Here is a 57,671-nt window from a genome sequence, read left to right as displayed (position 1 = left end):
GCAATGTTCTTGCCTCCGCTCATGAACTCGTCATAGCCCGCATCGAGCAGGGCGAGGAAGCCGTTGACTTCCCACTGGCGGTTCGGCCGCCACGAGAATTCGAACTCAGCGCCTTTCACGGTGCCCTTGCCCGCATTCGTGAAGTCGCCATAGAAGCCCGGCACGCCGCCCGGCTGCACATAGCTGGTGAAGACGGACAATTGAATATCCTTGTAGCGGTTGTAGAACAGGGCCACGTTGGCGTCGAAGGTGTCGTCGGGCGCCGCATACTTCATGCCCACTTCCAGCGCGTCGAGTTTTTCATCCTTGTAGGGCCGCGCGGAATCGGGCACCACGAGGTTGTTGGCGCGCACGTTGTAGCCGCCCGACTTGAAGCCGCGCGACAGGTTGCTGTAGAAATTCGTCGTCTTCGACGCTTCATAGCGCACGGAAATTTTCGGCGAGGTATTGCTGACGGACAAGGACTTGTCGAAGTCGGCCGCCGTCTGGATGGGCCGCGTGAAGCCCACATCGGCAAAAGCGCGGTTGAGCACGATGGCGCGCTTTTCCTCGCGCGTGTGGCGCAAGCCCGCATTGATGCTCCACACCTTGCCGAACGGCCAGGTCCAATCCGTGTACAGCGCCGTGCTGTCCGTCTCCACCGTGCTGACGGCGGTCGTAAACTGGCGCCCCAGGAAGTTGTTGTAGATGCCGCCGCCGGCCGTGCCTTCGAAGCGGTACAGGCCGATCACGCCGGCGCCGTAGTCGCCGCTGTACGAGGCCTGCAATTCCAGGCTTTTCTGTTCGTCGCGCGAATCGCCGAACACGTCGGCAATCGGTTGCGGCAAGCCGTCGAAGTCGATGGTTTGCTCGGACGTGCTGCGCCGCTTGGCGCCGATCACTTTCACGGACCAGTCGTTCGACAAGGTGTAGTTGGCCACCAGCGAACCGCCCCGGTTGTGCGTGAAGTTGTTGCCCGGCATGCCACTCTGGATGTCATACGCATCCGTGCTGGCGGGCCGCTTGAGCGGATCGAAAGCGCTCACGCCCATGCGCTGGAAGCCGCGCACACCGGACTTGTCGTCCGTGGCGTCCAGGCTCAGCACGACGGTGAGGGGGATGTCCTGCGGAAAGTAGCCGACGGACAGGCGCGCGGCCGTGCTGTCCTGGTCGCTGACCTGTTCGCCGTTAAACGTGTTGCGGCCGAATCCGTCGCGGTCCAGTTTGGCAGCGGCCAGGCGCGCGCGCCAGGTGCCGCTCTCGTTGGCCACATTGAAGGCGGCCTTGAAGTTGCGCTGATTGTAATTGCCAATGCCCACTTCCGCCGAGGCACCGTTTTCCTTTGCCAGGGGGCGCGAAATGTACTTGATGGCGCCGCCGATGGTGTTCTTGCCGTACAAGGTGCCTTGCGGGCCGCGCAGCACTTCGATGCGCTGCACGTCGAACACGTCGAGCAGCGCGCCTTGCGGACGGGCCATGTAGACGTCGTCAAAATAAATACCCACGCCCGGGTCCACGCCCCAGACGGGGTCGGCCTGGCCCACGCCGCGGATAAACGCGGTCAGGGTGGTATTCGTGCCGCGCGAAGCGTACACGGTCAGGTTCGGCACGCGCTCCTGCAAGTCGGCCAGGTTCTGGATATTCGCCCGTTCCAGGGCCTTGGCGGAAAACGCCGTGACGGCCAGCGGCACGTCCTGCAGCCGTTCTTCGCGGCGGCGGGCAGAGACCGTTACGGTTTCCATGCGTTCTTTTGCGTCGCTGGCTTCCTGAGCGCTGACAGCAGTGGCAGGGCTAGTTTCCTGCGCCTGGGCCTGGGTGGCGAACGCGCCGGCAACGGCGAGGGCGGCGGGCATTAATTTCAAAGCAAGTTTCATAACGTCTCCAATGTCAGGCTTGCTTACCACCAGGGAAGACGGCCGGTTTGCAGAATCGCAAGACGTCACGGTACCCGCGCGCGTGAAGCGAGCACCTGCCCTGCGATGACTGTTTCCCGGCCCCTGCCCGTGCGGCGAGTGGCCTGTTTATTTTGAATGTGTGGCGAGAAAGGACTGCAACAAGGTATTCACACGCTGCGCCTGGTCCAGGGGCGTGGCATGGCGCGAGTTCGCGATGATCTCGATCTCGCACTGCTGAAACTGTGCGGCAAAGGCCCGCTTGCTGGCGACGGGCGTGTAATCCTGGTCGGCCGCCATGATGAAGACGGGCATGGCCAGGGCCTGGAAATGGATGTCGATATCCCAGTGGAAAATGGCATCGAGCGCGGCCAGGTAGGCACGCTTGTCCATGCCCGCCATCTGCGTGGCGAAGCGCTCGACCAGGGGCTGCTGTGGCGGATCTGGAAACAGTTTCTTGCCGATGATCTTGCCCATGGCTTTCAGGCCGAAAGTGGCGATCACCGTGCGCCGCAGCCAGTAGGCAAACAGCAGCGCTGCCGGCTTGCTGCCCTGAAATGGTTGAGAATTGATCAGGCACAAGCTGGCCACCCGGCCCGGGGCGCGGTTGGCCATTTCCAGGCCCACCATGCCGCCCAGGGAAAAGCCGACGATATGTGCGCGCGGCACCTCGAGCTGGTCCATCAGATTGAAGAGGTCGTTGGCGAAGTCGCCGATCTGCCAATCGCCGTTTGGCGCGGGACTGGCACCATGGCCGCGCAGGTCGGGCACGATCAGCCGATAACTGCTGCCGAGGGCATCGATCTGCGGACGCCAGTCTGCGGCGCAGGAACCGAGGCCGTGCAACAGAAAAATAGGCTCTGACTGCGCGGGATCGCCCTGCTCCCTGCCCAGGTCGAGGTAATGCAATGGAACATCGGATGTCGTGTGACGCCGCATTCTGTCTCCTTGCTGTTGAACATGCTTTGTGTTCAGGTGCAGGAATATGTTTTCCTGCTGTTGGAAAACATAATACGGAATCCGAATTCCGATTTCAAGTTAAATCGCTAAATATCTCAAGTCAGGTAATTTAAAGCAACACGCACCAGCTCATCCTCGAGTGCCGCACCCGACAAAAAGGACAGCGAACCCGTCAAGGTATGCTGGTTCAGGATGCCCAGCAGCACGGGCGGCACGACCATCATCGCCTGCGTGGGGTTCGGGTGGCGGATGCTGGACGACTTGCTGGCCAGCACGGCGACCGTGCGTTGCGAGATCAGATGATTGATCTGGTGCACCCTGTCGCGGAATTGCGCATCCTGCGACGCACGCGTGATCAAGGCCCGCAAGACGCCGCTGCGCCCGCCATTCACGGCCACGAACATGGCCACCATGGCGCGGATGAACTCTTCCAGGCTGCGCCCTTCCCACTGGCGCAGTTCCGTCAGGGTTTCGACCTTTTCCACCATGTCGGAAAAAAAGCGCTGCAGCAGCAAGCGGCTCAGGGTGTCCTTTTCGCCCAATAAACGGTAAAACGTGCCGACGGATGTTTCCGCCAGCCTGGCCAGGTCGGCCACGCCGATTTCATCGAAACGGTTTTCCGCCAACAACTGTTCACCCACCTGCAGCAGGCGTTCGAACGCCTGCTTGCTGCGCGCCTGGGTGGGCTCCGGGGGTACGATCATCTGCGGGAAGGGCATCGGGAAGGAAGGCATGCGGCGTCGGCGTCTCTCGATAGTGGAACCGTGGTTCCGTTATGGGAGCACGTATTGTAACGCGGGAGACGGCCGATGGGGAGCGCCGCGTGGCGCCCTGGCGTGTGCTACCTGCCTTGCCACTCCATGTAGACGTCGGCGCGCTGGTAATGCGCGTCGCCGGCGGGCCGCGCCACATGGGTAAAACCGCTGCTTTCGTACAGGCGGATGGCGGGCGCCAGCTTGCTGTTCGACTCGAGGAACAGCAGCTTGGCGCCGCTGGCCTCGAAGGCGTCGAAGGCCCGTTCGATCAGCCGGCGCGCAATGCCCAGGCCCTGGCATTCCGGCGTGACGGCCATCTTCGACAGCTCGATGCTGTCTCCGCCGGCACGGATCAGGGCGCAGGTGCCGACGATCTTGCCGTCCAAACGCGCGAGGAAAATCTGCCCGCCATCGTCGAGGATCGAGCGTTGCGGATCGGACAGCACCTTGTCGTCGAGCGCCTCGACATAAAAGTAGCGTTCCAGCCAGGCGATATTCAGGCGCTTGAAGTCGGCCGCGTAATCGGCGTCGTAGTCGATGATTTCCACGGCCGCCCGCTCGCGCTGGCGCCGGCACGCGGCGATCGTCTCGCCGAAACCCTGCGCCTGCAAGCACGCTTCGGCCCGGTCCAGGCTGGCCATCAGCTGCGGCGTGCCTTGCTCGAATACCGTATCGACGGCGGCGCGCACGTCGTCCCACAGGGGCGCCATGTCGCGCAGCAAGGCTTGCCCCGCGTCGGACAGCGCCAGCAGGCGGCGCCGCTCGTCCTTGGCATCCGGCAGCTCCGCCACCACGCCGGCATCGAGCAGCTTGCGTCCCAGCTGCACCACCACCGGATGTGTCTGCCCGATCTGCGCGGCCAGGGCCGTGATCGCCGTGGGGCCATTGTCGCGCAGCAGCAATAACAAGGGAAAACAACGCGACGTCAGCTCGACGCCGGCCGCCAGATAGCTGGTATCAACGCCCGCATACAATTGATCGGAAAGACGGCGCAGGCGGCTGGCCAGCATCAGCGAGCCATAGGTTTGCAGGTTGGAGGACATGTTAGCAGAATATAGGTAAGTAGTTACGTATACCCTAACGTAAACGGGCTTTCGGCGTCAAGCGTCGGCGTTTGTTGATCGCTTGTTCATCGCTTATTCATCATCATCGTCATCGGCCAGCGCCGCCTGCAGCCTGGACTGGAACACGTTCTCGACCACCGCCCCCAGTCCCGGCCACACCTGCGTCAGCCAGCGCTTGCCCTCCTCGCTCACCTCCACGTACGGCGCGTCGCGCGTCGCGCAGGCCCGGCCAATCGCGATGACTTGCCCCGCATCGTCCAGGCCGCCCGCGATCATGGCATCGATGGGGAATACGATCAGCCCGGCGCTCAGATGCGGACGCAGCAGGCAGGCTGGCGCGATGATGGCAAACGATGCTTCCACGTAACTCCAGCAATTGGTGGGCCAGTGGGCAGCCTTGACGGCCTCGAGGAAGGCCGCGTCGCTGATCGTTTCAGGATGGGCCTGCGCCTGCGCATACAAGGCGGCAAGGGCGACGAGTTGGGGCGGGGAAGTCCAGGTGGGCATCAATCATGATCCAGGCAAAGCCGCACCAGGCTGGCGGCAAAGGCGGACTGTAGCATGTTCAATCAGCACGCTGAAACACCAATGGTCGGGGCATAATCATGGCCGACGCCACTCTCGCCAGCCACAGCCATGCCAACTGCCTTTGAACTCTGGAAAGCCGAATTACTAATTGTGGGCAACATTATCCAGGATGACGATACCTCCACACCGTCCGATGAAGCGCAGCGGCGCTTCCAGCGCTACTGCGCCATGCTCGATGCGCTGACGGGCAAGGAAGGCGCGCACTACGCGCTGGCGATTGTGCAATCCGTGCAGGCCGAGCACGATTACGGCGCCTACCAGACGGCCAACCGCGCCGCTTGGCGTTTCGGCGAGACGGCGTATTGCACCGCCCTGCTGCACGAACTGCCGCGCCTGATCGCCACCCTGCCCGACTGGGCCGGTGACTTTCTCGTCGGTATCGCCAACGGCGCCGGCACGCCCAACGCCTCGGCCATCACCTGCTTCAACACCCTGCTGGCCGCCGCGCCGCCCGCGCAGCAAGCGCTGATCGCGGCATTTATTGCCACGGAAGAAGACGATGGCTGGTTTGAGCATTGCCCGGGCGTGCTGGGCGCCGCTGCAGGCGAGCACTACGCGGGCGTGATGCCTGGCCAGGACGGTGCCGCCGGCTACCAGTTGTTCCTGCTGCCCGGCGAGGCCGATGCCCTGCCCTGGCAAGCCGCGCTGGACTGGGCCGCGGCGCGCGGCGCCTGCCTGCCGACGCGCAGCGAACTGGCCTTGCTGCACGCCAACCTGGGCCACGCCTTCCCGGATGCCTGGTACTGGTCGTCGGAAGCGGACGCCATCCTGCCCCGCATGGCGTGGAGCCACGATTTCGACAACGGCACCCAGTACAACTATCGCAAGACTTATTCAGGCCGCGCCTGCGCCGTGCGCCGGGTCACATTGGCGCCATCGGCCGACGCGCCCATCGCCCTGCAGCCGGGCGAACGCTATGCCGGCCTGATCCTCGGCTGGGATGGCGCGCCCGATTACCACCTGGTGCTGCTGCCGGACGAGTACGAGCAGGAGAACCATTCCTGGCAAGCCGCATCCAACTGGGCTGCCAGCCTGGGCCACAGCCTGCCGGATCGGCGCGAGCAGACCTTGCTGTATGCGACATTGAAAGAGGTGTTCCGGCCGAACTGGCACTGGTCAAGCGAGCCTGGCGACATCGAGGACGAAGCCTGGTGCAAGGATTTCGACACGGGCGTCGCCTACCAGAACGCGCGCGCGTTTGACGGCTACGCGCGCTGCGTGCGCCGGGTGCTTGCTTAGTGCTTGTATAGTGCGCGTTTGCTCAGGCGAGCGTTCCCCAATCATCAAGGAAACCCATGCTGTTATCACTCGACGATCCCATCTGGCCCACCCTGGAAGGCGGCTACCGCATGCCCTACGACGTGGCCGGGGCGCTCAAGGCCATGCAGGCAGGCGAGGACGTCTGGCATGAGCTGTGGGAAGAGCTGCACCACCAGGGCGACGTGGGCGTCGCCTCGTATGCGGCCGTGCCCCAGCTCGTCCACCTGCTGGGCAACGCACCGTCCCGCGCGGAAGATTTCTATGCGCTCATCACCCTGATCGAGCTGGAACGCCACCGCAAGCACAATCCGCCGCTGCCGGACTGGCTGGCCGCCAGCTATCAGGCGGCCTGGGCGCAGTTGCCCGCCATCGCCGCGCGCGACCTGCAGGGCCAGCTGGACCCCGTCATGCTGGAATCCGTGTTCGCCGTGCTGGCCCTGGCCAAGGGCAACTTGCGGCTGGGCGCCCTGCTGCTGCACATGGACTCGTCCGAAGCGGACGAGTGGCTGGAAGAGCGTCTCGGCTGGTCCGAAGTCTACGGCGACGATGCATAGCGGCTAAAAACGCTCGTCGCGCAGCGCCGGCAGCACCAGTTCGCGCACGAACGAGGCACTCGACAGGTTCAGCAGCATGCGCACGACGGCGACGACGTCATGCACGGGGATCAGCTCGCCTTCGCCCCGCGCGGCGGCGTCCGCCAGCGGCACGGACAAGCCATCGTAGGTATTCAGATAGCCGAGCTGCAGCGCCGTCACGGCCAGTCCCTGTGCACGGAAACCTTCGCGCAAGGCATCGGCGATGCCGTTCAGGGCGAATTTCGAGGCGCTGAACGTCACTTCCGGGCGGCCGCTCTGGCGCAAGCCTGACGTCGATCCCGTGAGGATCAGCTGCGGCTTGCTGCTGGGCAGCAAGCGCGGCACCAGCCGCTTGAGCAGCAATATCGTTGACGTGATGTTGGTATTGACCATGTCGACGATAGTATCGTCCGCATCGCCGAGGAAAGCGTAGTCATCGCTGAAGGCTTTTTCTTCCCACACGCCCAGGTTATAGATCACCGCGTCCAACACAGCGGGCACTTCGCGGGCGATGCGTTCGACGGCCTCCGCGGGTGCGGCCAGGTCCGCCGCGATCCATTGCAGCCGCGTGCCCTGGCCGGCAGGCAAGTCGGCGGGTTGCTGGCGCGATACGCCAATGACGGCGTGGCCGTCAGCAAGCAAACCGTCCACCAGTGCGCGTCCCAGGCCCCGGCTGGCGCCCACGATCATGATATGCATACTGTGTCCTTTCCAATGAAGTCAACGCCGATGATAGCGGCGTTGTATTAAGCACAGCTGAGGCTGGTCCCCGTACGCCCCGCGTTTACTCACGCGGCGGAAATGCGTATGCTAGATCTGGCAATCTCCGATAACACACAAGAACGAGACACATGCCTACTTCCAACACCGCCGCCATCCACGCCGCAAGCCGTCCCCTCACCCAGCAAGACTACAAAACCCTGTCGCTGGCCGCCCTCGGCGGCGCGCTGGAATTTTACGATTTCATCATCTTCGTCTTCTTTGCCAACGCCATCGGCCAGTTGTTCTTCCCGCCGGAAATGCCGGAATGGCTGCGCTTGCTGCAAACCTTCGGCATCTTCGCCGCCGGCTACGTCGTGCGTCCGCTGGGCGGCATCGTCATGGCCCACTTCGGCGACTTGCTCGGCCGCAAGCGCATGTTCACCTTGTCCATCCTGATGATGGCCGTGCCGACCCTGCTGATCGGCCTGCTGCCGACCTACGCCAGCATCGGCCTGGCCGCGCCGCTGCTGCTGCTGCTGATGCGCATCTTCCAGGGCGCGGCCGTGGGCGGCGAAGTGCCGGGTGCCTGGGTGTTTGTCTCGGAACACGTGCCGAGCCGCTACACGGGCTTTGCCTGCGGCGTGCTGACGGCCGGCCTGACGGTGGGCATCCTGCTCGGTTCGCTCGTCGCGACGGGCCTCAACACCGTCTACACGCCGGCAGAAATCAGCGAGGGCGCCTGGCGCTATCCCTTCCTGCTGGGCGGCATCTTCGGCTTCGGCGCCATGTATTTGCGCCGCTGGCTGCATGAAACCCCTGTTTTTGCGGAAATGCAGCAGCGCAAGGCGCTGGCGACGGAAATGCCTTTGAAATCCGTGCTGCGCAGCCACCGCGGCGCCGTCGCCGTGTCGATGCTGCTGACCTGGATGCTGTCGGCCGGCATCGTCGTCGTCATCTTGATGACGCCTGCCCTGCTGCAAAAGATCCACCACATCGCGCCGCGCACCACCCTGGTCGCCAATACCGTGGCGACCCTGTGCCTGGCCTTCGGCTGCATCATCGCCGGCATGCTGGCCGACCGCCTGGGCGGCAAGCGCGTGATCTTCACCGGTTCCGTGCTGCTGGCCATCAGTACCTATATCTTCTACACCACCGTCGGCAGCCGCCCCGACCTGCTGCTGCCCCTGTACGCGATGACGGGCCTGTTCGTCGGCGTCGTCGGCGCCGTGCCCTACGTGCTGGTGCAGGCATTCCCGGCCCAGGTGCGCTTCTCGGGACTGTCGTTTTCCTACAACTTGTCGTATGCGATTTTCGGCGGCCTGACGCCCGTGGTCGTGACCCTGATGCTGAAGAACAATGTACTGGGTCCCGCCTATTACGTGATCGGCGTGTGCGTGATCGGCATGTTGACGGCGCTGTTCATCAAGGATCAGCGGCAGACCGTGGGACGCTAAATCAGCCGCCAGCGGCCAAGGCCACCTTCGGGTGGCTTTTTTTTCGCCCAGATTTTGTCGCGCTGCACCAAATTCTGAAAAGACGTTTCACATCGCGGAATTCCGAACAGCAGACTCAGCAATATATCCTCTCACTTTTTGAAAATTCATTTCATATCCTGAAAAATAATAATTAATCCGTTGAAAAACAAAGACTTAATTTAAGTTATATGTCTTATATAAGACTTGAAGATCGGCGCGAATCGGCCTACTATTTAGTCATGCAGTTTGCTTCGACAAGACGTTGTGGCGCACTCGGCGATTTTCTCAAACATAGCTTTTCTTTTTAGGAGATTCACATGTCCCAATATCAAGACGACATCAAAGCTGTTGCTGGTTTGAAAGACCAACAAGGCAGCGCATGGAACGCCATCAATCCCGAGTCCGCCGCCCGCATGCGCGCCCAGAACAAGTTCAAGACCGGCCTGGACATCGCCAAGTACACGGCGAAGATCATGCGCAACGACATGGCTGCCTACGATGCGGACCCATCCAAGTACACCCAGTCGCTCGGCTGCTGGCATGGTTTCATCGGTCAACAGAAGATGATCTCGATCAAGAAGCACTTCAACAGCACCGACCGCCGCTACCTCTACCTGTCCGGCTGGATGGTTGCCGCCCTGCGCTCCGAGTTCGGCCCGCTGCCGGACCAGTCGATGCATGAGAAAACCGCCGTCTCGGCACTGATCAAGGAACTGTACACTTTCCTGCGCCAGGCCGATGCCCGCGAATTGGGCGGCCTGTTCCGCCAGCTGGACGCGGCCCAAGGCGCTGAAAAGCAAGCGATCCAGGCCAAGATCGACGGCCACGTGACCCACGTCGTGCCCATCATCGCCGACATCGACGCCGGTTTCGGCAATGCCGAAGCCACCTATTTGCTGGCGAAACAATTCATCGAAGCGGGCGCCTGCTGCATCCAGATCGAAAACCAGGTGTCCGACGAGAAACAATGCGGCCACCAGGACGGTAAAGTCACGGTACCGCACGAAGACTTCCTGGCCAAGATCCGCGCCATCCGCTACGCCTTCCTGGAACTGGGCGTGGACGACGGCATCATCGTCGCCCGCACCGACTCGCTGGGCGCCGGCCTGACCAAGCAGATCGCCGTGACGACTGAACCAGGCGACCTGGGCGACCAATACAACTCCTTCCTCGACTGCGAAGAAGTGTCGGCCGACGCGCTGGGCAATGGCGACGTCATCATCAAGCGCGAAGGCAAGCTGCTGCGTCCAAAACGCCTGCCGAGCAACCTGTTCCAGTTCCGCGCCGGTTCCGGCGAAGAGCGTTGCGTGCTCGATTGCATCACCTCGCTGCAAAACGGCGCCGACCTGCTGTGGATCGAAACGGAAAAACCGCATATCGCACAAATCGGCGGCATGGTCAGCGAAATCCGCAAGGTCATCCCGAACGCCAAGCTGGTGTACAACAACAGCCCGTCGTTCAACTGGACCCTGAACTTCCGCCAGCAAATCTTCGATGGCATGAAAGCCGCAGGCAAGGACGTGTCCGCCTACGACCGTGCCCAGCTGATGAGCGTGGAATACGACCAGACGGAACTGGCAGTCCAGGCCGACGAGAAGATCCGCACCTTCCAGGCCGACTCGGCTCGCGAAGCCGGCATCTTCCACCACCTGATCACCCTGCCGACCTACCACACGGCCGCCTTGTCGACCGACAACCTGGCCAAGGAATACTTCGGCGACCAGGGCATGCTGGGCTACGTAGCCGGCGTGCAGCGCAAGGAAATCCGCCAGGGCATCGCCTGCGTGAAACATCAAAACATGTCCGGCTCGGACATCGGCGACGATCACAAGGATTACTTCAGCGGCGAAGCGGCGCTCAAGGCTGCCGGCAAAGACAACACCATGAACCAGTTCTGAGCTTTTGGCTTGACTGTAGAGTGACAAGGCCCGCTTCGGCGGGCTTTTTTGCGTCTGGCCCGCCGGCGGGCGGCAGTTGCGTAGGTCGGCTTAGCGGAACGCGTAAGCCGACATGCACAGCTGCAGGCACTGATTGCAGCGGCCTGCGATTCACCCGGCAATACCGCTGATACCAACTCACTTACCGGCAATCGATATCGATCTCGTTCTGCCCGGCCTTGCGGCCTTTCCTGTAGGTGAACTCGCACAGGCTGACACTGTCGTCCATCCTCCGCGACAGCGTTACCTCACCATGCTCGCCGTAGCTGCACTGCAGCCACTTGCCGTCTGGGTAGGGGCCTTCCAGCCGGTAGCTGAGCGTCGTTCTCCCTTGCTTCTTACGCTCCCCGCTGGGCACGAGCTGCCCCCTGCGCGCCGGCGCGCCGTCGATCGGCGCCGCGGCACTCAGGTAGAGTGGGCTGCCGATATACGGCGTCCAGCCAGCCGGCACGGCGTTCAGCCTGATCATTGTCGCAGGCACGCTGTCCGGGCAAGCATTCACGGCGGGCATCGCAGCCTGCGCGAACACAGGGAATAGGCAGCAGGCGGCGCCGGTCAACAAACGTCGATGTGGCATCGATGCTCCCTTATTCGATGACGGAAAAAGAGTCGGCATTGTTGCTGGGGTCGATATGCAAGCCATTCTTGTACTGGCCTTTGGCACGCAAGGTGCGCGAAGTCACAATGCCCGGGCGCTTGCCCGCCCACTGGTCCATGACGAGGATACCGTCCAGCGCCTGTCCCATATACAGGGCCGCGTGATTGCCTTGCTGATGATTCGCATACTTGCCGTTGACGAATATGGCAATGGCCGTGCCATTGCGCAGCAAACGGTTCCCCAGCACTGCCTCGCCCTGCTTCCAGGCCAATGTGGCAGGCGCACCCGCGTAGTGGCGGACCAGCGCGACGCATTGGTGGTTGCCAACCATGGTGCTTTTTTCCAGATCGTCGACTTTGGTGCAGGCATAGGGCACGGGACTCTCCGGGGGTGATGGGAGAGGCTTACGATACATGCGGGAAACAATAGGGGAGTTGAGATGGGATAAGGTTTGCGGGGGAATAACGGCGGTGGCGGCGTCCGTGAATTACGCATCCCGCGTCGCTGTGCAGTACATGGGTTGTACAGGACTTCGGTAAGCCGCATATCGTCTACAAAACAGATTATGTATTTGAGCGTGCCTTGCTCCCGAAGATATGGCTGTAGTGTCACGCTCGAGCAGACTCAGCACGACATGCTTATGGCCGGGACTTTAACATAACAAAATAGTCAGGTGACTCTTCAGGATCACATTGTGCCAACCGCCTCTTTTCCGCCGGCTTGCGAGCTGGTTCACAACTTGGATCATAAAGCTGACCCGGCCCCAGCACCTGCGCCCATAATTCCTTCTTTCTTTCAGAAATCTGCGTACCAAAAAGCTGTGCGGCTTGTTGATAATTAAGGTGAATATCAACGTCTCGAATCTGATCATCTATCACTGGGCGTGCAATCACCCTGATTTCCTCATTTGTGGCTGGATTGATAATCCTCAGCCTTTTCCATGCATAGTCTGCACCTATTGGTACATTGACATAAAAACGACGTGGCTGATCTGGACCTATTTTGGGAACGCCTGCCCATAGCTTGAGGCCCAGGCGTTCAAAGGGAGCCTCCGTTCGCTCCGCCCGTCTCCGTAGTTCGGCGACAGATGGAGCTGCGTCAATTTTTTCCTGCATTTTCTGCGTTCTCTCAAGTATCCCCAACTTCAACTCATTCTTGTCGAGTTTTACTAGCTCGCTCAGAGCACGAGGCAAATCAGTATCAGAAATAGGATATATCTGATGTCTCTTCAGTGCAGCCACTGCCTCTAGCTTTTGCTGCCCCTCCAGCAGATCCTTGATAGATTGTTCCGCTGGTAATTGATAAATGGCGAAAGCTGACAAAGCAAGCATTCCAAACGCCACCACCATGAACGCAGCAAATGCCAGTTTGAGTTTAAGTGCCCTTCCGTGCAGAAGCTGTGTAGCAATCTCAAATCGCCGCGCCAGAGGTAATTTGTCCACATTGACACGAAGCACCTCCAGCACGCCTTCGAGCAATATGCGCCTGTCAGATTCTTTGGCGCTATTGATTAGTACCTCAGTACGTTTAAGCTGGGTGACATAAACCCATGCCACAACGGCAGCAAGGAATGCTACGAGCGTCAGAGGCGAACTCACATAGGTTATCGCTTTCCATACATCCATGGCTGCACCCGTTCCTTGTTGTTATGTGTTCGAACCTCGGCATCATCAACGATGACATCAAGAAGGCCCTCCCACATCACAAACAGGGATAGATCACCGACGTCTACCCCACATAACTAAAATAGAATTCTTCTTGCAAATAAGGGGAATGGCAATGAGTACTGCTACGTGGGCGCAGCACAATTCATACACTGAAAGGTATGCTCAACACCCACGGCAAGGTATGTGATAGGTCAATAGAAACGGACTTACCTAATTCAACAACCCATGCTTCATGCGGCCTGGACCGATGTTGCAGAGAGCAGCGCCTCTCCTCCGAGCTGCCGAGTTCGACCAATATTGCATGAGAAAACAGGCATGAATATCCCCCCCTGTCATTTTTAAAGATGCTGCCAGCGTGTACCCATCGTCCAAGCGCGTGCCTGCCCGATCTCAATGATGGGAGGCAGCCGATTGATGTCAGTGCTTCAACTGCCGCCAACAGAACGCGCCGCAAAGTATCGTGCCGGGGAGTCGCCGAAGGAACGGCGAAACATGGCGATGAAGTTGCTCGGTGAGGCATAGCCCAGCGTGTCGGCAACATGCGTGACCGAGTCTCCACGCGCCAGCATTTCCAGGGCATGCGTGAGTTGTGCCTGCTGGCGCCATTGGGCAAAGCTCAGGCCTGTTTCAGCCAGCATCTGACGGCGCAGCGTTCGAGCCGACATCGCGCCCCAATCTGCCCAAGCTTCCAATGTTCGAATCGAACCTGGATCGTCCAGGATCGCCCGAGCGATGCGCTCCAGCCGAGCATTTGTCGGCATTGGCAAGTGCAGCGACTCATGCGGCGCGCGACGGATTTCGTCAAGGATGACGGTAACGACGTGCTCTTGGTCCAGTGCCAGCTGAGCGGACTTGTCCCATTCGGCGGCCCGGCGCACCAATGCGCGCAACACCTCGGTGATGCCGATCACGCAAGGCTGGCTCGGCAAGCACGCACTGGATTTCGGCGTGATGAACACGCTCCAGCCGGCAAGAGCACCGCTGACACGTACTTGATGCGGTACCCCTGGCGGCATCCAGCCGGCCCGGTTCGGCGGGAGCAACCACGACCCGTGAGCTGTCCGCACATGGATGAGCCCGGCTTCTACGCAGAACACCTGCCCTCGATGGTGGTGATGCAAACCGTACTCGCGTGTTCCGAGGCGGTACTCGCTGGCCTGATCGTCATTCCCCAACAAGGCGATCAGACGAGGGCCATCCGACCACTCGCTGAAGTTGTCTTCCGGTTGCTCATGCTCAGGATTCAGTTTGGCCATTTATCACCATTTTAAGTCCATTTACCGTTATATGACTTTTCATGCTGTTCAGCATACTTGGCTCCTACCAAACTTTTAGGCGGCAGTCGCCGCCGTCATCGTGCTGAAAGGTCAACAAATGTCTATATCTTCCGTACCGGCGATGCCGCCACCGCTGCTGCGCAGTGGCGTATCGACCTGGATTGCTACCTTCGTCGCCTGCGTGTGTGCCTTCATGGTCGTGGTGGACGGTGCCATCGTGAACGTCGCGCTACCGGCGATGCGCGATGACCTGGGTCTGTCACCTGTCCAATTGCAGTGGGTAGTCGACATCTACCTGCTGTTGCTGGGTGGCTTCATGTTGCTCGCTGCACGCGCCAGCGACATCTATGGGCGCCGGCGCCTTCTGTTGTGGGGTTTGACGCTGTTCACTGGAGCCAGCCTGGCAGGTGGCTTTGCGACTTCCGGGAGCATGCTGCTGGCATCGCGCGCAGTGCAGGGTTTGGGCGCGTCGGTACTGGCGACCTCACCGCTGGCAGTCATCGTCGCCGCCCATCCCAAGGGGGCGAGTCAGGAACGAGCGATCGGCCTGTGGGCGGCCTGCGCCGCGATGGGCTCCGCCTTTGGCGTGGTCATTGGCGGCTTGCTGACGAGCCTAGCCAGCTGGCGCTGGGTGATGTTCGTCAACATACCTGTCGGTATCGTCCTGGCTGCGGTTGTTGCCGGCTGTCTGCGACCACAGCTAACGGACGACGCCCGGGCGAAGCTCGATGTTCTGGGAGCGTCCACTGTCACGCTGGCGTTGGCCTCGTGTCTCTATGCGATCTCAGAATCGGTACATGCAGGCTGGACATCCAGTACCGTGCTCAGTGCCTTGGCTACCGCGCTGATCATGTTCGTCGCCTTCATCGCAGCTGAACGCCGTTCGGCCCAGCCCCTGATCAATTTCGAAATATTTCGCCTGCGAAACGTAACGATCGGAATGGCTATGGTGTTGAGCCTCGGCGCGGTTCTCACGGTGTCGATGTTCTTTCTGTCGCAGGCGCTGCAGCGGATCGACGGGCGCAGTCCGCTCGACACCGGACTGGCCTTACTGCCAATGGCTTCCGCACTGGCTGTCGCATCGATCGCATCACGCTATTTGCGGGACGCTGGCTTTACACAGTTGCCCTTTATTGGCAGCCTCGTGTCGGCAGCAGGCCTGATCTGGCTCAATTGGCTACCTGTTCATCCATTGCAGGTCAGCGAATTTCTGCTGCCTACATTGCTGGTCGGCGCTGGCAACGGCTTGGTGATGATGAGTGCCACGCAAGCAGTTCTTGCAGGCGTTCCGCGGAAAGACTCGGGTCTTGCAGCAGGACTACAGAACACTGCACGCCAGTTGGGTGGCGCAGTGGGCATAGCAGTACTCGGTGCAGTCGCCCATTCAGTAATGGCGACGCAATTGGCCACCGGGCAACTCCCCCAGGCGGCCGAACTTGCGGGTTACCGGTTCGCATTCTTGATAGCAGGCATCGTCAGCGTTGTCTCGGCAGTTGCGTCGCTCATGCTGAAGCAGGTGCCCGCATCGAAGGACGCAGGGTCAGGTCTGCCATTTGGACACGAACTGATACGCTAGGCGCCGTAAAAGCATGCTCATTCACAAAATTGATTAGAACCACTAATGCGCTGGGCTTCAGCGCAGCGACAGCAGTTGGTCGATTCGAAGCGCACTGCCCTGCGCCTGAGGAACGAAGTGCTTCTCTCCGCGTATAGACGAAAAAAGAAAAAGCTACCCGAAGGTAGCTTTTTCGAGAGGGGGATTCCTATCATCCGGGAAAGGCCCCACCAATACCGCACCTCAATCGTCCAGAACTTCGGAATGCCCCCAACCATGCCCCTTCGGCCAAAACCAGAGTAAAGACAATGGATGGCACTCCTCACTACTAGTTGTCCTGCCTGTACAGCAAATCGTGCTCGCCGGAATCGAATGCTCTATGACGATCTCTCGCGGGACACAAAATGTTCCTCGGTGGTCCCTCAAGCGGGCTCTTGCTCGCCAGTTCGGTGCGTATTCTCATCAGAACGGCCACCGATTCTTGCTCCAGTACGGCCACTAGCTCCTATATCAATGCGGCTAGCACCGAGTCCTGCGTGAGCCACCAATTTCTACTCAAGCCTCGACTCTAGTCCTAATCCCTGCTTCATACCGCAAGCCGCCGACTCCTGCTCATGCCACTGATCCGTGTCACAAGCGGCCACAAATACCCACGTAGACGATGATTCTTGCTAGGATAGCTTAACTGTCCCTATTGGCATCGTTGATTTCGCGCTGGTATGAATGTGGCGATTTCTGAACCGATGCCTTTTCCACAATCGGTATGCATCTCTCACTTGAAGCGGAGGTGTCTATGGATGTACTGTACTTTCTGCAAGAACATACGAAGTTCATTCGCAACTTTCACAACGTCGCAATCGCGCCATTTGAGAGCAGGGAAAAATACGGGCTCAAGAAGATCCTTTTATTCCGCCTTATAGTGAGGATGGGGAACCAGCATTTTTGGCAAAATGGTCTGAAGCAGAGACAGCGATACAGGTCGTCGGCCGGACCTGCATTTCGTTACTGTCCAATACCTTTAAACTGTACCTCAACACGTGGAGTGCGCAGTTAGGCATCCAAGACAAAGGCAAAAAGGGAGAGAGCCCCTTGGATCGATTTCGTCGTGTCCTTTCGATACACGGGGTCCATCTCAACTGGGTTGAATGTCCCGCCGACGCTGGAATCATTGAGCAGATGATATTTGCCCGCAATCGCGAGCAACATCGAGAAATGATAGGGACACTTTCGATTCAGCACGACCAAAATACGTTGGACAAATATCCGAGGCCCTTGTTCATCAATCCGGAAGAGCTAAGATGGTTGCTTCCGTCCAACGATGATTGGAATGGAGGCTATTTGATAAACCCATCACTGCACATAACCCGGCAGTCGCTGGAAGAAGCCATATGTGCAGTCGAAATATTGGCCGCCTGGCTAGAACCGAAACTTGTTCACGCTAAGTACGCAAACTGAAGCTTTAAGGATGCCAATGTCGGGCAGCATAACGGACCAAGGCACCTTCTTGTCGATATTGAGTGGCCTTCTGGTCCCAAATGGTTTCGCGACACCTCGACATTGGCGGTCACCAGTCTGGAACTTCAAGCGCGTTTCCCCGTATCCCAAATGGCATCTGCGAGTACGGCATTAATCTCATTCAGGCGACTATCGGACAAATCCAAGTGTTCACTCCACCCGGATGTTGACCTGACGGCGCTGCTCCGTTTCCCGGCAACTAGGTGAGAAATATCCCAAGCTAAATATGCCCATGTAGCCAATAGACAACTTTCTCGACGGCTTGCTTGCAATATTTTGAATACTGTTCAAAATAACAGCACTTATTCGTTAAAGTGAGAGATGCCATGTCCAGCTACATTTTCATTTCGCCAGGTTCTGATCCGGGCATGGGGCGGCCGCTGGCGGACCCGATTTTGCGCGCCGGCGCCAGGCCCACCATGGGGACTTGCCGACCTGACCTGCGCCGATTGGTGAAACTGGGCGACCATATCTTTGTCATCAGCGGCAGCATGGGAAAGCGTGTCAATCAGTATGTCATTGGCGGTCTTGAAATTGACAGCAAGCTCGAAGACCAGATCGCGGCCTTTGATGCGTTTCCTGAGAACCGCCTGACCTTCGATGAGTCCGGCCAGAGGCATGGCAACATCATCGTTACCGCCGAAGGGTTGCATGACCCGCGCGATAGCCACGGGAATTTTGACAAGCGGATCAGAAATTACTTGGTCGGGAAAAATCCGGTGGCATTGGAGACTCCGCGAGAGATTGAACTTGGCCGCGAGCGATCGGTCTCAATACTGTCGAATGTCTTTGACAAGCCCGAGGCCACCACAATCCGACAAATCATCGGGCGATTCAGAAAGCTTTCAGATGACCAAGCCTACCGCATCAGGTCCGCCCTCGACGATCTCAAACGGGAGGCGCGATCGTGATTAGCATCGCAGAGCATCTATCGAGCCGTCGCATGACTTGGGATGCTGCTGCAAAAAAATCCGGCCTGTCGTCCGAGCGGCTGCGGCAGGTCGACTCTGGCGCCCAGGCCACGCTCGGAGAAATGAGGCTGATCGCAAAGGTGCTCCGCGTTCCCCTGTCGGCGTTCACTGAGCAAGCTCCCCCAGAGCCCATCAAAATGCTTTTTCGGCAGACCCTCGCGCAACAGGACGTCGCCAAGCAGACGTCCGTTGAGCTGCTTTCGGCTCAAATCAGGGACGTGCTGGCTTTCGCATCGGACCTGCCCACTGATTTGCGCTGGTTGGACGCGTTTCGGGGAATGGACCCCAGAACCTCATCAGCGGAAAGCTTCGCCACCGTTTTTAGGAAGCTCTTCTCGCGGGCCGACGCTCTCGAACCGCTGCAGAACCTCTCGCAGATCGCAGCTGAACTTGGCATTTTCATTCTTTTTTGTCGCGACTCCACCATCGAGGGCGTCTCCGCCATCGTTGACAACCGAGCGTTCATTTTCGTTGGCGCAAGAACTTTTGCTCCCCGAATGCTGTTCACGCTTGGTCACGAGCTCGGCCATCTCGTCGCTCATCATTCGCGGGCCGGCGAGAATTTCGCTCTTTTCGACTCCGAGGTCGATGGCAACACCATCGAGGGTGTGTCGGGCAGGGAGGAGGAGAAATTCGCTGACGCTTTCGCCTCCTCGCTGCTTCTTCCCAAGGAGGGAGTCATACGCTTCCTAAGCGCAGTCAGGTCCGAACTACAAAGCACCGGCCCGCTAGGAGACATCGAAATTCTTTGGTTGGCCAGGTTCTACAATCTCGGCTTCGAAGTCACCGCTAGGCGATGCGAGCAACTCGGCTTGCTCCCACGAAACGGAGCCAGAGCGCTCTATCAGAAACTCACTGCTGAATTTGGAAACCCCGAAAAGCGGGCAGATGCTTTGGAGCTGCCGCCGAGGGATCAACTTCGAATCGATCCGTCTCCCGTTTTGCTTCGGCATGCCGTGAAAAAAATTAGATCCGGTTCGATGTCGATGGGCAAAGCCGCAGAGTTGCTCAACATGCCCGCCACTGTCCTATTCGCCGCCCACGAAAGCTTTTCCTCCCCGAGCAGAGGCTACTTGGCGTGATCATAATCATCGACGCCTCAACGCTGATCAACCTCGTCAACGGCGAAGTGCTGTTGCGCGTCTTCCATTTGCCTGGGACGCGTTTTTTGATCAGCGGCATGGTCGTCGACGAATCGAAGACGATCGCATCGGTTGTAAAGGGCGCCATCAAGGCCGGCTTCTTAGATCTCTTGGATGGCGAAATAATCTCCATGTCGGATTTCACCAAAGCAAAGGCGGAATTGAACTTGGGCGATGGAGAGACAGAGTGCATCTTGGCGGCAGAGGCCATTCCTTGCCACTTCGCATGCGACGATAGGGCCGCGCGGAACTGCGCCAAGAAGCGGCTCGACTCCGCCAAGGTGATGGGCTCTATTGGGCTGTTGCAGATGACGGTTAAGGCGGCCGTTCTGAGGTCGGACGAGGCAATGGCCGCTTACACAAAGATGATCGCCCATGGCGGATACCTTCCGCCATTGCCGTCCGATCATTTTAACGAGTTTGCCGGCCTAGATTGTCTCAGGTCGCAAACCTAGCGAGTCATTGCGCAGGGGGTTCGGCGAGTTTGAAGCCAATTGGGCTCTCAGCGCGACAAACGGGTTGCAGATGGTTTTTTTCAGCTGTCCCTTTGTTTTGAACATGGCGCCGCATCCGTGGCAAACATGTTCGACGTGGGGAGTATAGGCGTCTGCCCCAGAATCGAAATGTTCCATCGAACATGCCGGACAGCAGATTGATATAATCCTCCCGTCCAGGTGCGGCATCGCGCTCTGCGCCATATATGTCCGAACATGCTCGGCGTTGAGTTCCCTGCCATCGATCGTCACTTTGGAATAAGTATTGTCGATCTGCGGGACGGCGGCGTCGAGCGACTTGAAGCAATGGAGATGAACGCCGGTCTCCTCCGGCTTGTCGGAGGTCCAAAGGATGGCGGCATTCGAGCCCCATATTTGAATGCCTCCGGGGAAATCGCGCTGATCTATCTGAATTTCTCGCGGCGCCGGAATCTGAACGGAAGGCCCCTTCTCGATCATCATCTTCAAATAGGCCACCGGGTTTCCAACCCCGGGAACCTTGTCCGAAAACTGCTTTCCGCAACCGTGGCATTGATGGCGCTGATGATAGTGCACCGCGAACCAATCGCGATCCAAGTGCGCAAATCCACAATGCCCACACTCCACGGGAATCGTCTTGAATCCGAATACCCCCGACACCATAAAATTAATCGCATCGATCTCGTCGACCTCCGTCCAGCTTCCCGATATCAAATCCCTCGCCAACGGTATCCTCAGCTTTCGATAAGTCCAGTCAATCATTTTCTCGCCATCGAGATCATATCGAGCATGCACGTGGATGCCACGGTCGACTGGCTTCACGGTCGTGTCGAACACCGACGGCACTGAGCCCCACAAGGCCACGCCCCCGGGAAACTCGCTCAGATTCAAATCAAGCGTGTCCTCTTTGCTGATCGGTTCATCGTCCGCCGCGACACATTTCTCCGCTGGCTTGCCGTATTTTGCGGTGGCGTTGGCATGATGTTCGACACACCAGTATCGTGTTCCGCCATCGCGCCGCTTGCCAACACTTACGATCTCACACTGTTGGCCGGTGTAGGCGCGCTTATAGGCCTCGGGATGAAGATTGCCAGCCTCGTCGTCATCGTTCATATGGTCATTCCTTCCCATCGCGATTCTCCAAATGCCAACTCCACAATTCCGTCGACCTGGAGCGCACCGATGGACTCTAAAAATTCCAGGCATTTTCAACAGTCCTTGCCGATTGTCATCAATATAAACTACTATTGTTTATAAAGAAACATCGGCGAAATCCATTGAAAGCAGCCATGCAGATCAGGCATCTCAAAATCAATAATTTTCGCGGCGTATCCCGCATGCTCTGGACTCCGCGCGATCCCTTTTGCTGCCTCATTGGCGCAGGCGACTCTGGCAAATCCACGATCTTGGACGCGGCCGAGGCAGCACTGAACTCCAGATGGTTCTCATTTTCGGAATCTGACTTTTTCGCGTGCGATACAAGCAACACTATCGAAATAGAAGTGACGGTCGGCGAACTGTCGAAGGCACTCAAATCCGATGAGCGCTTCGGTCTATATATTCGCGGCTGGACAGAAGAAGGAGCGCTGCGCGACGAACCGGAAGACGGTGACGAGGCCGTGCTCACCGTCCGGCTCACTGTCGACGCCACGCTTGAGCCTGTATGGGAGATGGTTTGCGACCGTATGGAGACGCCCCGGACGATTTCCAATCGCGACCGCGCTCTTTTCGGTTTGGTGCGGCTCGCAGGCGACGACGCCCGCCATTTGGCATGGGGACAAGGGTCCGTGCTTTCGCGTCTCACCGGCGACAACAGCGAAGCGGCGGCGCGACTGTCCGAGGCATATCGGGCGGCTCGCGACAGCGCGCAACTCGACCAGATCAAATCGCTGGCCGACACAGCCGCCGCCGCCGAGCGCCACGCCAAAGCGTTGGGCGCCTATGTCGATGGAGCATACCAGCCCGGTTTGGAGCTGGGACGCTCGGGCCTCTCATCGGGATCGATCGCGTTGCACGATGACGGTGTTCCGTTGCGCTTGGCAGGGTTGGGCACGCGCCGCTTGGCGACCTTGGGCATCCAACGGTCAGCCATTACCGAAGGCGCGATCATCCTCATCGACGAGATCGAGCACGGCCTCGAGCCCCACCGGATCATCGGCGCCATATCTCAACTCAAGTCAGATCAGGATAGCGCCATGGTGTTCGGAGATCCAATTGGCCAAGTCCTGATGACAACCCACTCCGACATCGCGTTGGGCGAAACCGGCGGCTCTGGACTTTATGTAGTCAACATGTCCCGCCCTGGTCGCCAAACCATTCTACTTTCACCTGGAACGCCCGATCCGATCAATGCCCTGCTCCGCCACACGCCGCGCGCGATGTTCGCACGGCGCATTCTCGTTACCGAGGGCATGACCGAGGTGGGCATGATGACGGGCATCCGTGAGAAATGGCCGCCGCGCCATAAGAACAAGCCGATCGAGCAGCTCGGCGCCGCAATCACCGATGGCAATGGAAATCAAGCCTGCGCGCTCGCGTTGGCGTTGGCGAACCTTGGCTATCCCACCGCGCTCTTCCGCGACTCCGACGTCGCTCTAAATGCCGACAACATCGCGGACTTGGAGAATGCCGATGTGCCAGTATTTGAATATGGGGACATGCTCAACACGGAGCAAGCCATATTCAGCGTGGCCAACGATGACGCAGTGCAGGCTTTGCTAGGCTACGCCAGGCTGCAGCGAGGAGACGATACAGTCAACGACAACTTGGCTGCGAAGATCCCGGGCCTTGACCGCACCAACGCCGGCATCGATTTTGGCGAGTGGGAAGATACATTCGGAAAGTCAGGCCAGGAGCTGCGCGAGATCATCGCCGAGGTCACGTCGCGCAAGAAATGGTTCAAGGATCAACGCATTGGCCGGGGACTGGCTCCGCATGCTTGGGGCATCGCCGTCGCCAATCCCGAGTCTCCTCTCGCAAAGACGTTGGCGGCCGTCGAGGCTTGGCTGTATGCCTGAGCCGGTCGAACTGGCAGCCATGAAGATCGGCGCTGTCGTGGCGCCGGCCGGGCATGGAAAAACAGAAATCATCGCCAAGGTCGCGGCGTTGGGCCGGCGCGCCTTGATCCTGACGCACACCCATGCGGGCGTGCATGCCATACGCAGCCGCCTAAAGCGGCTGGGCATCTCCCATCATGCGATGGCGGTCGACACCATCGCTGGCTGGTGCATGCGGTATGCCAACGCCTTTCCTGGAGTGGCAAAGCCACCGGAAGGCATGCCAAAGAATGGAGGCGAATGGGATCAGCTTTATCGCGGGACCATTTTGGCGCTCATGGTGCAAGCGGTGCGGGACGTCGTTGCCTCCTCATACGACAAGATCCTGATCGACGAGTATCAAGACTGCAATTTGTTGCAGCATGAGCTCGCCGTCGCCTTATCGGACATCGTCCCTACGCTCATCTTTGGCGATCCGATGCAGGGGATTTTCGAGTTTGCCGGCGCCACGCTGAGCTGGGAAGGCCAAATCCATGGGAGCTTTCCCTTTGCCGGAAGTTTGGAAACTCCGCACCGCTGGAACGAAAAGAATCCTGAGTTGGGCATTTGGATCGCGGAGACTCGTGAAAAGCTCATGGCGGGCGAGCCCATCGATCTGGCCGATGGCCCCATCACATTCCGGCAAACGGACGATGTCTTTGACATGGGCCTGTTCTTCGATGGCATCGACGCCAGGGACGGCACGCAGGCCGCCATCCATTGCAGGAAAGGGACCTGCTACCAATTGGCTAGAGCGACCAGTGGTGGCTTCCAAGCCATCGAAGAAATGGCGGCCGGTAGGCTGCAAAGCTTCGCCGAGGCTTGGGATTCGTCGCCAGACAACGCCGGACGACTGGCCGCAGTCAAAAGTTTGATCAACGAATGCGTCCACAAAAAACAAGCCAAGGAAGGAGATGCGCCCGATCTCGAAGACGAAGCCGTCGCCGCAGAAATGAACGCCATCGCCAAAACGCTCGGCGATGGAACTGGAGCGGTGTCGCTGAGGAAGTTGTTCGGATTGGCGCGCAAGCGTTCACTCTGGAGAATCTTCCGCGGTGAAATCTGGCGAGATACAGAGCGAGCGATCGCCGAACTGGAATCTAGTCGCTGCGAAACCATGGCCGAGGCCGCCGCCAATATTCGACAACGAATGACCAATTCAGGCAGGCGCTTGCCAACTCGAACAGTCTCCACGCCACTCCTGCTGAAAGGGCTGGAATTTGATCATGTTGTAATCCCGAACGCAGCACATTTCGCGAACGAGGACACCGCCCAAGCAAAGCTTTTCTACGTGGCGATCTCACGAGCAACAAGAACACTAACGATCGCGTCCTCCAATCGGCTCTTGAAATTTCCTAAGCCAAAAGTTTGATTAAGGCGACTTTAAAATGAGAGTTGGTAAAAAAATAGTCTCTACGCAAAGGCCGCCGTTCGCATAGGCCCGGACGTCCCAGACAAGAGGCTCGATTATTGCGCAGGCCCTGCTAGATAGCCTTCTCTGAGGGCCTTTTTGCTTTCTCTTCCTTGATTCTTTTGTGGAGCGAAACCAATGTATTGTAGATAGCACGCTGCGCGCCATCTTCATCAATATATCGAGCTTCCTCAAAGTAGGTCCCTTGCTTCACCATTTTCTTGAATAGTTCATCGCGTTGCGACTCCGGGATGCCAGCCTGCTCACATAATTCATCGAACGGGCTTGACGCTCCAGTGAGCGCAACGATTTCCGAGCCTCGCAATGGCGCTTCAAGCATCACCTCCCCTTGCCCATCTGTAAAGTTGAAAAGGGCGTAGGCATGCTCACCAGACCGATCGCGGTAGGACTCGGCGGCAATCCGAAAAGCCTCACACTCCCAAAGGGCAGACACGTTCAATACAACCTCGGATGGTTCCGGACGATGTCGAAAAATCGCGCCCGAGACAGCCCCCGGCATGAACTTTCCGTTGAAGCGCTCAGCAAACTGACGTTTTGTCGTCCAGCTTACCAAACCTTCACCCTTGCTATCCGCCAAGATAATCTCGGCCAGCTCGCCCTTGTGGAGGAATCGCTTCCGATAGCAGACCTCAGCAACCGACCTGAACTCCATGGGCAGTTGCGCCGCGCATGACTGAAGGTTCGCTGCGAGCGTTGAGCGCAGGACCCTGTCATCGCGCCAGCCTTTTTGCCAGGCGCCCAATGCATCGAAGAGTTTGTCGGTGAAGGTCATCGAATTCCTTAATAAAAAGCGTTGTATGAAGCGGACGGCCCAACGACGTAGGCCGGCCAATGAAGCAATCCAGCATTCGGCAAATTTAAAATATGCGTTCACGAAATATCGCCGGGTGGCCCCTGAACAAAATCTAGCTGGATTGAGGTCAGCGATTGCTTTCGGCTTGCCACGGCGATGCTGGCAAAGGTCTTGCAAGAACTACGCAGCCAGCAAGAGACTATCACTAGAGCAGATCACGGCAGGCAGAGCGGGCAGAGTCAATCGTCATGGCTGCTCATGGTGTTCAACAAAATTTGTGAAGGACGCTCATCACATCGGAGGCGTGTCCAAAGTCGCCGCGATGGTGAAACAGCCCTCGAAACTACGTTTCCGTGTCGGCTGCAGGCACGTTGACGGCAGGCGACCTAAAGGCAACCGTTCCATCCTGATTACGAGGCTTTTCAAATTTTGGATTGTTGAGAACTATCACCCGATATCCCATCCTCTCCGGCGATTCATCAACAATTTGATATTTGCTGCCAACCACACGTTGCATATAGGGGATAGTGTCGAACTCACTCAAACTGATATTGAGCTCGCCGGGAATGAGCAAGCAAGCTGTTGAGGTGATATATTCAATTTGGTTTTTTTGGCTTCGCAAAACGCAGTGGACGTTCGCCAATCCGTTGTGCGAGCGAAAGGACTCGATAACGAAAAACTCCTTGGCCTGGACAGGAGCAGCCAACTGGTTCATAGCGTCCGGAGGATAAAACGTTCCATCTGGCTGATGGATGCCAATGATGAAATCCACGCCATAACAATCCCGGTAGCGTTGATTGTCATTGTAAGTATGGGCAAGGGCACGAATAGCAATCAACGAGACGCCATTTTCCAATGTCCTTCGAAGCTCGGCTAGAATTTTTTCGGAGTGGTCGACACGAACTGCGACCAATGGGCCGACCACAATCGGGACTCCCGTTTGGCCTTTGCTGACGATGCCGCCAACCATTGATGCCGCCGCCGGGAAAGCCCCCCAGCAAACATCCAAATAAATCACAAGATTTTCCGGAAGTGTTTTGAAATGGTCTCTGAATAAGTCTAGGCTGATCCTTTCGCCATTTCCAGCGATTAACTCGGTTCCTGTCCTCTCCTCTCCGTGCGCGCGTATGACCAACAAGTTGACCACGTTCTCCGCCGAATCATGCGCCTCTTTCCCGAATAAGTGGCGAACGGCCTGCGTGAGCGCCGGACCAAATTGAGCGCTTCCTTCAAAGGAAAAGCGCGCGTTCATTTCGTCGCTTGTTTTCCTCGGACGACCTTTTGGTTCAAAGTCCTTCTGTTCGACAATTGCGCACCGTATCATTTTGACCCTTTCTGGATTGAACATCACTACGACTGACTCAACGCATGGCTGAGCAGCTCGTGCAGAAACTTGCAGCAATCCGCGCCCTCCGGCGCTCCAACGAAGACCATGCATCGGTCATCGTCGTCCATTCGTGCTTTGGCCCCGTCCAAGGCAGCTTGCTTCTTGGTAGCCAATGTGCGGCGCTCAATAATTGTTGCGCAAAAGCACGACTATAAACTACTATTGTTTAAAAATAAATTTAAACTTCATGCCTCGCGTGACACGCTCGCGATGCTATCGCAGGCAATGAACACACTAAGGAGCAGCATGGCGTCTTCGAAGCGAGATTTCGAGCAGTTCGTGGCATGGCTCCATCGGCCAGAAACACAAGCCCCGCAAGACGTTCGCCGCTTGGCCAACCTTGCGCTCAGCCAGTTTGATGGCCTGGCGCAGACATAGCGCCAACGCAGTCAGCGCTCCCTCTATTTGGTCGACTACGCGCGCAAATCGTGGGCGCAGACACCCGACGGGCCACCGGACATCCAACAAGCGGTAGCCGATGGCGCATGGCCGTGGCGCCGATTGCGGAGCTTGACGCTCGGCCCGTTCCGAGGCTTCCGAACGCCCGAACCGTTCGACCTTCAAAAGAGAGTGATCCTATTCTATGGGCCCAACGGGAGTGGCAAAACCAGCTTCTGCGAAGGCTTGGAATATGCCCTGTTGGGCTCAGTGGAGGAAGCAGACACCAAACGCATCGAAGCTCGCGTCTACTTGACCAATACGCACGCGCGCCGATTCGATCCGCCAGCTCTTCGAGCGACCAGCCACGATAATCGAGAGGTGCCCGTCGCAGCCAACATTGACACCTTCCGATTCTGCTTCATAGAGAAAAATCGCATCGACGCGTTCTCCCGAATAGCGGCCAAGCCACCGGGCCAACGGACGGAGTTGATCGCCACGCTATTCGGCATGGAGAAATTCAACGAGTTCGTGGGCCATTTCAACGAGTCCATCGACCAGCAACTCACGCTGACCGGCGCCAAGCAACTTGCGTTGACGGGAAAACGAACCGCTCTGGCCTCCGACCAAGCCACGGTCAATGGCGAGGCGCAAACCTTGCTGGACCTGGCGAACGATGAGGAAGCGCTCGCTCTTACACATTCCGAGGGAACGACTTACGCCGGACTCAAAGCGCTCATTGGACCGGCCGATGCGCCAGGCCGTCTGCAGGAGCTGGAAGGCATCCTCAACGCCGTGTCGCCCGCTGTCGTTGGTTTGACGCGCCTGGGGCTTTTAAATGGCTTTGAAGCGGCCCGCACGGAGCAAGCCGCGCTCGATGGCGTCGCCGCCAAGCTCCAAGCCCGCAGCAGCCACCGCCAGGGTCAGGTCCGCCATTCGGACACAGACTGATGCATTGGACGCCGTAAAAGCATACTCAGTAGATACCTAATTAGAACCACGAACGCGCGGTGCTGCCGCGCAGCGGTAGCAGTTGGACGATTCGGGGAGGGCCGGTAGGCCCACCCCGTGACGTTTTACGAGGTGGGGCGCTTCTAATCCAGCCACTATTAACTCCCACTCAAGCAACTCCCCGCCTAGCGTCAATACAGCGCTGTTGCCATTGAGCGATCTCCTCTGCGTCCCAGGCGATGGACTTGGGGCCGATGGGAATTGGTGCTGGCAAGATGCCTGCCTTCACCTTGCGCCAGATTGTGGCGCGGGACCAGCCTGTGGCCTCGATGACCGCAGGCAAGCGGAGGAATTTTTTGGTCGTGGTCATAAGATTCTCCTTCGATTGATGAACAGCAAACAATGGAGAGTCATGCCGACTCTCCGCGATCATTCCGGCAGCGCCAGGGCTGCACCCCGTACATATCTTCAGCTCCATGCGCTGCGACCCTGATACAAGCGGGCGGTCATCTGCCCAGATAGATGGAAGTGACCTGTTCACGGCCATGCCCCATCTCCACCGAAATCTTCATCCGCGCAGATTGATCTGCGAGTTTTTGCGAAGCATCCAGCTGCCTCGACGCCGGGCCGCCACTGGCTGGACTAGGTCGGCCAGTCAGCTCGGCATAGCGCCGCTGCGCGTACTCATGGCGCAGCCCATGCACACCATGGATGCCAGCCTTGTCGCACTGCGCACGAAAACGGTTCAACTGGTCCCGATACCGCAACTGCGCTGGAATCAAGCTGCCTTTGCCCGCCAGCGCCTTGGCCGCTTCCAGCACGGCGCGCTGCTGCATGGTGACAATCGGCACCTCACGATACTTTCCGCCTTTGGTCCAGCTATCCTTCAGCCGCAGAATGCTCCCGCCATCGGCCCATCCCGGCTTGATCTTGATACTTTCCTCGCGCCGCAAACCAAACGCTGCCTGCAACTGCAGGGACATGCGCGTATACGGATCATTCACGCGGGCCAGGGTATCGGCGTCGAGCACCTTCGCCTTCGAGACATTGGTGACAAACACCCGCTCCGCGATGCCGTATTCGCCGTTGGTGCGCGCAATGATGTTCTCCTTGCCGATCTTCTCGGCCCACCAGCGCAGGGCGCTCATGCGATTCTTGATCGTTCCGGTACTGACGCCATCCTGCTTCCACTTGTCGAGCAGCGCCGCCACATGCTTCGGTTTCAGACTGTCCACGCTCATATGCTGGAAGCCCCGTTCCGCTAGGTCGTTGGCGCACAGGTTTAATAAGCGCTCGCGGTCAGCCTGCGTCGCGAAACTGCCGTCCCGGTTGCGGTGACACAGTTGCTTGAGCTGATAGTTCAGGTCGCGCATGGCAAAGTCATCCCTTCGATCTTTGGTTTCCACATCGATGCTGCGTGGTGTAATCCTGTCTGGTAAGTGTTTCTGGCCACCCTCACTGCCTCGGCAGAAAAGGTTGAATCAAGGGCCTCGGGACACCACTCCCGTGTATGCGGTTGCTGTTACTGCCTGCCCGCGCCGCATGCGCGTGTGGCACCGCTGCGCGCTCCCGGAGGGAGCCGCCGCAGCGGGGACCAATCACCCAGGGTCCATGGAGTGCACATCGTGCACGGATCAACTTCTACTAATCAGCCCGTAGCGGGCAAAGGACATCGCAGGGCTTGCCTGCGATGCGGGGCGCCTGGCCCCGTCACTGAACAACATCACGCGGTGGAATTCCGCTTGCCGCCTGGGCCTATGCCGTCGGCGGCGCGTCGTCACTGGCAGCGCGCCGCCAGTAACGACGCGCGCACGTAGCCATGGCATGTGACGGCATACATGCCAGCATCGCACTCGCGGTGACGATACTGGCGACTCTGAAGCGCACGCGCTGGCGGCAACCGCGATGGCATCGCATCGCTGGCATTTCTGCTGACGGTGCGGCTTGCGGTAGAGCCATGCTGTGCTTCATACGGTGCGCTACCTCGCGGGCATGCGAACCAATCGGGGCAGGAGTCTTGCTCCTGTTTGAGGAAGCGCCCATCGGGCGCAATCGTCCAGGCAATCCGTCTTACGGATTGTGGGATATGAAGACGCTGAAGGCAGCGCTTTATCGTGCCGAGATGTGCATGCTTCTGCATGGCCCGGCGATCTGTCCAGCAAAAACTGCTAAGTATCATGGTGGCGGGTGACGACCGCAACGCCTATGCCGCTAAGCATAGGGACATGCTCGATGCATGCCCTCGTGGGAGCGATTCCCACATAAGAGAGCTTCATTCTATGCCTGATATCGACGTTTGCAAGTGGTTCGTTTCGTCAAGTGCGCTTTTCGTAGTACGCAGAATTGGGACCCGGTCAAAGACTCCTATAGCTACTGCATGTTGTCGCCCTGGCGACGTACCCGCCTCCTTGACTCCTTCATCGCACTAACCAATTGGTCCATGCTCATACCGTTACGTAAATAACTGGCAGCGAGCGCCGTCGCGACACCCTCCAGCTGACGGGAGACGACCTGCAAACCAGCCTGTTCAATTTGCCGAATGGCTGCTTGCTGGATACTGTGCTGTGCTTCACTGATGGAAATGCGCTGCAATGCCGGAAATAAGGCGGTTTCGAGGTGACGGATAGCGAGCAGGGTCGCCCGCAGAACACTGGTCTGCACATGGCCCCACTCCGGCTCATCGAATATTTCGTCGATTGGAATAGGCTTTGGCAGTGGATGCAATTTTTCTCGATTGAATTCTGTGCTCGGGTCCTGCTTCCGCTCCAGCATCTGATGCGCTGCAAGCCTGTGTTCGCGGGCTTTGGCGATGGAGACTTCGGGATACCGGCCAAAAGTCAGAACGCTTTCACCACCGCCTTGCTGGCGATACTTCATGCGCCAGATCTTGCTGCCGCTGGGCTGCACTTCGATGTACAGACCAGCCCCATCGGATAGTTTATATAATTTGTCCTTCGGAGCAGCTTGCTTGATAAGCGCATCCGTGAGGCGCAATACATACTTAGACATGGTGCCCTCCTGTTCCGCCATCCCGGCTGAATTCGCCGCTGACCAGCGTTAATCTGGGCGTCTGCGGCGGCGCTCCCTTGCCGCTGACTGCATCGATGTAGTCGGCCCAATCCTGCATCATCTTGCGCCGTTCCGCCAGGAACTGCGCCCGGTCATAGGCGCTGGCCACCTTATCCTTCGGTGCATGTGCCAGTTGCCGGTCCACGACTTCATGCCGGTAGCCCAGGCGCTCCTTGATGGTGCTCATGGCCAGCGCCCGGAAGCCATGGCCGGTCATCTTGCCCTTGTATCCCATGCGTCCAAGCGCCACCAGTATCGTGTTATTGCTGATCGGCTTTTCGTGGTCGCGCTGATTCGGGAACAGGTACTTGCTGCGGCCCGTGATCGCGTGCAGTTCGCGCAGCAGCTCCAGCGCCTGGCGCGACAGGCAGACGTGATGGTTGGTCATGTCAGGATTGACGGTCAGCTTGCCGCGCTTCATGCGTTGCCATGGAATGATCCACTCGCCGCGCTCCAGGTCGATTTCACTCCAGGGCGTCTCGATCAACTCGCTGGTGCGCACAAAGCACAGCAGCATCAGCCGCAGCGCAATGCGCGTCGGTGCGAACATGCGTGCTTCGTTGCGGTCCAGAATGGCCAGGAACTGCGGTAGCTCGTCGGCGTTGATGGCGGCGAAGTGTCCGGCGCGGACAGTCTTCAACACATCCTTCATATCGGTGACCAGATTGCGCTCTGTGAATCCGCATTGAATTGCGTAGCTGAAAATTGACGCACATACGGCTCTCAGACGATGGGCGACTTCGCTTGCGCCGCGCTCCTCGATCTTGCGCAGCGCGGCAATCAGATCGCGGTGCTTTATCTCATCGATCGGCATGCGGCCGATGGCTGGAAAGATGTCCGCTTGCAGGCGCTGGATGGTGTTCTTGGCTGTGCGTTCGCTCCAGGTCGGCACTTTGTTGCCGTGCCACTCGCGCGCGATTTTTTCGAACGTGTTGGACGCCTTATCCTTTGCCAAGCGTTTGGCGTCGTCACGATGCTTGGCGGGGTCGATTCCTTGCAGCAGCAGGCGGCGTGTCGCCAGGCGCTTTTCTCGTGCGTCCTGCAAGGTGATTTCCGGGTAAGGACCGAATGTCAGCGTATTCTCTTTGCCGTTGGCCTGCCGGAACTTGAACCGCCAGATGCGGGAGCCGGTTGGCGCGACGACGAGGTACATGCCGTCACCATCGAACATTTTGTATGGCCGCTCGCGTGGCTTGGCGTTGCGGATGAGTAAATCTGTCAGCGGAGCAATGATCTTTGGCATGGCAAACCTCCTGCGCGGCATGCTGTAAAGATCAATATAGTCGTTTTTTTGAATTTTTGGGGCAAGCGGCAATGGCTGAGTACGAGAAGCCCCCAAACTTGCGCCTACTTGAGGTGGATATCCTGGGACGCTGCGCAACGTCCAGAAACGAAAAAACCGCTTAGAATCAAGGCTCTAAGCGGTTTTTGAGGAACGTCCTGAGACGTCCTGATCTTACTTAATTACTATCCGTGGCGGAGAGAGGGGGATTCGAACCCCCGATAGGCTATGAACCTATACACGCTTTCCAGGCGTGCGACTTCAACCACTCATCCACCTCTCCTGCAGGCAATGCGTCTACTTGCTCGCATTGCGTACTATTTCTCGCTTGTCGCGAAGCCGCAGATTATAGCAAAGATTCTACGGACTGCCAAAGTTATTTACCGTGGGGTAAAACATTCAGGCATCGAAAGTAAACCCGGAAGGACTAGAGTCGGACCCTGAGGGGCCGACCCTAGATGTTGATTTGGGTTTCGACTACCCAAGCATCATCGGCATAATTGGAACGCCCGACCCCAGTTGTTGCTTGGGGCCGTTACGACGCTTCCTTCAACTGATCCAGAATCGCCGGGTTTTCCAGCGTCGACACGTCTTGCGTGATCGTCTCGCCCTTGGCCAGCACGCGCAGCAGGCGGCGCATGATTTTGCCGGAGCGGGTTTTTGGCAGGTTGTCGCCGAAACGGATTTCCTTCGGCTTCGCAATCGGGCCGATTTCCTTGCCGACCCAGTTGCGCAGCTCCAGGGCCAGCTTCTTCGCTTCTTCGCCCGTCGGACGCGCTTGCTTGAGCACCACGAAGGCGCAGATCGATTCGCCGGTCGTGTCGTCCGGACGGCCCACCACGGCCGCTTCGGCCACCAGCGGGTTGGCCACCAGGGCCGATTCGATTTCCATCGTGCCCATGCGGTGGCCCGACACGTTCAAGACGTCATCGATGCGGCCCGTGATCGTGAAGTAGCCGGTGTCCTTGTTGCGGATGGCGCCGTCGCCTGCCAGGTACATCTTGCCGCCCAGTTCTTCCGGGAAATAGCTGGACTTGAAACGCTCGGGGTTGTTCCAGATCGTGCGGATCATCGATGGCCATGGGCGTTTTACCACCAAAATACCGCCCTGGCCGTTCGGTACGTCCTGGCCCGCTTCGTCGACGATGGCGGCCATGATGCCTGGCAATGGCAGGGTGCAGGAACCGGGGACCATCGGCGTGGCGCCCGGCAATGGCGTGATCATGTGGCCACCCGTTTCCGTTTGCCAGAAGGTATCGACGATCGGGCATTTCTCGCCGCCGATATGCTTGTAGTACCACATCCACGCTTCCGGATTGATCGGCTCGCCAACCGTGCCCAGCAGGCGCAGGCTCGTCAGGTCGTAGTTGCTTGGGTGGACTTTCGGGTCCACGTCGGCCGCCTTGATCAGCGAACGGATGGCCGTGGGGGCGGTGTAGAAAATGCTGACGTTGTGTTTCTTGATGGTTTCCCAGAAACGGCCCGCGTTCGGGTAGGTCGGGATGCCTTCGAACACCACTTGCGTGGCGCCCACGGCCATCGGGCCGTACGCGATGTAGCTGTGGCCCGTCACCCAGCCGATGTCGGCCGTGCACCAGAACACGTCGTCGGGCTTGATGTCGAAACTCCACTTCATCGTCAGCGCGGCCCACAGCAGGTAGCCGCCGCTCGAATGCTGCACGCCCTTCGGCGTGCCCGTCGAACCGGAGGTGTACAAGATAAACAGTGGATGCTCGGCATCGACCCATTCCGGTTCGCATTGTGCCGACTGGCCTTCGACCAGGTCGTGCAGCCACGTGTCGCGGCCAGCCACCATCGGCAGGTCGCTGCCCGTGCGTTGATACACGATGACGTTTTTCACGGAGTCGCAGCCGCCCAGCGCCAGCGCTTCGTCGACGATGGATTTCAGTGGCAGCTTTTTGCCGCCGCGCAATTGCTCGTCGCCCGTGATGACGGCCACGGCACCCGCGTCGATGATGCGTTCCTGCAAGGACTTGGCCGAGAAGCCGCCGAACACGACGGAATGGGTGGCGCCGATGCGCGCGCAGGCTTGCATGGCGGCCACGCCTTCGACGGACATCGACATATAGATGATGACGCGGTCGCCCTTGGCGATGCCTTTGGATTTCAGGCCGTTGGCGAACTTGCAGACTTTTTCGTGCAGTTCTTTATAGGTTGCCTTGGTAACGGTGCCGTCGTCCGCTTCAAAGATGATGGCCGTCTTGTCGCCCAGGCCATTTTCGATGTTGCGGTCCAGGCAGTTGTAGGACACGTTCAGCTGGCCGTCTTCGAACCATTTGTAGAACGGGGCGTTGTCTTCGTTCAGGGTGCGGGTGAACGGCTTTTTCCAGCTCAGGTTCTCGCGCGCCAGCTTGGCCCAGAAGCCTTCGTAGTCGCGTTCGGCATCGGCCACCATGGCGCGGTAGGCGTCCATGCCGGAAATCGTTGCCTGTGCGGCAAACGCTGCCGACGGTTCAAATACGCGCGACTCTTCCGGTCCCTGCTGCTCGGTGCCCTGCCCTTGGTTCTCTATAGCGGCCATGCTAGTCTCCAGTGTAGTAATTGTTTATTAACACAATATTCCTGCTGTCTTACGGACGCCTTACATGCAGCGTTTTCCCCGATCCATTCTAACCATAATCGCCACCGGCGACGGGCGTCAAGCGCGCGCCGCCCAGCATTCTGGATGGAAAAACTGATAACAAGTCAATTAGTTGGCGTCGCTTTGTGTTTCATCAAGCCCAAGAATCCAAATCGAGGGCATGCGCAGTGATCAGCAGCAAGTGTAAAATGTCGGGCATACCAAAAATTGGTATTTACCCCCAGGAAACTCCAGATGATCGACCACTTACAAAAGCCCAAACATAGCAAACTGCATCCCCTGTCCGCCTTCATCTTCATGTCGCGCTGGCTGCAGCTGCCGCTGTACCTGGGTTTGATCCTTGCCCAATGCGTCTACGTATTTCATTTCTGGGTGGAACTGTCGGACCTGATCGGCGCCGTGTTCGGCAATGATGCGGCCCTGCAGCACGTCTTGACGGCCGTGGCCGTACCGGGCGGCGCCCTGCCGACCAAGCTCAATGAAGCGACCATCATGCTGGTGGTCTTGGGCCTGATCGACGTGGTCATGATCTCGAATCTGTTGATCATGGTCATCATCGGCGGCTACGAAACGTTCGTGTCGCGCATGCACCTGGACGACCATCCGGACCAGCCGGAATGGCTGTCGCATGTGAATGCGTCCGTGCTGAAGACGAAGCTGGCGATGGCCATCATCGGCATCTCGTCCATCCACCTGCTGAAGACGTTTATCAACGCCAACTCGTACAAGATCGAAGTGATCATCGCGCAAACGGTGATCCACATGGTCTTCATCCTGTCGGCGATGGCGATTGCGTACACGGACCGCATCATGACCGTCACGCAAAATCAAGCCAGAGCGCCCCACTAAGTTCTGGCGCTCCCATACTGATTAGCAAACAGCAAACAGCATCAAAGTCTTACCCTTCTTATCCACCGCGAGAACACCATGACTGTCATAAAGCAAGAAGACCTGATCGAATCCGTCGCCGCAGCGTTGCAGTACATTAGCTACTACCACCCTGCTGATTACATCGAGCACCTGGCGCGCGCCTATGCGGCCGAGCAAAGCCCGGCGGCAAAAGATGCGATCGCGCAAATCCTGACCAACTCGCGCATGTGCGCGGAAGGCAAGCGTCCTATCTGCCAGGACACGGGTATCGTCAACGTCTTCCTGAAAATCGGCATGGGCGTGCGCTTCGAAGGTTTCAGCGGCACCGTCACCGACGCCGTCAACGAAGGCGTGCGCCGCGCGTACAACTTCGACGACAACAAGCTGCGCGGCTCCATCGTGGCCGACCCGCATTTCGACCGCAAGAACACCAAGGACAACACGCCAGCCGTGGTGCACATGGAACTGGTCGAAGGCAATACCGTCGACGTGAAAGTCGCTGCCAAGGGCGGCGGCTCGGAAAACAAATCGAAGATGATCATGATGAACCCGTCCGATTCGCTGGTGGACTGGGTCATGAAGACGGTGCCGACCATGGGCGCCGGCTGGTGCCCGCCCGGCATGCTGGGCATCGGCATCGGCGGCACGGCCGAAAAAGCCATGCTGATGGCAAAAGAAGTGTTGATGGAAGACATCGACATGTTTGAGCTGAAGCAACGCGGCCCGCAGAACAAGCTGGAAGAACTGCGCATCGAGCTGTGCGACAAGATCAACTCGCTGGGCATCGGCGCGCAAGGCCTGGGCGGCCTGACGACCGTGCTCGACGTCAAAATCATGATGCACCCGACGCACGCCGCGTCGAAGCCTGTCGCCATGATCCCGAACTGCGCCGCCACGCGCCACGGCCACTTCGTGCTGGACGGCTCCGGCCCTGCCTACATGACGCCGCCATCGCTGTCGTCGTGGCCGGAAGTGCACTGGACGCCGGACACGGAAAAATCCAAGCGCGTCGACCTGAACACCCTGACGAAAGAAGAAGTCGCTTCGTGGACGCCGGGCCAGACCTTGCTGTTGAACGGCAAGATGCTGACGGGCCGCGACGCCGCGCACAAACGCATCCAGGACATGCTGGCCCGTGGCGAAGAATTGCCGGTCGATTTTAAAAACCGCGTGATCTACTACGTGGGGCCAGTCGACCCAGTGCGCGACGAAGCCGTCGGCCCGGCCGGTCCGACGACCGCCACGCGCATGGACAAGTTCACCGACATGATGCTGGAAAAGACGGGCCTGATCGCCATGATCGGCAAGGCCGAACGCGGCCCGGTCGCCATCGAATCGATCCAGAAACACCAGTCGGCCTATTTGATGGCCGTGGGCGGCGCCGCCTACCTGGTGTCGAAAGCCATCAAGCACGCCAAGGTGCTGGGCTTTGCCGACATGGGCATGGAAGCGATCTACGAATTCGACGTGGTCGACATGCCGGTGACGGTGGCCGTCGATGCGAAAGGCACGTCGGTGCACAACACGGGCCCGAAAGAATGGCAGGCGAAGATCGAGCAACTCAATAGCGTCAGCAAGATTCCCGTGACGGTTGCTTAAACAAGCTCTACCATAGACGCCGCGCGGCAACACCAGCGCGGCGTTTTTTTATCTTCTTCGGCTTTATATGACTTCTATTGCAAGCACTGCCCGCCCAGACGCGCCCATCGGCATCTTTGACTCCGGCGTGGGCGGCCTGTCGGTGCTGCGCCATATCCGCGCGCAGCTGCCGCAGGAAGATTTGATTTACTTTGCCGATTCCGCCTACGCGCCGTATGGCGACAAGACGGAACAGCAAGTGATCGACCGTTCGCTGGCGATCACCGCCTTCTTGTTGCAGCAAGGCGCGAAAGCACTGGTGGTGGCGTGCAACACGGCCACCATCGCCGCCATCAAGGCGCTACGCGCGCGCTACCCCGACCTGCCCATCGTCGGCGTCGAACCGGGCTTGAAACCGGCGGCCGCCATCAGCCGCAACGGCAAGATCGCCGTGCTGGCCACGGAACGCGCCTTGCGCGGCGACAAGCTGCTGGCCCTGCGCGAGCAGGTGAGCGCAGCCACAAGCGCCACGTTCATCTTGCAGCCCTGCATCGGCCTGGCCGACCGCATCGAGCAGTGCGAGCTGGGCAACGACCCGCTCGACGCCACCAGCGCCATGCTGGAACGCTACATCGCGCCCATGCTGGAACAAGGCGTCGACACCCTCGTGCTCGGCTGTACGCACTACCCCTTCGTGCAGGACGCCATCGCACGCACGGTGCGCGCGCATACGCAGGAAACGATCACCCTGGTCGACACGGGCGAAGCCGTGGCGCGTCAGCTGGCCCGCTTGCTCGACGCTGCCAGCCTGCGCCGCACCGGCAACGATGCGCCCCAGCTGCAGGGCTACACGACGGCCAAGGTCGAATCCCTGGCGCAAGCCTTCGCCGGCTTGCTGGACTTGCACCCGCCTGTCGAACACCTGTCCGTATGAGGGAAAACAGGCGTTTTCATGCAATCTTTCGATTCTTTAAAAAAGACTGCATTTAGATTTGCCACTTTGCCGAGTTCTTTGTATAATTCGGCACCTGTTCAGCAAAACAGCTAAACAGGCAAGTAAGACAGTGGTGGCTGTAGCTCAGTTGGTAGAGTCCAGGATTGTGATTCCTGTTGTCGTGGGTTCGAGCCCCATCAGCCACCCCACAGAATAAAGAAGAGCCCGGTTTTCGAACCGGGCTTTTTCTATTTCAGAGCAGGTTTTTATGGCGTAAATCAAACACCATGACTATCTGCACAGGATGGCGATGTTGCGCTCACCGACATGCTCACCTTGCCGATAAGTAAAAGTACAGCTGTCGATACTGTCGTCGAGCCGCATCGCCAAAGTCAGCTGACCCGTGCCGCCGTAACGACAGGCCAGCCATTTCCCGTCCGGAAACTTGCCATCGAGCCGATAAGTATCTACCCAACCTTTTTTCAAGCGCTTTTGCCGGAAGTCCGACAGCTCACCCAACTGCTCCGGTGGCCCGTTCATCGGCGCCGCCGCATGCAGGTAAAGTGGCGAACCGACATAGCTGGTCCAGCCTTGCGGTACATCGGCAAGCTGCAGCGAGCCCTGGGAAATCGACACTGGGCAGGCAACGGGCGCGGCGCTGGCTGTCGATTGCAGGCACGATATGGCCAGCAGTGCCATTGCAGGCCAGCAGGTCCGTGCTGCCATTGTCGTTTTTGAGTATGCCATGACCAACCTCATTCAATCACGGAAAATGCATCGGCGTTATCGCTGGCGTGGATGTAATTACCGCGCTTGTCCTTGCCTTGCGAGCGTATCAGCCGCACCGAAATTTCGGTCTTGCCGTCGGCTTTCCATTGGTCTGCAATATAGATCCCGCCTATCGCCTGGCCGATGAACAAGGCGGCATGATTGCCATGTGGTCGGTTCGGGTAACGCCCCCTGACAAATGTGGCGATCGCGGTTCCCGGTTTGATGATGGCGTTCCCCAACACCGCTTCGCCCTCGCGCCAGTTTGCCGTGACTGGCGCGCGAGCATAGTACTGCACCAAAGCGACGCAGTGGCGACTACCGACAACGGGCCTGCCTTTCAACTCGGCGACATTGGAATAAATATAGGGCATGAATCATCTCCTTGAGATAGATGTCATGCCACTCTATGCCGGATCAGGGACGGCGCTTTTAAGCAAGCACAACTGTTTTTCCAATCCCAGGCGCATTCTTGCAAAAAAGCCGGCATGCAGCCGGCCCTCTTCGTCTTTTACTGCAGGATACCTATCCCGCCAGCACCGACTGCACCGTCGTCGCCAGGTCGTCCAGACGCACGGGCTTGACGAGGAAGTGGCGGAAGCCCACGGCCAGCGCGTCGTCCATGTACATGGGCAGGCTGTGGCCGGTGACGGCGATCAGCACGGCGTTGGCCGTCTCGGGATTGTGGTGCAGGCGGCGGCCGATTTCGATGCCGCTGATGCCGGGCATTTCGATGTCGAGGTAGACGGCATCGGGCACGCACAGCTTGACTTGCTCGACGGCCATCTGCCAGTTGCGCACCACCACCGCATGGTGGCCCAGCGCTTCGAGCAGCATGGCCAGCGATTCGCCCACTTCCTGGTTGTCGTCGACCACCAGCAGATTCAATTTGCGCGCAGCACTTGCCGGCTGGTCGCCCTGGCGGCGTTCCACGGAGGAATCGCCTGGTGTCGTTTCAGTTGTCTGGCTCATTGTACGTTCACGTCTGACGGCTGCAAAAGCGGCAGTATACAAGAAGCACGCAAAATGCCGCCGCACCCCAGCAATGGTGCCAAGCGGCAATCCAAACTCCTTCCTGTACCGCGCCAGCAACACTTCCCGCCTTTCTCCAGGCAAAGCCCATGCTACGCAGTTTGCGCAATTGACGGATAAAATGAGAATCATTATCATTCTTATCCCCTTGCGCCGGATGTCCACGCCACGATGTTGTCGCGCCGCCCGATTGCCCGCGCAAACATTGTCATTACGGAGATCCATGCATGGCTGCCACACCTGTCACACTGCCCTTTTCGCTGCGCCCGTGCGCGCTGGCCATCGCCCTCGCCTGCCTGGGCGCCCCGCTTGCCGCGCAGGCGCAGGACGCCAATAGCGCCGACAATGCCGGTCCCATCCTGGAATCGATTCAGGTCAGCAGCAACTTGCTGGGCACCAGCATGGCCGCCAGCACGAAGAATTTCGCGGGCGCCCGCACCGTGGTGCAAAAGGACGACATCGAGAACTCGGGCGCATCCAGCCTCAGCGACGTGATGCGCCGCATTCCCGGCGTGCAGATCAGCGACAATTCGGGCAGCGCGGGCAGTGCCATTTCGCTCAACATCGGCGTGCGCGGACTGGCCGGGCGCTATTCGCCGCGCAGCACGGTGTTACTTGACGGCATTCCGATGTCGGTCGCGCCGTATGGCCAGCCGCAACTGTCGTTCGCGCCCGTCAGCCTGGCCAATGTCGAGACGGTCGACGTGGTGCGCGGCGGCGGCGCCGTGCGCTTCGGCCCGCAAAACGTGGGCGGCATCATCAACTTCAAGACGCGCCGCGTGCCCACCGCGCCAGGCATCACGGGCGACGCCACCGTGCGCTACAACTCTTACAGCGAAGTGGGCCACAACACGCAGGCCAGCGTCTTTGCCGGTACCCAGCTCGACAGCGGCCTGGGCCTGGCGGTGCTGTATTCCGGCATCCGCGGCAGCGACTGGCGCGTGGGCAGCGATGAAAAAGTCAACGACTTCGCCCTGAAATTCCGCTACGACCTGAGCCCCACGGCCGAGGTGTACGGCAAGCTGTCCTACTACGACGTGACGTCGCGCACGCCGGGCGGCCTGACTGCTGCGCAATACAAGCAGGACCCGTTCCAGAACACGCGCCCCACCGACTTCTGGAGCGGCGAGCGCAAGGCCTTCGACATCGGCTACCTGAATGCTATTTCGAACACGCAGGAATTCGAAGTGCGCGCCTACTACAACAAGAGCTCGCGCGAAAGCACCCTGATCAGCGGAAAAAACCTGGGCCACCAGCCGCGCAACTATGAAACGACGGCCATCGAGCCGCGCTACACGCAGCGCTTTATCACCGGCAAGGTCACACAGGACGTCACCGTCGGATACCGCTACCTGGCCGAGCGCGCCGACGAAGCCATCTACAACGTGGTCATCGCCAGCGGCGTGCAACAAAAGCCGACGCGCTTTGCCGACAATGCCACCGATGCGCAGGCCGTGTATATCGATGACAAGATCGCCATCGACGCGTGGCGCATCACGCCGGGCGTACGCTACGAGCACATCAAGACGGAACGCTTCAACCATTTGCCGGTCGACCAGAAGATCGAACTGCTCAACAACAAGGCCCTGCCCTCGCTGAACGTCGCCTACTTGCTCAATAACAACGTGACCCTGTTCGGCAACTACAACAGCTCGTTTGGCGCCGTGCAAAATACGCAGCTCAATGCGCAGTCGAGCAAGAACCCGCTGCAACCGGAACTGGCGAAAACAGCCGAGCTGGGCGCGCGCTGGAAGAGCGCCCAGCTGTCGGCCGAAGCGACCTTGTTCAACATCAAGTTCGACAACCAGATCCAGTCCGTGGGCAGCGGCGAGAACGTCGTCTTCTACAACGTGGGCGCCACGCACCACCGCGGCCTGGAAACGGCCGTCGACTACCGCTTCGACAAGTCCGGCCCGCTGGCCGGCTTGAACGCCTATGCCACCTACACCTACACCAAGGCGACCTTGCAGGATGGTGCGAACGCGGGCAACGAGGTGCCCTTCTATTCGCGCACCACGGATACCGTCGGCGCCCACTATCAGCTGGGCGCTTGGGGCTTCGACCTGTCGAGCAGCCACCAGAGCCGCCAGTTCGCCGACGAGGCGAATACCGTGGCGGAAAACACGGCCGGCAGCCTGGGCGTGATTCCCGGCTTCCGTACCTGGAACACGCAAGTGAAATGGACAGTGCCGGGCCAGAAGGGCCTGGAACTGGTCGCCGGCGTCAACAACCTCGCCGACAAGCGCTACTTCACGCGCACCTCGGATGGCAACCTGGGCAAGCTGGTGGGCGCGCCGCGCATGGTCTACCTGCAGGGCCGCCTGGCGTTCTGATGCCTGCGCACGCAGGTGCCTATCAAATCGATATGCCGCTGCGCACGGCAGTTACCTGAAAAAACCTGCATCGTTGTTGTTACGATGCAGGTTTTTTTACGTCCCGATGTCACAAAAATACCGTGACGCAAGTAACTCCAAGCTTGCGTTCGCCTTGGAGCTTCACAGCAATTCATTCACCATAGAAATTAATTTCCATGTAGACACAAATGATTTCACAATTGCAAATAATTTTAGCGAGCGCGTGTTCTTTTTGTGAGTTTTGGTGATATTCTTTAAATGTCATTTAAGAAATCAAATTATCTTTTAACCAATCAAACGAGAACCCATGAAAACGCCAGCCACCCTCCTGAAGATCGCCGCACTGGCCACCCTGGTCACCGCTGGCGCCGCCAACGCCGCGACCGAACTGGTGGTCAATGGCAGTTTCGAAAACAATGTCATCGCCTCAGCCTGGGCTCCGCTCAGCAGCGTGACAGGCTGGACTTCATCGGCCAGCGGCAATTCGGCCTTTGAAATCCAGAAAGGCGCCACGCAAGGCGGCCAGAGCGGATTCAACCCCGTCGCCGCCAGCGGCACGCAATACCTGGAACTCAATACGGACCGCCTGACGTCGGTATCGCAAGCGATCGCCACCACGGCCGGCAGCACCTATGCGCTGTCGTTTGCCTACTCGGGCCGTCCCGATACGGCGGGCGGCGCGAACAGCCTGATGAATGTCTACTGGGGTTCGACCCTGCTGACGCCAACGGCATTGATCGGCAACACGAGCGGCGTGTGGCAAACCTACAGCCAGAACGTGACCGCACTCGGCTCTTCGAGCCTGCTGCGTTTCGAATCGATCGGCCCCGTCTCCGCACCGACCTATGGTTCCTACCTGGACAACGTCTCGGTGACGGCCGCCGTGCCGGAACCTGAAACCTACGCCATGATGCTGCTGGGCCTGGGCTTGCTGGGTTTCATGGCACGCCGCAAGACAGCCGCCTGAGTCCGAACAGACGCCACGCAACAGCCGTCCCGCCGTTTGGCCGGGCGGCTTTTTCTCGTCCGAAGAAGCGTGCACTGCAGCATTAAATGTTGCCCAAAAGAATTAAATTGGCGCTACAATAGCGGGGTATCAAGCAATGCCAAGCATCGCTCCGCCAGGGCCCCTACCCCGCCCTGATCATCAGCACGCATTTTTTGAACAGGATGACTGGCGCTGCCGGACCCGATTGCGCTCCCGGCACGGCCACCACACACGCACCATGTCCGCAGAAAAAACCATTACCGAAACGAGTTCCTACGGCAAGGAAACACCCGTGGGACGTCCCGACATCGATGGCCGCGCCGGCATTTTCGTGCCCACGGCGGAATTCGACATCAACAACACCACCACCATCCGCAAGGGCGCGGGCATTGTCGGCTTCGGCAACCTCGACGGCACCCTGACCGTGTACTTCGAAGCGAACCGCTTCGACGAAAGCAATCTGCACAAATGGGAACACAAGGCGCGCAAGGCATATGACCGCATGGTCATGGGCGCACCCACGGTGTCGAAGGCGAAGATCGACGCGCGCATGCTGGAACAGGTCGGCATCATCGATGGCATGGGCATCAATCTCAAGCATCCGGAACGCCTGACGCACTGGCTGGCGATTTCGAACGTGCCGGACACGGCGCCGGAAGAGCCGGTGCTGCGCTGGAAAAACCGCTAAGTAATCCTCAGGAAATTATTGTGAAGTTATGACGAATAGAACCGGATGCTATGCAAGGCGCCCGCTGCGACGCAGTGCGAGCACTGCTAGCAGTGGGCAACACCGCAGAGCGCCGGTTATAGAAGTCAGAAATCGCAATAATTTATTGGGGGTTACTTAGGCCGCCGGAGAGCGAGGCGGGGCCTCAGCGACGAGGTGTTGTCCTACATCGTGGCGGACATTCATCCGATGCCCGAGAGCATTTATTCGACCTATGATGAAAGCCTGACAACCCACCTCACACCATTCAGGAGTACGACATGTCCCGCCTCATCCCGATCAGCTTTGGCGCCTTGCAAATAGGTCTGGCAGCGGCGGCGATGTATATCCTGTGCTCGGCGGACGTGCTGCACCAGAGTTCGGTATATTTCCACTGATTCAGCTTCGCGGCGCTGCTCGTCATCGCCAATGAGAAAGCGCGCCGTGCTTCGTAAAGCACGGCGCGCTTTCTCACGCCAGCAGGACTACGTCCCGCGTCTAGCGGCGACCGTGGTAACGTCCATGCCCGCCCCAGCCGCCACGGTGTCCGCCATAGCGCCCAAAGCCAAACATGAAATCCAGGCCGATCGATACGGGCGGATTGTAATAATACGGTTGCGGCGCGTACACGGGCGCCGGCACATACACGGGCTGCTGCACGTAGACAGGCGACTGCTGCACGTAGACGGGCTCATTCGTGTATTCCACGCGCGGCGCGCTCATCACGCGGCCCGACTGCACCGGCTCGGACGAGACCGTATGCCATTCATAGGGATTGTAGGCCCCCTGTGGCGCGCGCGAACCGTAATACGCGGGCCCGGGCGGGGCCACGACGCAGCCACCCAATGCGGCCAGCGAAATTACTGCCAACAGGGTTTTCATCGCAATTCTCCTAATATGTACTACCTCAAGTAAGTACTATAAGAAATTACGCCGTGCTTTGCTGCGCTTTTACCGATTGTTACACCCCGACGCACGCCGCAACATGAAATGTGGCAATGACGCCACAAGCGGCCCATGCGTCATGTTTCCTCAGATAAATGGAATGTCGCACGTGTCGATGGCCTTGCCTGCCGCATCGTAGCGCTGCACGCACACCTGGTAGCGCACGCCGTAATCGAGCTCGACCTGCTCGACCTTGCCATACTTCAATTTCCAGCTGGGCTGCACACGCTGCATGCCCGCCAGGGCCGGCACGTCCTGCGGTATCGCCATCGCCGTTTGCGTCTCACCCTGGCGCGCATCCTGGCGCCGCGCCACGTCGATCGCAACGTTCACGGCCAGGTCGACGCCGCCGTCCGCATACGCCAGCTTCGGCGCGCTGCGCTGCGCCCGCATCACGCCCCAGCTGCAAGCCTTGCCGCCGGCCTCGCATTGCTTCAATTGCGCCAGCGGAAAATATTCAGGGGCAATCTTGCCATCCTTGATGGGCCAGCTGGTGCGTACACCGTCGCGCTTGCCCGTCAGGGGATTGTCCCAGCTCAGGCTGTTGACGACGGCGACGGTCTGCCCCGCCTGCAAGCCCACGGGCGTGCCCAGGGAAGCGCAGGCGGAAAGCAGCAAGCCGGTGGCCGCCAGGGAAGAAAGTGTCAGGATGCGCTGCATGGTAGGCCTCTTGTGGTGGGATATCCCGAAGGTATGTTTCGAGGGTAACAGAATCCGCGGCGGCAGCGCCGTTGGCTGCCGCACATAACAATACGGGCGGCACCCTCGCAGGCGCCGCCCGTAGCGGATACGGTCATGCCGGGAGCCGCGCTCCCGGCAATGCGTGGATCAGTCCAGCTTCCAGGCGTAGTCGACCTTGGTCCAGGTTTGCGCAGGGGAACCATCCTTGGTGCCCGGCTTGAACTTGCATGCGGACAGGGCCTTGATGGCGGCCTTGTCCAGGTTCTTGAAGCCGCTGCTCTTCTCGACTTTCGAATCGGCAACGCTGCCATCGGCATTGACCAGGAAGGACATCGACACGGTGCCCTGCTCTTCGTTCATCAACGAGGCTTTCGGATAGTCCGCCTTGCAGTTCTTGGCATCGAACGACGCCGGCACCTCGGCAGCGAAGGCTGCGGAAGAAACGGACACCAGCAAGGCTGCTGCAACACTCATCAAACGCTTATTCTCAAACATGTGCTTCCCCATGATTATCAGATACGGTAATTACAACTTCCTGTGCGCTGTTGGCCGCGCTTAAAACTCTTCCCATTCGTCATTGCTGGTGCTGCCGGCCCCTGCCGCCTTGCGTGGTGCCGCGGCAGCCACGGGCGCGGCCGCTTCGGTCTTGCGGGTCAGCGATTTCACCGGACGCAATGCGGGCGCCGGCTTGCGCACGGCCGCTGGTGCGGCAGCCACGGGCGCCGGCACAGACGCCGCTGCCGGTTTCTGTTCGCCTTCGACCAGTTTGAAAATGCTGACCACGTGGGCCAGTTCGGCCGCCTGGTCCTGCAGGCTTTGCGCCGCAGCGGCGGCCTGCTCCACCAGGGCCGCATTTTGCTGCGTCATGCCGTCCATCTCGATGATCGACAGGTTGACCTGTTCGATGCCGGCGCTTTGTTCCTGGCTGGCACTGGCGATCTCGCTCATGATGTCGGTCACGCGGCGCACGCTGTCGACCACTTCGCCCATCGTCACACCAGCCTGGCCGACCAGACGCGTACCGCGTTCCGTCTTCTCGGCCGAATCGTCGATGAGGATCTTGATTTCCTTCGCGGCGCCAGCGGAGCGCTGGGCCAGGTTGCGCACTTCGGACGCCACCACGGCAAAGCCTCGGCCTTGCTCGCCGGCACGTGCCGCTTCCACGGCCGCGTTCAGCGCCAGGATATTCGTCTGGAAGGCGATGCCGTCGATCACGCCGATGATGTCGACGATTTTCTTGGCCGACTCGTTGATCGAGCTCATTGTGTCAACCACTTGCGACACCACGGAGCCGCCCTTCAGGGCCACGTCCGACGCGGTCGCGGCCAGCTTGTTCGCTTCCCGTGCATTGTCCGCATTCTGTTTCACGGTCGAGGTCAGCTCTTCCATCGCGGACGCCGTTTTTTCCAGCGCGCTGGCCTGCATTTCCGTGCGCGACGACAGGTCGATATTGCCGTCGGCGATCTCGCGCGATGCCGTGCCGATGGTTTCCGTACCGACGCGCACCTGGCCGACGATGCCCACCAGGCTGTTGCGCATTTCCTTCATTTCCGCCAGCAGGCTGGAATTGTCCGATGGCTGGGTGTGGATGCCGATCGACAGGTCGCCATTGGCGATGCTGCCGGCGATCGATGCCGTGTAGTCAGGCTCGCCGCCCAGCTGTTTCAGCAGGCCGCGGGTAATCACCAGTGCCGCCGCCACGCCCATCGCCACGGCCAGTACGCCGAGGATGATCATGAACAGCCGCGCGCTGTCGAAGGCCTTGCGGGCATCCGACTGCATCTGTTCATTGAGCTTGTCTTCCAGGGTGGCCAGCTGCTCCAGCGCTTCCATCCATTTTTTCTGTACCGGGCGGATTTCCTTGATCATCACGCGCGTGGCGCCTTCCGCATCGTTGGCCATCCACAGTGCGGATGCCTTGGCGATGGCCGGCATGGCGGCCGCTTCGTATTCCTTGATCGAAGCGAGCAGGGTCTTTTCTTCGGCAGTCGACTCGATGGCAAATTTCTCCTCGAGCTTCTTCTGCGTTTCCTGATAGGTGCTCGTCTGCGTCTTGATACGCGCCATTTCCGGCTCCATATCGCTCGCGTCGGTCATCAGGGTGAGGATGCGCAGCGAGGTGATGCGGTCGCTGACGTTGCCACGCATATCGATCACCAGGCGGGTGACGACATTGTTGACATTGATCACGTGATCGAGACGTTCCTGGATTTGCGCCATGCGCGCGATGCCGAGGACGGTCACGGCCACCAGCAGAACCAGTACCAGGGCGAAACCCAGGCCCAGGCGGGTACCAACCTTCATTTTTGCTAAATTCATTTCGGCTCTTCGTAAATGAAACTATTGATAAGGATTTTTTGCCCGGCACGACAAGACGAAGGCTGCGGTACACCGGTATCCGCCCTTACCCATTGGTATGCTGGCGGTATCCGGCTGCACGCAGCCTGGGGTACTTCCTGGTCCTTCGCCAGCCCTGAAACAGCCAGTGACTGCGAATGCAAACTTGCTCCACACGCTGAATTTTTGACACTGATGATATGAGATCAACATCAAACATTCATATGAGAAATATTTGTCTATAATCAATTATAGGTGTAAATTTTGCCTCAAAGCAAGCAATAAGTACCTGAATAAATGGCAGATTAACTTTCTTCGGGGAAATGGCAACAACGCCGATTCTTGCCTCTTAGAAATGCCCCATGGCAGTGCGGGCGTGCGCCGAAACGGCGCATTTACAACACATGGCGTAGCCATATTGCATCGTTTTGGAAGAGGTGCTCAGAGGAAGGGGGAGTACGGACAATACCACTGCGCAGAAGCAGCGGTATAGACAAGTTGGCTCAGCTGTCCCAGCTGCAATGCATCACATAGGCGTGGCACTCTGTGCCAAAGACAAAGACGCTCCAGATGGCGCCCAATTGCCCGGTCAGGCTGATCTGGCCAGATGATACCAATTGATACCAGCGCGGCTCGCCGCGCAGCAGTTCGGCCAGTTCGCGCTCGAAACCGTCATATAAACGCGCATCGAGCGGCTGGCGGTCCGCCTCGCTCATGGGACGAAACCGCTCCAGCAACCACTGGCGCGGCGTGCAGGCGATGCCGCTGCACACCACGCTCTCGAGCGACTGCAAGGACAAGCCCGCCGGCGCAATCCGCAGCGCGCGGCACAGCGCGTCGAGCGATGCCTGCGGCGCGACGGGTCCCAGATACTCGCAAAGAAACAAGCTGCCGTCATCCTTCAGGGCGCCGACGGCCAGCAAGTAGCCATCGATCACGCGCGCAAGGCTGTGGCAGTCGCCGCTCATCAGGCAGGCAGCGACAAACGCGCCGCCGCTTCCAGCAGCAAACGGGGGTCGCCCGAGGCCAGCTTCTTCGAGTCCGACAGGGTCTGGCGGAAGCCGCGCGCGCCGGGCAGATTTTGCATCAGGCCCAGCATGTGGCGCGTGACGCTGTTCAGTTTCAAACGCCCCGCTTCTTTTTCCAGCTGCGCGCTAATGTACGGAATCATCGCCTCGAGCACCTGTTCGCGCGTTTTCACGGGCGTGTCGTCGCCGTAGTAGCGCTGGTCGAACTGCGCCATCACGTACGGGTTGTGGTACGCCTCGCGGCCCAGCATCACGCCATCAAGGTGCTGCAAATGCAGGTCGATCTCGTCCAGGGTCTTGATGCCGCCGTTGATGATGAACTCGAACTGGGGAAAATCGCGCTTCAGGCGGTAGGCGTAATCGTATTTCAGGGGCGGCACTTCGCGGTTTTCCTTCGGGCTCAGGCCTTTCAGGATGGCATTGCGCGCATGCACGATAAACGTCTTGCAGCCGGCATCGGCCACGGTACCGACGAAGTCGCGCACGAAGTCGTACGATTCGCTGTCGTCGATGCCGATGCGGTGCTTGACCGTGACGTCGATGTCGACCACGTCGCGCATGGCTTTCACACAGTCGGCCACCAGTTGCGGCTCGGCCATCAGGCAGGCGCCAAACGCCCCTTTTTGCACGCGCTCGGACGGGCAGCCGCAATTGAGGTTGACCTCGTCGTAGCCCCACTGCTCACCGAGCTTCGCGCTGGTGGCCAGGTCTGTCGGATCGCTGCCGCCCAGCTGCAGCGCCACCGGATGCTCTTCCTCGTTGAAGCGCAGATGGCGCTCCACGTCGCCGTACACGAGCGCGCCCGTCGTCACCATCTCGGTGTAGAGCCAGGTGTGGCGCGTGATTTCGCGGTGGAACTTGCGGCAATGGCGGTCGGTCCAGTCCATCATCGGGGCGACGGACAGGCGGCGGGAAGGCAAAGAAGAGGAAGTCATGGTGTCTACAAAAAACAGGAGCTGCAAATGACAAACCCGCTGCGCGCCTCACCGGTGAAGGAAAGGCGGAGCAACGGGCTTGAGCGCGGCATGGCCCGCAGGCCATGCTTTACAACAGATTACGCATCACGCGACGCTTTTTTACGCTCGTGCTCTTTCAGGAAGCGCTTGCGCAGACGGATCGATTTAGGCGTGATTTCCACCAGTTCGTCGTCCTCGATGAATTCGACTGCGTATTCCAGCGACATCTGAATTGGCGGTACCAGGCGCACCGCTTCGTCGGTACCCGACGAACGCACGTTGGTCAGCTGCTTGCCCTTGATCGGGTTGACGACCAGGTCGTTGTCGCGCGAGTGGATACCGATGACCATGCCTTCGTAGACTGGGTCATTGTGCGACACGAACATGCGGCCGCGGTCTTGCAGTTTCCAGATAGCGTAGGCAACGGCGGCGCCGTCATCTTGCGAGATCAGCACGCCGTTACGACGGCCAGCCATTTCGCCACGGGTGTTGTCGACTGGCGCGTATTCGTGGAACACGTGGCTCATCAGGCCGGTGCCGCGGGTCAGGGTCATGAATTCGCCCTGGAAGCCGATCAGGCCACGCGCCGGGATCAGGTACTCGAGACGCACGCGGCCCTTGCCATCCGATTCCATGTTTTGCAGGTCGCCGCGACGACGGCCCAGTTCTTCCATGACGCCGCCCTGGTTGGCTTCTTCAACGTCGACCGACAGGTTTTCAAACGGCTCGTGGCGCACGCCATCGACCATCTTGAAGACCACGCGTGGACGCGATACGGCCAGCTCGAAGCCTTCGCGACGCATGTTTTCGATCAGAATCGTCAGGTGCAGCTCGCCGCGGCCCGATACTTCAAAGATCGTGTCGTCGTCGGTCGGCGCTACGCGCAGAGCAACGTTGGCTTTCAATTCTTTTTCCAGACGGTCACGCAGTTGGCGCGAAGTCACGAACTTGCCTTCGCGGCCAGCCAGTGGCGAGTTGTTGACCATGAAGTTCATGGTCAGGGTCGGCTCGTCGACGGTCAGCATCGGCAGCGCTTCCGGGGTGTCCAGTGCGCACAGGGTCGAACCGATGCCGATTTCGTCGATACCGTTGATCAGGCAAATGTCGCCGGCAACGGCTTCGTCCACCAGCACGCGCTCCAGGCCCTTGAAGTTCAGCACCTGGTTGATGCGGCCTTTGATTGGCGTGGCGCCAGGGCCATTGATGACCAGCACGTCTTGACCAACTTTCACGGTACCGCGGTTGACGCGGCCAATGCCGATCTTGCCGACGTACGACGAGTAGTCCAGCGAGGTGATCTGCATTTGCAGCGGGCCTTCCGGATTGTCGTCACGTACTGGAACGTGTTCCAGGATGGCGTCGAACATCGGCTTCATGTCGCCGCCGCGCACGTCTTCGGTCAGGCCGGCATAGCCGTTCAGGCCCGAAGCGTAAACGATAGGGAAATCCAGTTGCTCGTCGGTTGCGCCCAGCTTGTCGAACAGTTCGAATGTCTGGTTGATGGCCCAGTCCGGACGTGCGCCGGGACGGTCGATCTTGTTGACGATAACGATAGGCTTCAGACCCAGTGCCAGCGCCTTGCGCGTGACGAAACGGGTTTGCGGCATCGGGCCTTCCTGTGCATCGATCAGCAGCAGAACCGAGTCCACCATCGACAGAACACGTTCCACTTCGCCGCCGAAGTCGGCGTGGCCTGGGGTGTCGACGATGTTGATGTGGGTGCCTTCGTACTCAACAGCGCAGTTCTTCGACAGAATCGTAATGCCGCGCTCCTTTTCCAGGTCGTTCGAGTCCATGACTCGGGTGTCGACCGCTTGGTTTTCACGGAAGGTGCCGGACTGGCGCAGCAGCTGATCCACCAGCGTGGTTTTGCCGTGGTCAACGTGGGCGATAATGGCGATATTACGAATTGCGCGTTTTGTATTTGACATGGTCGTAGTAGTTACTGAAAAACTGCGGAGTGCGTACAAGGTGTACGAGATACCCGAATGCTAATCTATTTCCGGAACCGCGTAGTATAGCATGTTGCGTTGCAACGCTATCTAAAAATGCTGGCGGCTCCCGCAGTCGGGGACGGATTGTTTAAAAAAGCGACACTGTTTGAAGAGTGCATGCCGGGGTCAGACCCTCAATCCCGCCAACTCAGAGGCTTGCGCCAACGGTCGAGGGGGTCTGACCCCAGCTTTTATTGATGTGCTGTGGCAATGAGCCGTTCGGGCGCCAGGATGCTGTACTCCTGCAACTGGCCCGTGCCCAGCAGCTTGCTGTCGTGATACACGCGCACCCTGCCCGGTTCGGCTGGCACGGCGACGTCTTCCTTGCCCAGCGCGATGCGCTGGCCATGCAGGAAACGCCTGGCCAATTCTTCCGTCAGCTGCACAGCGGGAAAACTCGACAACAGCGCATCGACGGGCGCCAGCAGACTCAGCGGCGCGGCATGCGCCGTCAGCTCATCCAAGGTGACGACGCCGTCAAGCGTCAGGCTGCCCACCTGCGTGCGGCGCAAGGCGTTCAGATGGCCGCCGCAACCGAGCGCGTGGCCGATGTCTTCGCCCAGCACGCGGATATATGTGCCCTTGCTGCACATCACGGACAATTTCAGGAACGGGGCTTCATAGCCGAGGAACTCGAGCTTGTGGATGGTCACCGGGCGCGCTTCGCGCTCCAGGGTGATGCCTGCCCTTGCATACTCATATAAGGGCTTGCCGTCCCTTTTCAAGGCCGAGTACATGGGCGGCGTCTGCAGGATAGGCCCGCGGAACTGCGCCAGCACGGCTTCGATCTGCTCTTGCGTGACGTTGACGTCGCGCGTTTCCAGCACTTCGCCCTCGGTATCGCCCGTATCCGTCGTCTGCCCCAGGTGCACCAGGGTTTCGTAGGTCTTGTCGGCTTCCAGCAAATCCTGCGAGAACTTCGTCGCCTCGCCAAAGCACAGCGGCAGCAAGCCTGTGGCGAACGGATCCAGGGTGCCCGTATGGCCGGCCTTTTTCGCGTTCAGCACGCGCTTGGCCTTGATCAGGGCATCGTTGCTGGACCAGCCCACAGGCTTATCGAGCAGCAGGACGCCGTCGACCAGATCGCGCACCCGCTTGATGCCCGGTGGTTTCTTCGGACCCGCCACTGTTATTGCTCGTCCGCTTCTGGTTTGACATCCGGCTCGGCGTCGGCCGCGCGCGTGGCATTGGCCTTGTCGATCAGGAGCGACATTTCCATGCCGCGCGAAGTCGAGCTGTCGTGCACGAAATGCAGCATCGGCAGGGTGTGGATGTGCAGGCGCTTGCCCAGCAAGCCACGGATGAAGCCCGACGCGGCCATCAGGCCTTCGGTGGTGTTCTTGATGGCTTCCTTGCTGTCTTTCAACATCGTGAAAAACACCTTGGCGTGCGCGTAATCGGGCGTGATCTGCACTTCGGTGATGGTGATCATCGTGCCCACGCGCGGGTCTTTCAATTCGTAGGCGACGATCTCAGCCAGATCACGCTGGATCTGGTCGGCCACGCGCAAGCCGCGCGCTGGCATGGTTTTGCTATGTTTAGCCATGATTTTATGCTGTCCTAAGTGCCGCAGGGCGCATGAGTCAAACGGTTGCCCGTTGACCAATGCGCCCCACGTGTTTGCGCGGACAACGGTATGTCCGCGCGGTTTTCATTGCTGCTGCGATTACAGGGTACGAGCGATTTCCTGGACTTCGAACACTTCCAGCGTGTCGCCAACCTGAATGTCGTTGTAGTTCTTCAGCGACAGGCCGCACTCCAGACCGGCGCGAACTTCTTTCGCATCGTCCTTGAAGCGTTTCAGGGAGTCGATCTCGCCGCTCCACACCACGATGTTGTTGCGCAACAGGCGGACGGAAGAAGCACGCTTGACCACGCCATCGGTGACCAGGCAACCGGCAATCGCGCCGACCTTCGAGACCAGGATAACCTGGCGGATCTCGACTTGGCCGATGACGGTTTCGCGTTTCTCTGGTGCCAACATGCCCGACAACGCCGATTTGATCTCGTCGATCGCATCGTAAATGATGTTGTAGTAGCGAATGTCCACGCCATTCGACTCGGCCAGCTTGCGTGCCTGGGCATCAGCACGGGCGTTGAAGCCGATGATGACCGCTTTCGAGGCGACTGCCAGGTTGACGTCCGATTCCGTGATGCCGCCGACGGCCGCGTGAACCACTTGTACGCGCACTTCGGAGGTCGACAGTTTCTGCAGCGAACCGACCAGCGCTTCTTGCGAACCTTGCACGTCGGTTTTGATGATCAACGGCAAGTTTTTCACTTCGCCTTCGGCCATCTGATCGAACATGTTTTCCAGTTTCGCAGCTTGCTGTTTCGCCAGTTTCACGTCGCGGAACTTACCTTGACGGAACAGACCGATTTCGCGCGCCTTGCGCTCGTCAGCCATGACGACGACTTCTTCACCGGCAACCGGCACTTCCGTGAGACCCTGGATTTCGACCGGAATCGAAGGACCCGCTTCAGCGATCGACTTGCCGTTCTCGTCCAGCATGGCGCGAACACGGCCATACGAAGAGCCCGCCAGAATCACGTCGCCGCGCTTCAGGGTACCGGACTGCACCAGGATCGTCGCGACAGGACCACGGCCCTTGTCCAGACGCGCCTCGACTACCAGGCCGCGCGCAGGCGCATCGACCGGTGCCGTCAGTTCCAGCACTTCGGCTTGCAACAGCACTTGTTCCAGCAGGTCGTCGATACCCTGGCCCGTTTTGGCCGATACCGGCACGAATGGCGATTCGCCACCGTATTCTTCCGGCACGACTTGTTCTGCGACCAGTTCCTGCGTCACGCGGTCCACGTTGCCGCCTGGTTTGTCGACCTTGTTGATCGCCACCACCAGCGGTACGCCGGCTGCTTTCGCATGGGCAATCGCTTCTTTCGTTTGCGGCATCACGCCATCGTCGGCGGCAACCACCAGAATCACGATGTCGGTTGCCTTGGCGCCACGGGCACGCATCGCGGTAAACGCTTCGTGGCCCGGGGTGTCGAGGAAGGTGATCATGCCGCGTGGCGTATCGACGTGGTAAGCGCCGATATGCTGCGTAATGCCGCCCGCTTCGCCGGAAGCCACCTTGGCGCGACGGATGTAATCGAGCAACGAGGTCTTGCCATGGTCGACGTGACCCATGACGGTGACCACCGGTGCGCGTGGCTTGGTTTCGAAGTGCGCGTGTTCGCCCACATCGGCCAGCAGCGCTTCCGGATCGTCCAGTTCGGCGGCGAACGCCTTGTGGCCCATTTCTTCCACCAGAATCATGGCGGTTTCCTGGTCCAGCACCTGGTTGATCGTGCACATCTGGCCCAATTTCATCAAATGCTTGATGACTTCGGATGCCTTGACGGACATTTTGTGCGCCAGTTCGGCCACGGTGATCGTTTCTGGCACGTGCACGTCCTTGACGACGGCTTCCGTCGGCGCCTGGAAGTTCGATTCACGGTCGTCATGGTGCGTCGGGCGACGGCCCTTCGCGCCACCGCGCCAGCTGTCACGGCCGCCTGGGCCGCTATTGCCGCGTGGCTTGGGACCACCGGTGGTGCCGCGTTTTTTCGCGTCATCGGACCAGGTGGACGACACATTGGCCGACTTGATGGATTTCTTGTCTGCAACAGCAGGCTTCTTGTCGCCCGGCTTGTCGCCAGGTTTCTTGTCAGCAGGCTTGTGCAGCGTGCCTTCCGGCGCCTTCGGCTTGACGGGCACCGGTACGGGTTCCGGTGCCTTGATGGCGCGGCGTGGCGCGTTCATCATGGCCTTGATCTGGGCGACTTCGTCGGCAACGGCCTTGCGTGCGCGCTCGGTGGCTTCCGCTTTGTCAGCGGCTTCCTTGGCAGCAACAGCGGCGGCGGCGGCTTTCTTTTTCGCTTCTTCAGCGGCAGCGGCTTTTTTCGCTTCGGCGGCGGCGTCGTCAACGACAGGCGCAGCGGCGCTGGCGGCAGGCGCGGCGGCAGCCTTGGCGGCCGCTTTCTTCGCTTCCGCTTCCGCTTCTTTCTTCGCAGCCAATTCAGCCTGTTGCGTGGCTTTCGCCTGGGCTTCTTTTTCCGCGTCGAGCTTGGCCAGACGTTCTTGCTTTTCGCGCAGATCGGCTTCCTGGCGGGCGATCAGTTCAGCCTGCTTACGGGCTTCTTCTTCACGGCGCGCCACGTCGGCGGGATCGATCACCGGTGCGGCAGGCGCGGCCGGTTCTGCCGCGACCGGCGCAGCTTCGTCACGCTGGACGAAAGTGCGTTTCTTGCGCACTTCCACCTGGATCGTGCGCGACTTGCCGGTGGCGTCTGCTTGCTTGATCTCAGTCGTTTCCTTGCGGGTCACGGTGATTTTTTTCTTTTCTGTGTCAGCCGCTGCGCCGTGGGTGCGGCGCAGATGATCCAAAAGCTTGTCCTTATCATCTTTCGACAATGGATCTGACGTCGAACTTTTCTCGACGCCGGCAGAACGCAGCTGCGTCAGCAGCAAATCTGCAGGCATCTTCAGTTCGGTGGCAAATTGGGCTACGTTGTTACTCGCCATTCAGTCCTCTTTTCTATGTGTCGCGGAGATGATAAAGATACTCAAATTAAGCCTTTGCGGATTCGGCCAGACTCCATGCCTTGGCTTGCAACGCCTTGGCACGATCGTCGTATTTCGAGTCAACCAACTTCATCTCATCGTCGGTCACATCTTTAAATTCACTTGTAATCAGTTCACGCGCACGGTCCGCAGACAAGGCCAGGATTGCGCCAAATTCGTCGTATGCCAGTGCTGCAAATGCTTCTACGGTCTTGATACCAGCCAGACCCAGCTTGCCGGCGGTGATGCGATCCATGCCTTCCAGATTCACCAACGCCTCGTCCATGCCTTCCAGACCCTCTTCCGAAGCGATCGCTTCGGTCACGAGCGCATCACGCGCACGGGTACGGAGTTCATTGACGGTATCTTCGTCAAACGATTCGATTTCCAGCATTTCGGAAATTGGCACGTAAGCGATTTCTTCCAGACTGGCGAAACCTTCTTCCACCAGAATATCGGCCACTTCCTGGTCGACATCGAGCTTTTCCATGAACAGGATGCGCACGGCAGCCGTTTCCTGGGCAGCTTTGTCGGCCGATTCTTCGGCCGTCATGATGTTGATCTTCCAGCCGGTCAGGTCCGAGGCCAGGCGCACGTTCTGGCCGGAACGGCCGATCGCGAT

49 protein-coding genes and 2 tRNA genes (2 of these 51 running past the window's edge) are annotated in these 57,671 nt (G+C 59.2%); 18 read left to right on the top strand and 33 right to left on the bottom strand.

Annotated elements, in window-relative coordinates; genetic code table 11:
- From JAB8_RS20510 to JAB8_RS20490, 5 genes are all read right to left on the bottom strand, one after another.
- On the bottom strand, positions 1-1,853 hold the 5' portion of the coding sequence (locus JAB8_RS20510) for a TonB-dependent receptor (protein ID WP_070291195.1). It extends 352 nt beyond the left edge of the window; the window shows 1,853 of its 2,205 coding nt (coding positions 1-1,853); the start codon lies at positions 1,851-1,853; its stop codon lies off the left edge, out of view.
- A gap of 147 nt (positions 1,854-2,000) precedes the next feature.
- Entirely contained in the window at positions 2,001-2,810 is an 810-nt protein-coding gene (locus tag JAB8_RS20505; RefSeq protein WP_083287822.1) for an alpha/beta hydrolase, read from the bottom strand.
- A 116-nt stretch (positions 2,811-2,926) separates the two neighbouring features.
- Positions 2,927-3,565, bottom strand: a complete 639-nt coding sequence (locus JAB8_RS20500) for a ribbon-helix-helix protein, CopG family (RefSeq protein WP_070291193.1) — start codon at positions 3,563-3,565, stop codon at positions 2,927-2,929.
- Between the two features lie 107 nt (positions 3,566-3,672).
- On the bottom strand, positions 3,673-4,629 hold the full coding sequence (locus tag JAB8_RS20495; protein ID WP_070291192.1) for a bifunctional helix-turn-helix transcriptional regulator/GNAT family N-acetyltransferase: 957 nt from the start codon (positions 4,627-4,629) through the stop codon (positions 3,673-3,675).
- 93 nt (positions 4,630-4,722) lie between these two features.
- On the bottom strand, positions 4,723-5,157 hold the full coding sequence (locus JAB8_RS20490; protein WP_139143109.1) for a hypothetical protein: 435 nt from the start codon (positions 5,155-5,157) through the stop codon (positions 4,723-4,725).
- Between the two features lie 129 nt (positions 5,158-5,286).
- Here JAB8_RS20490 and JAB8_RS28660 point away from each other — a divergent pair, with 129 nt between their 5' ends.
- Complete coding sequence (locus tag JAB8_RS28660) at positions 5,287-6,477, top strand: DUF1566 domain-containing protein (RefSeq protein ID WP_139143108.1); 1,191 nt, start codon at positions 5,287-5,289, stop codon at positions 6,475-6,477.
- Positions 6,478-6,533: 56 nt separating this feature from the next.
- A complete protein-coding gene (locus JAB8_RS20480; RefSeq protein ID WP_070291190.1) occupies positions 6,534-7,052 on the top strand; it encodes a hypothetical protein in 519 nt (172 codons plus the stop codon).
- A gap of 3 nt (positions 7,053-7,055) precedes the next feature.
- On the opposite strand, the gene JAB8_RS20475 is transcribed toward JAB8_RS20480, so the two are convergent.
- Positions 7,056-7,772, bottom strand: a complete 717-nt coding sequence (locus JAB8_RS20475; RefSeq protein ID WP_070291189.1) for an SDR family oxidoreductase — start codon at positions 7,770-7,772, stop codon at positions 7,056-7,058.
- A 152-nt stretch (positions 7,773-7,924) separates the two neighbouring features.
- Here JAB8_RS20475 and JAB8_RS20470 point away from each other — a divergent pair, with 152 nt between their 5' ends.
- Positions 7,925-9,229, top strand: a complete 1,305-nt coding sequence (locus JAB8_RS20470; protein ID WP_070291188.1) for an MFS transporter — start codon at positions 7,925-7,927, stop codon at positions 9,227-9,229.
- 338 nt (positions 9,230-9,567) lie between these two features.
- Positions 9,568-11,148, top strand: a complete 1,581-nt coding sequence (locus JAB8_RS20465; protein ID WP_070291187.1) for an isocitrate lyase — start codon at positions 9,568-9,570, stop codon at positions 11,146-11,148.
- 181 nt (positions 11,149-11,329) lie between these two features.
- Here the strand turns inward: JAB8_RS20465 and JAB8_RS20460 are convergent, their stop codons facing one another.
- From JAB8_RS20460 to JAB8_RS20445, 4 genes are all read right to left on the bottom strand, one after another.
- A complete protein-coding gene (locus tag JAB8_RS20460; protein WP_139143107.1) occupies positions 11,330-11,764 on the bottom strand; it encodes an STY0301 family protein in 435 nt (144 codons plus the stop codon).
- Positions 11,765-11,774: 10 nt separating this feature from the next.
- Positions 11,775-12,161, bottom strand: a complete 387-nt coding sequence (locus tag JAB8_RS20455; RefSeq protein WP_254679556.1) for a BPSL0067 family protein — start codon at positions 12,159-12,161, stop codon at positions 11,775-11,777.
- Between the two features lie 262 nt (positions 12,162-12,423).
- On the bottom strand, positions 12,424-13,410 hold the full coding sequence (locus JAB8_RS20450) for a hypothetical protein (RefSeq protein ID WP_070291185.1): 987 nt from the start codon (positions 13,408-13,410) through the stop codon (positions 12,424-12,426).
- Positions 13,411-13,877: 467 nt separating this feature from the next.
- Positions 13,878-14,708, bottom strand: coding sequence for a helix-turn-helix transcriptional regulator (locus JAB8_RS20445; protein WP_070291184.1), 831 nt, complete (start codon positions 14,706-14,708; stop codon positions 13,878-13,880).
- Between the two features lie 118 nt (positions 14,709-14,826).
- Here JAB8_RS20445 and JAB8_RS20440 point away from each other — a divergent pair, with 118 nt between their 5' ends.
- From JAB8_RS20440 to JAB8_RS20425, 4 genes are all read left to right on the top strand, one after another.
- Positions 14,827-16,305 (top strand): MFS transporter, encoded by a 1,479-nt coding sequence (locus tag JAB8_RS20440; RefSeq protein ID WP_070291183.1) that lies wholly within the window; start codon positions 14,827-14,829, stop codon positions 16,303-16,305.
- A gap of 1,820 nt (positions 16,306-18,125) precedes the next feature.
- Positions 18,126-18,710: a hypothetical protein gene (locus JAB8_RS20435; protein ID WP_070291182.1), complete on the top strand. Its 585-nt coding sequence runs from the start codon at positions 18,126-18,128 to the stop codon at positions 18,708-18,710.
- Entirely contained in the window at positions 18,707-19,852 is a 1,146-nt protein-coding gene (locus tag JAB8_RS20430) for an ImmA/IrrE family metallo-endopeptidase (protein ID WP_070291181.1), read from the top strand. Before JAB8_RS20435 ends, JAB8_RS20430 begins: the two co-directional genes overlap by 4 nt.
- The gene (locus JAB8_RS20425) at positions 19,849-20,367 is read left to right on the top strand and encodes a hypothetical protein (protein WP_070291180.1); all 519 of its coding nucleotides are present in this window, start codon (positions 19,849-19,851) and stop codon (positions 20,365-20,367) included. The genes JAB8_RS20430 and JAB8_RS20425 overlap by 4 nt, the downstream gene beginning before the upstream one ends.
- Here JAB8_RS20425 and JAB8_RS20420 read toward each other — a convergent pair.
- Positions 20,341-21,498, bottom strand: coding sequence for a hypothetical protein (locus JAB8_RS20420; protein ID WP_233516270.1), 1,158 nt, complete (start codon positions 21,496-21,498; stop codon positions 20,341-20,343). The two genes, JAB8_RS20425 and JAB8_RS20420, sit on opposite strands and share 27 nt — an antisense overlap.
- 164 nt (positions 21,499-21,662) lie before the next feature.
- On the opposite strand from JAB8_RS20420, the gene JAB8_RS20415 reads away from it, so the two are divergent.
- Both JAB8_RS20415 and JAB8_RS20410 read left to right on the top strand, forming a co-directional pair.
- Positions 21,663-23,402 carry an AAA family ATPase gene (locus tag JAB8_RS20415; protein ID WP_217494233.1) on the top strand — a complete coding sequence of 580 codons (1,740 nt, stop codon included), beginning with the start codon at positions 21,663-21,665 and terminating at the stop codon, positions 23,400-23,402.
- Positions 23,395-24,792, top strand: coding sequence for a UvrD-helicase domain-containing protein (locus JAB8_RS20410; RefSeq protein WP_070291178.1), 1,398 nt, complete (start codon positions 23,395-23,397; stop codon positions 24,790-24,792). The genes JAB8_RS20415 and JAB8_RS20410 overlap by 8 nt, the downstream gene beginning before the upstream one ends.
- A 112-nt stretch (positions 24,793-24,904) precedes the next feature.
- On the opposite strand, the gene JAB8_RS20405 is transcribed toward JAB8_RS20410, so the two are convergent.
- Together JAB8_RS20405 and JAB8_RS20400 are read right to left on the bottom strand one after the other, a co-directional pair.
- Positions 24,905-25,624: a hypothetical protein gene (locus tag JAB8_RS20405; RefSeq protein ID WP_070291177.1), complete on the bottom strand. Its 720-nt coding sequence runs from the start codon at positions 25,622-25,624 to the stop codon at positions 24,905-24,907.
- A 364-nt stretch (positions 25,625-25,988) separates the two neighbouring features.
- Positions 25,989-26,993: a hypothetical protein gene (locus JAB8_RS20400; protein ID WP_139143106.1), complete on the bottom strand. Its 1,005-nt coding sequence runs from the start codon at positions 26,991-26,993 to the stop codon at positions 25,989-25,991.
- Between the two features lie 444 nt (positions 26,994-27,437).
- Between JAB8_RS20400 and JAB8_RS20390 the strand changes: the two genes are divergently transcribed.
- On the top strand, positions 27,438-28,361 hold the full coding sequence (locus tag JAB8_RS20390; RefSeq protein ID WP_343216108.1) for an AAA family ATPase: 924 nt from the start codon (positions 27,438-27,440) through the stop codon (positions 28,359-28,361).
- 169 nt (positions 28,362-28,530) lie between these two features.
- Here the strand turns inward: JAB8_RS20390 and JAB8_RS20385 are convergent, their stop codons facing one another.
- From JAB8_RS20385 to acs, 6 genes are all read right to left on the bottom strand, one after another.
- Entirely contained in the window at positions 28,531-28,731 is a 201-nt protein-coding gene (locus tag JAB8_RS20385) for an AlpA family transcriptional regulator (RefSeq protein ID WP_070291173.1), read from the bottom strand.
- 136 nt (positions 28,732-28,867) lie between these two features.
- Positions 28,868-29,734 carry a phage integrase N-terminal domain-containing protein gene (locus JAB8_RS20380; RefSeq protein WP_070291172.1) on the bottom strand — a complete coding sequence of 289 codons (867 nt, stop codon included), beginning with the start codon at positions 29,732-29,734 and terminating at the stop codon, positions 28,868-28,870.
- A gap of 997 nt (positions 29,735-30,731) precedes the next feature.
- The gene (locus JAB8_RS20375) at positions 30,732-31,370 is read right to left on the bottom strand and encodes a DUF4102 domain-containing protein (protein ID WP_175445221.1); all 639 of its coding nucleotides are present in this window, start codon (positions 31,368-31,370) and stop codon (positions 30,732-30,734) included.
- On the bottom strand, positions 31,363-32,673 hold the full coding sequence (locus JAB8_RS20370; RefSeq protein WP_070291170.1) for an integrase arm-type DNA-binding domain-containing protein: 1,311 nt from the start codon (positions 32,671-32,673) through the stop codon (positions 31,363-31,365). The genes JAB8_RS20375 and JAB8_RS20370 overlap by 8 nt, the downstream gene beginning before the upstream one ends.
- 231 nt (positions 32,674-32,904) lie before the next feature.
- Positions 32,905-32,995: transfer RNA gene (locus tag JAB8_RS20365), tRNA-Ser, on the bottom strand.
- Between the two features lie 252 nt (positions 32,996-33,247).
- A complete protein-coding gene (acs, locus tag JAB8_RS20360) occupies positions 33,248-35,254 on the bottom strand; it encodes an acetate--CoA ligase (RefSeq protein WP_070291169.1) in 2,007 nt (668 codons plus the stop codon).
- A 294-nt stretch (positions 35,255-35,548) separates the two neighbouring features.
- Between acs and JAB8_RS20355 the strand changes: the two genes are divergently transcribed.
- From JAB8_RS20355 to JAB8_RS20340, 4 genes are all read left to right on the top strand, one after another.
- Positions 35,549-36,163 (top strand): YqhA family protein, encoded by a 615-nt coding sequence (locus JAB8_RS20355; RefSeq protein ID WP_070291168.1) that lies wholly within the window; start codon positions 35,549-35,551, stop codon positions 36,161-36,163.
- Between the two features lie 78 nt (positions 36,164-36,241).
- Entirely contained in the window at positions 36,242-37,783 is a 1,542-nt protein-coding gene (locus tag JAB8_RS20350) for a fumarate hydratase (RefSeq protein ID WP_070291167.1), read from the top strand.
- Between the two features lie 67 nt (positions 37,784-37,850).
- A complete protein-coding gene (murI, locus tag JAB8_RS20345; RefSeq protein WP_070291166.1) occupies positions 37,851-38,696 on the top strand; it encodes a glutamate racemase in 846 nt (281 codons plus the stop codon).
- Positions 38,697-38,829: 133 nt separating this feature from the next.
- Positions 38,830-38,905 (top strand) — tRNA-His (locus JAB8_RS20340).
- Positions 38,906-38,987: 82 nt separating this feature from the next.
- On the opposite strand, the gene JAB8_RS20335 is transcribed toward JAB8_RS20340, so the two are convergent.
- The 3 genes from JAB8_RS20335 to JAB8_RS29580 all read right to left on the bottom strand — a co-directional run bounded on the left by JAB8_RS20335 (position 38,988) and on the right by JAB8_RS29580 (position 40,436).
- On the bottom strand, positions 38,988-39,422 hold the full coding sequence (locus JAB8_RS20335; RefSeq protein WP_343216109.1) for an STY0301 family protein: 435 nt from the start codon (positions 39,420-39,422) through the stop codon (positions 38,988-38,990).
- A gap of 29 nt (positions 39,423-39,451) precedes the next feature.
- Positions 39,452-39,838 carry a BPSL0067 family protein gene (locus tag JAB8_RS20330; RefSeq protein WP_070291164.1) on the bottom strand — a complete coding sequence of 129 codons (387 nt, stop codon included), beginning with the start codon at positions 39,836-39,838 and terminating at the stop codon, positions 39,452-39,454.
- A gap of 151 nt (positions 39,839-39,989) precedes the next feature.
- On the bottom strand, positions 39,990-40,436 hold the full coding sequence (locus JAB8_RS29580; RefSeq protein ID WP_162995554.1) for a response regulator: 447 nt from the start codon (positions 40,434-40,436) through the stop codon (positions 39,990-39,992).
- A 287-nt stretch (positions 40,437-40,723) separates the two neighbouring features.
- Here JAB8_RS29580 and JAB8_RS20320 point away from each other — a divergent pair, with 287 nt between their 5' ends.
- The 3 genes from JAB8_RS20320 (at position 40,724) to JAB8_RS20310 (ending at position 44,526) form a co-directional block, all read left to right on the top strand.
- Entirely contained in the window at positions 40,724-42,829 is a 2,106-nt protein-coding gene (locus JAB8_RS20320; protein WP_070291163.1) for a TonB-dependent siderophore receptor, read from the top strand.
- A 328-nt stretch (positions 42,830-43,157) separates the two neighbouring features.
- Entirely contained in the window at positions 43,158-43,817 is a 660-nt protein-coding gene (locus tag JAB8_RS20315; protein WP_070291162.1) for an FxDxF family PEP-CTERM protein, read from the top strand.
- Positions 43,818-44,076: 259 nt separating this feature from the next.
- Positions 44,077-44,526: a hypothetical protein gene (locus JAB8_RS20310; RefSeq protein ID WP_070218194.1), complete on the top strand. Its 450-nt coding sequence runs from the start codon at positions 44,077-44,079 to the stop codon at positions 44,524-44,526.
- 516 nt (positions 44,527-45,042) lie between these two features.
- Here JAB8_RS20310 and JAB8_RS20305 read toward each other — a convergent pair.
- From JAB8_RS20305 to nusA, 11 genes are all read right to left on the bottom strand, one after another.
- The gene (locus JAB8_RS20305) at positions 45,043-45,426 is read right to left on the bottom strand and encodes a hypothetical protein (protein ID WP_070218195.1); all 384 of its coding nucleotides are present in this window, start codon (positions 45,424-45,426) and stop codon (positions 45,043-45,045) included.
- Positions 45,427-45,576: 150 nt separating this feature from the next.
- Positions 45,577-46,149: a hypothetical protein gene (locus JAB8_RS20300; protein ID WP_070291161.1), complete on the bottom strand. Its 573-nt coding sequence runs from the start codon at positions 46,147-46,149 to the stop codon at positions 45,577-45,579.
- Between the two features lie 168 nt (positions 46,150-46,317).
- Positions 46,318-46,665 carry an energy transducer TonB gene (locus JAB8_RS20295; protein WP_070218202.1) on the bottom strand — a complete coding sequence of 116 codons (348 nt, stop codon included), beginning with the start codon at positions 46,663-46,665 and terminating at the stop codon, positions 46,318-46,320.
- Positions 46,666-46,725: 60 nt separating this feature from the next.
- Positions 46,726-48,489, bottom strand: a complete 1,764-nt coding sequence (locus tag JAB8_RS20290) for a methyl-accepting chemotaxis protein (protein WP_254679555.1) — start codon at positions 48,487-48,489, stop codon at positions 46,726-46,728.
- 521 nt (positions 48,490-49,010) lie between these two features.
- Positions 49,011-49,475 (bottom strand): hypothetical protein, encoded by a 465-nt coding sequence (locus JAB8_RS20285; RefSeq protein WP_070291159.1) that lies wholly within the window; start codon positions 49,473-49,475, stop codon positions 49,011-49,013.
- The gene (gene dusA, locus JAB8_RS20280) at positions 49,475-50,470 is read right to left on the bottom strand and encodes a tRNA dihydrouridine(20/20a) synthase DusA (protein WP_070291210.1); all 996 of its coding nucleotides are present in this window, start codon (positions 50,468-50,470) and stop codon (positions 49,475-49,477) included. Before dusA ends, JAB8_RS20285 begins: the two co-directional genes overlap by 1 nt.
- 119 nt (positions 50,471-50,589) lie before the next feature.
- Entirely contained in the window at positions 50,590-52,422 is a 1,833-nt protein-coding gene (gene typA, locus JAB8_RS20275) for a translational GTPase TypA (protein WP_070223676.1), read from the bottom strand.
- Between the two features lie 254 nt (positions 52,423-52,676).
- Positions 52,677-53,612, bottom strand: coding sequence for a tRNA pseudouridine(55) synthase TruB (truB, locus tag JAB8_RS20270; protein WP_070291158.1), 936 nt, complete (start codon positions 53,610-53,612; stop codon positions 52,677-52,679).
- 2 nt (positions 53,613-53,614) lie between these two features.
- Positions 53,615-54,031: a 30S ribosome-binding factor RbfA gene (gene rbfA / locus JAB8_RS20265; protein ID WP_035825200.1), complete on the bottom strand. Its 417-nt coding sequence runs from the start codon at positions 54,029-54,031 to the stop codon at positions 53,615-53,617.
- A gap of 120 nt (positions 54,032-54,151) precedes the next feature.
- Positions 54,152-57,010: a translation initiation factor IF-2 gene (gene infB / locus JAB8_RS20260; RefSeq protein ID WP_070291157.1), complete on the bottom strand. Its 2,859-nt coding sequence runs from the start codon at positions 57,008-57,010 to the stop codon at positions 54,152-54,154.
- Between the two features lie 46 nt (positions 57,011-57,056).
- Positions 57,057-57,671, bottom strand: partial view of a transcription termination factor NusA gene (gene nusA / locus JAB8_RS20255; protein ID WP_070222358.1) — the 3' portion only. Its footprint extends 951 nt past the window's final position; 615 of the gene's 1,566 nt are visible here — the last part of the coding sequence; the start codon falls outside the window, past its right edge — the gene reads right to left on this strand; it ends in the stop codon at positions 57,057-57,059.

Origin of the sequence: Janthinobacterium sp. HH106 (assembly GCF_001758725.1) — a bacterium.
GTDB lineage: Bacteria > Pseudomonadota > Gammaproteobacteria > Burkholderiales > Burkholderiaceae_D > Janthinobacterium.
Note: the sequence above shows the minus strand (reverse complement) of the source record. Positions and strands in the feature narration are given on the sequence as shown.

What these genes read in the sequence shown, in the direction of transcription:
- JAB8_RS20465 (WP_070291187.1), top strand. Translation starts at nt 9,568, where the DNA reads ATGTCCCAATATCAAGACGACATCAAAGCTGTTGCTGGTTTGAAAGAC.
- JAB8_RS20470 (WP_070291188.1), top strand. Translation starts at nt 7,925, where the DNA reads ATGCCTACTTCCAACACCGCCGCCATCCACGCCGCAAGCCGTCCCCTC.
- JAB8_RS29580 (WP_162995554.1), bottom strand. Translation starts at nt 40,436, where the DNA reads ATGAGCCAGACAACTGAAACGACACCAGGCGATTCCTCCGTGGAACGC.
- JAB8_RS20380 (WP_070291172.1), bottom strand. Translation starts at nt 29,734, where the DNA reads ATGCGCGACCTGAACTATCAGCTCAAGCAACTGTGTCACCGCAACCGG.
- JAB8_RS20450 (WP_070291185.1), bottom strand. Translation starts at nt 13,410, where the DNA reads ATGGATGTATGGAAAGCGATAACCTATGTGAGTTCGCCTCTGACGCTC.
- JAB8_RS20355 (WP_070291168.1), top strand. Translation starts at nt 35,549, where the DNA reads ATGATCGACCACTTACAAAAGCCCAAACATAGCAAACTGCATCCCCTG.
- JAB8_RS20405 (WP_070291177.1), bottom strand. Translation starts at nt 25,624, where the DNA reads ATGACCTTCACCGACAAACTCTTCGATGCATTGGGCGCCTGGCAAAAA.
- JAB8_RS20320 (WP_070291163.1), top strand. Translation starts at nt 40,724, where the DNA reads ATGGCTGCCACACCTGTCACACTGCCCTTTTCGCTGCGCCCGTGCGCG.
- typA (WP_070223676.1), bottom strand. Translation starts at nt 52,422, where the DNA reads ATGTCAAATACAAAACGCGCAATTCGTAATATCGCCATTATCGCCCAC.
- JAB8_RS20385 (WP_070291173.1), bottom strand. Translation starts at nt 28,731, where the DNA reads ATGACCACGACCAAAAAATTCCTCCGCTTGCCTGCGGTCATCGAGGCC.
- JAB8_RS20370 (WP_070291170.1), bottom strand. Translation starts at nt 32,673, where the DNA reads ATGCCAAAGATCATTGCTCCGCTGACAGATTTACTCATCCGCAACGCC.
- JAB8_RS20330 (WP_070291164.1), bottom strand. Translation starts at nt 39,838, where the DNA reads ATGCCCTATATTTATTCCAATGTCGCCGAGTTGAAAGGCAGGCCCGTT.
- JAB8_RS20475 (WP_070291189.1), bottom strand. Translation starts at nt 7,772, where the DNA reads ATGCATATCATGATCGTGGGCGCCAGCCGGGGCCTGGGACGCGCACTG.
- dusA (WP_070291210.1), bottom strand. Translation starts at nt 50,470, where the DNA reads ATGACTTCCTCTTCTTTGCCTTCCCGCCGCCTGTCCGTCGCCCCGATG.
- JAB8_RS20420 (WP_233516270.1), bottom strand. Translation starts at nt 21,498, where the DNA reads ATGAACGATGACGACGAGGCTGGCAATCTTCATCCCGAGGCCTATAAG.
- JAB8_RS20350 (WP_070291167.1), top strand. Translation starts at nt 36,242, where the DNA reads ATGACTGTCATAAAGCAAGAAGACCTGATCGAATCCGTCGCCGCAGCG.
- JAB8_RS20445 (WP_070291184.1), bottom strand. Translation starts at nt 14,708, where the DNA reads ATGGCCAAACTGAATCCTGAGCATGAGCAACCGGAAGACAACTTCAGC.
- JAB8_RS20335 (WP_343216109.1), bottom strand. Translation starts at nt 39,422, where the DNA reads ATGGCAGCACGGACCTGCTGGCCTGCAATGGCACTGCTGGCCATATCG.
- rbfA (WP_035825200.1), bottom strand. Translation starts at nt 54,031, where the DNA reads ATGGCTAAACATAGCAAAACCATGCCAGCGCGCGGCTTGCGCGTGGCC.
- JAB8_RS28660 (WP_139143108.1), top strand. Translation starts at nt 5,287, where the DNA reads ATGCCAACTGCCTTTGAACTCTGGAAAGCCGAATTACTAATTGTGGGC.
- JAB8_RS20490 (WP_139143109.1), bottom strand. Translation starts at nt 5,157, where the DNA reads ATGCCCACCTGGACTTCCCCGCCCCAACTCGTCGCCCTTGCCGCCTTG.
- JAB8_RS20410 (WP_070291178.1), top strand. Translation starts at nt 23,395, where the DNA reads ATGCCTGAGCCGGTCGAACTGGCAGCCATGAAGATCGGCGCTGTCGTG.
- JAB8_RS20400 (WP_139143106.1), bottom strand. Translation starts at nt 26,993, where the DNA reads ATGTTCAATCCAGAAAGGGTCAAAATGATACGGTGCGCAATTGTCGAA.
- JAB8_RS20440 (WP_070291183.1), top strand. Translation starts at nt 14,827, where the DNA reads ATGTCTATATCTTCCGTACCGGCGATGCCGCCACCGCTGCTGCGCAGT.
- JAB8_RS20285 (WP_070291159.1), bottom strand. Translation starts at nt 49,475, where the DNA reads ATGAGCGGCGACTGCCACAGCCTTGCGCGCGTGATCGATGGCTACTTG.
- JAB8_RS20435 (WP_070291182.1), top strand. Translation starts at nt 18,126, where the DNA reads ATGTCCAGCTACATTTTCATTTCGCCAGGTTCTGATCCGGGCATGGGG.
- JAB8_RS20295 (WP_070218202.1), bottom strand. Translation starts at nt 46,665, where the DNA reads ATGTTTGAGAATAAGCGTTTGATGAGTGTTGCAGCAGCCTTGCTGGTG.
- acs (WP_070291169.1), bottom strand. Translation starts at nt 35,254, where the DNA reads ATGGCCGCTATAGAGAACCAAGGGCAGGGCACCGAGCAGCAGGGACCG.
- JAB8_RS20495 (WP_070291192.1), bottom strand. Translation starts at nt 4,629, where the DNA reads ATGTCCTCCAACCTGCAAACCTATGGCTCGCTGATGCTGGCCAGCCGC.
- murI (WP_070291166.1), top strand. Translation starts at nt 37,851, where the DNA reads ATGACTTCTATTGCAAGCACTGCCCGCCCAGACGCGCCCATCGGCATC.
- infB (WP_070291157.1), bottom strand. Translation starts at nt 57,010, where the DNA reads ATGGCGAGTAACAACGTAGCCCAATTTGCCACCGAACTGAAGATGCCT.
- JAB8_RS20315 (WP_070291162.1), top strand. Translation starts at nt 43,158, where the DNA reads ATGAAAACGCCAGCCACCCTCCTGAAGATCGCCGCACTGGCCACCCTG.
- JAB8_RS20300 (WP_070291161.1), bottom strand. Translation starts at nt 46,149, where the DNA reads ATGCAGCGCATCCTGACACTTTCTTCCCTGGCGGCCACCGGCTTGCTG.
- JAB8_RS20500 (WP_070291193.1), bottom strand. Translation starts at nt 3,565, where the DNA reads ATGCCTTCCTTCCCGATGCCCTTCCCGCAGATGATCGTACCCCCGGAG.
- JAB8_RS20480 (WP_070291190.1), top strand. Translation starts at nt 6,534, where the DNA reads ATGCTGTTATCACTCGACGATCCCATCTGGCCCACCCTGGAAGGCGGC.
- JAB8_RS20505 (WP_083287822.1), bottom strand. Translation starts at nt 2,810, where the DNA reads ATGCGGCGTCACACGACATCCGATGTTCCATTGCATTACCTCGACCTG.
- JAB8_RS20310 (WP_070218194.1), top strand. Translation starts at nt 44,077, where the DNA reads ATGTCCGCAGAAAAAACCATTACCGAAACGAGTTCCTACGGCAAGGAA.
- JAB8_RS20460 (WP_139143107.1), bottom strand. Translation starts at nt 11,764, where the DNA reads ATGCCACATCGACGTTTGTTGACCGGCGCCGCCTGCTGCCTATTCCCT.
- JAB8_RS20290 (WP_254679555.1), bottom strand. Translation starts at nt 48,489, where the DNA reads ATGAATTTAGCAAAAATGAAGGTTGGTACCCGCCTGGGCCTGGGTTTC.
- JAB8_RS20375 (WP_175445221.1), bottom strand. Translation starts at nt 31,370, where the DNA reads ATGTCTAAGTATGTATTGCGCCTCACGGATGCGCTTATCAAGCAAGCT.
- JAB8_RS20305 (WP_070218195.1), bottom strand. Translation starts at nt 45,426, where the DNA reads ATGAAAACCCTGTTGGCAGTAATTTCGCTGGCCGCATTGGGTGGCTGC.